Origin of the sequence: Pseudoalteromonas luteoviolacea H33-S, assembly GCF_001625695.1 — a bacterium.
GTDB classification, from domain to species: Bacteria; Pseudomonadota; Gammaproteobacteria; order Enterobacterales; family Alteromonadaceae; genus Pseudoalteromonas; species Pseudoalteromonas luteoviolacea_B.
Map to the genome: position 1 here is coordinate 1 of NZ_AUXY01000072.1, position 57,671 is coordinate 57,671.

Here is a 57,671-nt window from a genome sequence, read left to right on the forward strand (position 1 = left end):
TAATCTGCTAACCTACTAATCAGTGCATCTCAAAAAATAAAATAAAATATTAACAATATAAAAATGCATTAATCCAAGTCTAAAAATCTCATTTTAAAATTTCCCAGAACAACCCTAAGAGTTTTTATCTCGATAATATCAGTGTTTTTTGAGTTTTATTTTGTTTTTTATATTTGAGTTAATGGCTGTTATTTTTTAATTTTCACTAGTGTGTTTTTAAGTGGGTTAATGTTCGGTGGGTTAATTAATTTATAGCTATGTTGCCCTTTAAACTTTTTGTTTTATTTTAAAAATAACATTTGGTTGCATGTGGTTTTTATATTGTTTTTTTCGTATTCACTTATGTGTTGGGGTTTTTTATGTATTTATCTGTAATAACTTTGAGGTTTTTTTGTTGTTTAGACTTTAGAATACTTTCTTATCAATTTGTGTGTTTTTATTTTGTTTAAAATCAGGTGTTTATGAAATGTTATGGGAGGTTTTATAAGAATAGATATGTACCAATTATGCTTCCTTCACGCTAATGTATAAACCACTTAAGCACACGAAGATGTGCAAACAATAGCATAAAAAATATAAAGGAATTAAAGCATGGTACTTTCTCTAAAAACAAAAACTCTTAAAGTTCTTTCTAAAGATTCACAGCTTGTTGCAAAGCAAACAAAATTAATTGGTGGTGGTCTTAATACTGATACTGTGACGCAAAATAATAGACATAATACTGATACGGTAACACAAGTTAAAGGTTTTAATACTGATACAGTAACGCAAGTGGCAGGATTTAATACTGATACTGTAACGCAATTTTAAAGCTTATTTTATTTTACATTTTGTTAAAAATATACTTGTAAATAAGGGAGTTCTACAGCTTTAAAAATTAGAGTTGTAGAACTTGGCATAAAAAACGTGTCTAAACAGCATATGAATAGGTTGTCTTTTATGGCTTACTTATTCATTTGTTTTATGAATGCCAATTTAATATTTCATAAAAATCAGGGCCTTTATTAAGGATTGATATGAAAAATTTAATAGCTTTATCTCTTATCTTGCCAACATATGATGTGCCTATGGTTGGACAGTTATATTTACAGGCACCAGCAGTAGAGTATTATTTTACGCGTGAGGCTGGGGTTGCCACACGAGCGGACACGTTAGAGGTGGGGAAACTTGTTGAAAAAGGAGAGGAGCTAGTTAGATTCAAGCCGACTACCGATAATGGATCAAGCAAAGTGTATACTTCCAATATGAAGGGGTATATTGAGTTTATTAAAGACACGCAGTCTATGCTGAAGCCAGGTGAGTGGGTGGCTAAAATTTCTTCTGTTCATGCATTTGGTAATTATTATTTAGACAAGCCTTATGATTTAACAAATATTGCTCAGAGCGTATGGCTATGTATGGACAATAAACCAGTTAGATTTAATGTTGATGGTATACGAAAAAGCAGCTTATTGGTATCTGTTGATTTAGTACAAATTAGGTACAGTGAATTAGTTAAACTGTCTATTGGGCAAGTTCCATTGTATGTTAATTTAAGTGATTGCAGGTAATTGGTAGCTCAGGTGCGTTTTTGTTTTAAATTAACCTATTTATCAGCGCTCCAACTCACCACCAATACCTCGTGCTAGATATACTTATCGATGATAGTCGAGGAGAGTATGTCAGAAAAAGACGCTTCTATATTTTTTCATATTGGCAGCAGCGCCATTATCTATTTGTACTCGTGTATTGGCTTTTTGAACATTTACGAGCAATAAAACATAGTGTTGAACTTCATTAAGTTGCTGTTTTACATACTGGGTGGGTACTTATATACCGCTAACGTTATTTGGCGAAATCAATTTAGCAACATCATTCCGTTTAGATTTTAATGCAATTGTCTATTGTCTGCATGACATTACATGAAATACCTATTGAAAATCCCTTTGCTGTGCGTTTTTGTTGTCCATTATTAAACAATACAAAGTTAATTTTAAAGCGAATGTTTTGGTTTAATGTGTTGATTTATATGTTTTTATTTTTTGTTTTTGTGTTTTGACGGTCGCGGTTTTAAAAGATAAATTAAGGTCTATAAAAATAAAGAATATCCAACACCTTAGAATGTGAGGGAAAAATGAAGCCAACCGAACAAGATAGCTATAACCCCTTTAGTGATGTTCAGTCGATCAGAACTGCAATTGATTTATTTGAGTCAATCAGTCAATCAGAACAATTACAAGATGCTTTAAAAACCATTGCGAATGATGTCGGTTATGATTATCTGGCATTCATTGACTATTGCTCATTACCAAAAAAAACGAATCAACTAAAGGTATATGGACAATATACAGATGACATTATTATGCACCTTGAAAGTGAAAAAGTGACTTTACATGCACAATCAGGTATTCGAATTTGTTCTTTAGCTAAGCTTGCAGATACGGATAAATTAGGGGCTCATCTGTTTGTACTGCCACTCAGAGGAATAAAAGGCATTGTTGGTGCTCTAGTATTTAGTATGCCAAAGAATCAACCTGTGCAGCTAAGTGCCGAAGTGGTAGATTGGTACTGGACAATTTTATCGCCATATTTATTGAATGCAGCGCTAAGGTGCCGAAGAGTAAAGTTGGGTATTACGAAACGGGAACGGGATTGTATGTTTTGGGTTTGCCAGGGGAAAACCTCTTGGGAGATAAGTCAAATATTAGGGATTAGCGAACGTACTGTTAACTTTCATCTTACTAATTGTATTGAGAAAACACAGAGTGCTAATCGTCAACAAGCGATTGCGAGATGCATAATTAATAATTTGATTTAGACTGTTGCATATAACTAGAGTTAGTTAATATCAATAAGGAAAGTTATATTACTAACCAAGTTATATTCATTAGCTGAACTCTCTGCTTATTTTCTTAAGGCGCTGGCCATATTATCCTGTATGAGCTTGAAAAGAGCAGTATATGTTCTGAATTTCTTTATCTATTTCTCCTTTATATCTCCTTAGTTAATTGTGAGGCATAATCAGTCGCACTGACTTGCTCTAGTGATGACTTTGTTCGTTATCTAAATGTGTATTGGTAATGATTCATTTATGAGGCTCAATAAAAAAGCTATTTTAGTAGTGCTGTACTTGTACGGTAAGACTCTTTGATGAGGTGAATGTAAAGCAATAATCACTGGCTAGTGAGCTCATAAATAGCCTGTGTTGATCAATGTGATGAACTGCATAGACTGTTAATATTTGACCTAGTGATTTCTCATATTCCCTGATGGGACTATCTGTTTTTTACTAAAAGACACTGTGGTATTCAACAAAAGTGAGCATATCAACATGATAGGTTTGTGAGGCATGTAAAGCATTTTGCAAATCGGGCCAAGAATGGACCATATACACAATAAACTATAAAATAGGCTTTGCTTCCTTGCAAAGCCTGTTAGGACACTCGGGTCTGAAGTTATCAATACGCATAACCAATACTGTAAAAAGGCTTCCTTGCAAGTTCTACCTTGAACTACGCACACTTAAGAGAAGATCATTCCTTGTATTTGCTTTTATTATTTCTTGTATGTCTTTTTTAGTTGGGTGGTGTATGAGGGTTTATGGGCAAATATATTACTTATATTTTTGGTCTTAAAAAACCGTTAGTTATTACAGGTAAGTATTTGCAATTGCTCTAGGAACTTGGTGAGGTGATAGAACATAGAGCAATTTTTGGGGTATGAAAAGTAGCAAGGCAGTATACGTATTGTCATCGCTTAGCGATAGCAAATGAAGTTAGCTCAATATTTTGTCTGAATTCTTCAATGTAGTTGCCTTATTACTATCAATTTCGGTAAATCTAGTTAAAATATCGGCAATAATTTCTACGCGATATTGCGCGCTGCGCCTTAGTTTGATTGGGTACATGGAGTGGCAATCTTAAAGCAATCAATAGCGCTAGAAATAGAAAGTTAAAAAAGGATCCCTCATTGATGGCATTAAATACAGTTATTCTTGCGGCGGGTAAAGGTACCCGTATGCGTTCTAAGTTACCCAAAGTTCTACATTCGGTTGCAGGTAAACCCATGGTCCAGCACGTAATCGACAATTCAAATGCACTGGGTGCAAGAGCTACAAACCTTGTGTATGGTCATGGCGCTGAACAATTAAAAACACACTTATCTCATAATGATGTAAATTGGGTCTTACAAGAAGAGCAGCTGGGCACTGGTCATGCAGTGGCTGTCGCCAAAGATTACATTGATGATAAAGACACTGTACTGGTTTTGTATGGGGATGTCCCGTTAACTAAGCAGTCTACGCTAGAGAAGCTACTGGCGGTGACACCTGAAAAAGGCTTGTCAGTATTGACTGTGACGCTTGATAATCCAATGGGTTATGGACGTATGGTGCGCGAAAATGGCAAGCTTGTTGGCATTGTTGAGCAAAAAGATGCGTCTGAAGAGCAACTTAAAATTCAAGAGATCAATACAGGCATTATGGCTGCAAACGGTGAGCTGCTAAAAAAATGGCTTGGTCAACTTTCGAATAACAATGCCCAGGGTGAATACTATCTCACGGATATTGTGGCGATGGCGCATGCTGAAGGGGTTGAGATCACCTCGGCACAACCTGATGACAAGATGGAAGTTGAAGGTGCAAATAACCGTGTTCAGCTGGCTGCGCTGGAACGTGCATATCAAGCTCGCCAAGCGACTGAGTTAATGCTCAACGGTGCAAGTTTGGCAGATCCTGCGCGCATAGATGTACGCGGCACAGTAACGACAGGTCAAGATGTTGAGATTGACGTTAATGTTATTTTTGAAGGTACAGTGACCATTGGCGATAATGTGCGTATTGGTCCGAATTGTGTTTTGAAAGACTGTACGATTGGTGACGGAGTTGTAATTAAAGCAAACTCGGTTGTTGAAGAAGCACAAGTGAAAGCAAACTGCACACTTGGACCGTTTGCGCGACTTCGTCCAGGTGCCGTGATGGAAGAAAATGCCCATGTTGGTAATTTTGTTGAGATGAAAAAGTCTCGACTGGGTTCTGGGTCAAAAGCTAATCACTTTACGTATCTGGGCGATACGCAAGTCGGAGAGAAAGTGAATATTGGCGCAGGTACCATCACATGTAATTATGATGGCGTGAATAAGTCACAAACTGTGATTGGAGATGGTGCATTTATAGGCTCTAACTCCTCGTTAGTTGCACCAGTAAAAATAGGTGCCCAAGCAACCATTGCTGCCGGCTCGGTGATCACCAGCACTGTCCAAGATGAGCAGCTGGCAGTGGCCAGAGGTAAGCAGCGAAATATTGCCGGATGGCAAAGACCGGTGAAAAAGTCTTAATAAGAAAATAAAAAGGGAAATACGTTTCCCTTTTTTTGTACCTGATTCCTTTCTGGATTCTAAAGTGATACATTAACTTCGAGGTTAATTAAAATTTAACAATAAAAACAATTAATTCGGGTGTACAAGTCATTATGGAAAATCTCTTTCGCAAAGAAGTACTTGAGAATAAGCGACACCGATTAGAAGGAGCTGTGAGTTTAGTTCAGCCACCTGTGTTTAAAACACTCACCTTTCTGATCCTATTTGTGGTGGTTATCAGTATTATTTACTTAACTTTGGGCAGTTATGCGCGCAAAGAGCGAGTAACGGGTGTGCTTGAGCCTAATACTGGTGTATTGAGCATGGTTGCATCACAAGAGGGGATCATTTCACAGGTATTAGTCGAAGAAGGTGAGTTGGTTGAAGCCAATCAACCCATCTTACGGATTGCATCTGCCAAGCACAGTACCCAAGCTCTTGAGCTTAACCAAGCTTTGCTTAATCAATATTCATTTCAATTACAAAATCTTGAACGATTAATTGCACAGCAAGAGAAACAGTATCGACTTGACTTGGCTGAGCTTCAACAACAAAAAGAAACGGCTCAAAAGCGCTTGGCGGAATTAGACAATCAATCGCAAACATTTGCCAAGCGTCTTGAATTAAATGAGCAAATGGTCGGCCAAATCAGCACCTTAAAAGGGACTGGTTATATCTCTGAATTAGAGCTACAAAGGCAAAAGGATACACTTTTATCATTGCAGCAGCAGTCTTCTAGTATCCGTTCAGAAAAGCTGGGGCTACAAGCGCAAATTGAACAATATGATATGCAATTGGAAAAATTGCCTTTACAGCATGATGAACGTATTAATCAGTTAAATTCTCAGCGTGCTGACATGGAGATTCAATTATCTTCTGTTGAGCAGCAGCGTTTAGGTGAACTAAGAGCGCCTAAAGCAGGTGTTGTGACCGGTCTACTCGCAAAAGTGGGCAAAAACGTGGTCACTGGTGAGCGATTACTCAGTGTGATCCCTGAAAATAGTCAAATGCAGGCGGTGATCTATGTGCCTACATCCGCATTTGGTTTTATCGAATCAGGGCAAGCGACGAAGTTGCGTTATCACGCTTTCCCCTATGAGAAGTTTGGTATTTATAGCGGTGAAATAAAGCAGATAAGTAGCTCTTTGATTTTACCTGAAGAGGCGATTATTCCTGGAATGATCTCTGAGCCAGCTTATCGCGTCGTTGTCTCTTTATCTGAGCAGCATATTCAGGCGTACGGTAAATCGACACCATTGCGTGCAGGTATGATGTTAGATGCAGATATCATTATCGAGGAGCGATCACTACTTCGTTGGTTGTTTGATCCAGTATTTAGTATTAAAGGACAGCTGTAGCTGCAATAACGATAATAAAAAAGGCTTTATATGCACCAGGAAGATAACTCACCGGTACAAAAATTACAGTTTTGGTCAAGGAATTCGCTGCCGGTTATTTTGCAATCTGAAGCAGCAGAATGTGGTTTAGCAAGCCTCGCAATGGTCGCGGCTTATCATGGCTATCACAGTGACCTCACGACACTGCGACAAAAGTTTAGTATTTCTATTGAAGGCGCGACGCTGCTCGACATCATGCATTTTGCAGAGCAGTTGGAGCTGAGCTCGAGGCCGCTTCGAATAGAGCTCGAGGATCTCGACGCACTGCAAACACCGTGTATTCTGCATTGGGATATGAACCACTTTGTGGTACTTAAAAAGGCCAATGAAAAACGCATTGTGATCCATGACCCAGCATACGGCGAAAAAACCTATACCATTGAAGAAGCGTCTAAACACTTTACTGGCGTTGCACTTGAATTAACACCAACAAAAAGTTTTGAAAAGAAAGAGAAAAAACCAACTTTACGCTTTGCGGACTTTTGGAGTCGTATCACAGGTCTAAAGCGTTCACTGCTCCTGATATTTCTCCTCTCAATCTTGTTGCAGGTTTTTACGCTTGCGGCCCCTTATTATATTCAGTTAGTGATAGATGATGTTGTACTCACCGGTGATACCAACCTTTTGACCGTGTTGGCGACCGGCTTTTTCCTAGTGCTTGTCTTTGAAATCGCCACCAACGCACTGCGAGGGTTTACGCTGCTGCACTTTGGTAACCAAATGAATATTCAGTTGGGTGCTAACTTATTTCATCATTTAGTGCGTTTACCTATTTCCTATTTTGAAAAGCGACACATGGGTGATGTGGTATCTCGATTTGGTTCACTGCAACAGGTGAAACAGATCTTAACGACAGGGGTAATCGAAGCAATCATTGATGGCTTGATGGCCATTATTACCCTGGCGATGATTTTCTTTTATAGCCCAACCTTGTCTGTGGTTGTACTCACTGCAGTGATCGCTTACGCATTAGTTCGTATTGCTATGTATAAGCCATTTAGGAACATCAGTGAGCAAGAGATCATGGCCCGTGCAGAAGAAAATTCTAACTTCATGGAGACCGTACGCGGTATACAAACGATTAAGTTATTTGGCTCTGAGGTTAAGCGTGAGGGGCAATGGCAAAATCGTTATGCCAATGCAATTAACCAAAGCATTCGTTTGGGTAATTTTCAAATTGGCTACGATGCGATTAACCGCGCTTTGTTTGGAATAGAGAACATTCTTGTCGTTTACCTTGCTGCGCACTTGGTGCTTGAGGGCGGATTTAGTACCGGAATGCTATTTGCTTTCATGTCGTACAAGCGCCAGTTTATGGATAAGACGGCCAACCTGATTGAAAAGCTCATTGAGTTTAAAATGGTCGGTCTGCATTTTGACCGTATTGCCGATATCGCGTTAACAGATAAGGAAACACTTCAACCTGAGCAACTTAAGAAACATGATGTTAAAGGTAAAATTGAGCTGAAAAATATTTGTTTCTCCTATTCAGATGCGACACCTAACGTACTGCATAATTTGAATTTAAACATTGAACCCGGTGAGTCAGTGGCAATTACTGGCCCATCAGGGTGCGGTAAGTCAACCTTACTTAAAATTATGCTTGGCCTCAATGACGCGAAAAGTGGTGATGTACTGATTGATGATGTGCCTATCGATCAAATTGGCGCGCGCCAGTATCGTCAGCAAATTGCAGCAGTGATGCAAGACGATGAGCTATTATCGGGATCTGTTGCAGATAATATTGCGTTTTTCGATACCCCAATTGATATGGAACGCGTCGTCTATTGTGCGCAGCTTGCCTCGATCCATGATGATATCAGTCAAATGCCAATGGGCTATGAAAGCCTGATAGGTGACATGGGGTCTTCACTTTCTGGCGGCCAAAAACAGCGTATTATTTTAGCGCGTGCGCTGTACAAACAGCCGAAGATTCTATTTATGGATGAAGCAACGAGTCATTTAGATACAACGTTGGAGTCTGATATCAACGAAGCTGTAAGCCGTTTGGATATGACCCGAGTGATCATTGCCCACAGAAAGGAAACCATCGCTTCAGCAGACAGAGAAATTAGGCTGCAAAAAGTACTTGCTGAGGAATTGGAACCTCAAAACGATTAATTCTCTAAAGGCAAATCATCTTCATATCAGATGTTTAGATATAGGTGATTTGCGCTTATTTGAAAAATGCAGTTACAAACAATATCAGCGTTCAATTGTAGGTAACAGGGACAACCCTCTTGAGCTACAAGATGAATTGCGTTAGCTTTTATTGATAAAAGAAAAAAAATAAAGCTTTATTTATTAAGGAAGACAATGTCAGAGCAACTATCAATCACAGATAATCAACGTCAAGAAATGGGTGAAATTATCACCATTCTTGCTCAAGAAGTCAGTCGTAATATTCAAACCGATGCGGAGTTAAAAAACGGTCTACTGAGTGGTCTTGCAGGACAGCTTTTGTTTTTATTCAAAGCGTATCAACTGGATCCAAGTTCGGTTGATGAGGCGCTTTTTTCAGAAAAGTTGGAGTTATTGCAAGAGCAATTGGGAGAGCAAAGCTTTGAGCTTAGCAATGGTTTGGCTGGTCAAGCTTGGGTTTTGGAGTACTTAAATCAAGCGGATCAAGAAGATTATGATCCTGAGTTACTCGAAGATGTTGATGACCTCTTCATACAGGCGCTTGATTACAACCCTTGGCCGGGAGAAATCGAAATGGTGCTGGGCTTGTCGGGCTATGCGCCTTATGCATCCAGACGCAATAAGTTTTCAGACCAATCAAAACTGTTCGAGATTATTGTTAGGGGACTAGAAAGTACCGCTACGCACTTTGATAATGGCCACATCGCTTGGTCACAGCCGAGTAATTCAGTGTATCGTTTTGATACTGACGACAGGGAAAAACCAGAGTTTAACCTTGGGCTTGCACATGGTGTGCCGGGTATGATCGCGGCGTTAATACCGGCGATGGAAGTACCCGCTTTAAAAGATCGTGCTGCAAAGTTGGTGTCTGGTGCTTGTGATTGGTTGCTAGAGAACCAAACAGGACATGAGCATACCCATCACTCTTGTTATGGCTCATGTGCAGGAGAAAGTGATCCAACTTCTCGTCTTGGGTGGTGTTATGGTGATATCACCATCGCGTTGATTTTAGCACGAGCAGGTCAGGCACTAGATCGACCAAGCTATGTCGATAAAGCCCGTCATATCGCACTGCATGCTGCGAAGCGAGATGATAAGAGCGGCTATATCAATGATGCCGGTTTATGCCATGGTTTTGTTGGTTTGGCTGTGATCTTCCAAATTGTTAATAAATTCATACCAGATCCCAAGTTCGTTGAAGCGGCTCAATTTTGGCTTGACTATAGTTTGAACGCTTATAAAGAGCATGGAATAAAGGGAATGTATTCATACAACGGCCTGACTAAAGAGCATGAAGCTGATTTTGGCTTTTTAATGGGGTATGCCGGTGTCGGCTGTGGTTTGATAGGCTTATTAGATGATGATGTGAGCTGGACTGACTGTTTGTTGATGGTATAGGAGTACAAGAATGTCTAGCAAGCAACTAAAAAATGATAACTTTTTTGTAATTAGAACGCCACGCCTAGCACTTGAAGAGCTGGTGGCATTTGGTGATGACAATCAAGATACCAATACTTTATTGAGCGCTTGGTTAGCTACGCCAGGTGTTGAAGAAGCGATTTATTTAGCGAGCCCGTCATTACTAGAGCGCATCGAGCAGTGGCGCACTAAACCGGACTCTAAACAAGGCAAAAAAGTCGCACATGCATTGATTAAATACATGGTGCGTATGTGTTCGCGACCAACGCCGTTTGGTCTATTTTCTGGCATTCATCAAGGTCAAATCGATAGCCAAACGACTCTAACGCCTGCGCAACATGTGAAAGATACCCGTAAAACGCGTCTTGATATGTTTTACTTATCCGCGCTAAAAGAGCACTTTATCAAACATGCTTCACGCTCAGAGCACCTCACTTATAAGCCAAACTCATCTCATTATTTTATCGCAGAGCAATGCCGTTACATTGAGACCTATCTGTCTGATGACACCATGCAATATCGCTTAAGTGCGGTTGAAAGTGATGAATACTTCAAGTTCGCCTTAGAGCTTGCAAAGCCAGGGCTGAGTTTTAACGAATTAGTTACGCGTTTTTTAGCGCATTACGACGAAGCTGAACAAGAAGAAGTTGAAAACTACATTCAAGATTTGATTGATGAGGGCGTGTTACTGGCAGATATCCCGCTGCCATTGACCGGAGACTCTCCTGATCTGGCTTTACTTAAATCGATCGAAGGCATTAAAGAGCTGGATGCCGCAGACAAATTGGCAACGGCGTTGAGCCAAATTGAGCAGTTAGATACTAACCGCAGTGGTGAGATCACCCCTTATAAACAGCTATTGTCTCACTTAGAAAGCTTGCCGGTTAAGGCCCAAGAAAACAAATTATTCCAAAGTGACATATACCGTGCATTTGAGCAGTGCCAAATTTCCGAAATGGAAATTAAGCGTGTGCAAAAGCAACTTGAAGTGATTGCAGGACTCACGATTACCAGTTCGGGTTCTGCTTTGAGCCAATTTATGACGCAGTTTAACAGCCGTTTTGAAGGGCAGTTTGTCCCTTTAGATGTCATTTTGGATGATGAGTCAGGCATTGGTATCTCGACAGAGACAGGTTACGAGGCGCCGCTGGTGGCGGGACTCAACCTTGCGCGCAGTGGGTCAAATCAAAATACTGCGCCTGAGATCAGCATGATTGATAGCATTGTTGAGCGTGCCTTAAGCTTGCCGGAAAATCGCGGTAAAGATTGTATTGTGCTAAAGAGCAAAGAGCTCAAAGGCAAGATCAACAACAAAGATGCTGTGAAGAGCTTCCCGTATTCATTTGCGACCATGATGAGCTTATATCAGGATGATAGAGGCAATCCTATATACAAATTCAATGGCTGTTATGGCCCTTCTGCAGCTAATTTACTTGGCCGTTTTTGTCACCTTGACGCACAGTTAAAAACATCGGTGACGGAGCATTTAGCACAAGAGCAAGCACACAACGAAGACGTTATTTTTGCTGAAGTGGTACACATGCCAGAAGGTCGCCCTGGTAACGTGATTGCACGTCCACACTTGCGTCAGTATGAAATTGTGTTTATGGCTGACAGTGCATTGAGTGATGAATACCAGATCCCGCTCAGTGATTTACACGTTTGGGTTGAAGGCCAAAAGGTGAAGCTGTGGAGCAAGCGTTTAAACAAGCAAGTCGTGCCGCGCTTATCCAGTGCGCACAATTACTCCGCGCGCAGTTTAAGTGCATATAAATTCTTATGTATGCTGCAACACCAAGAAGGTCGAGCGCCTCACTTCAGTATGCCATCGAGCACTGAGCGCGCTGCATTTGTGCCACGTGTCATGTTAGATAACTTGATTTTGAGTGAAAAGGTGTGGCGTATAGAGCGCAGCGAGCTAGAAGCGGTGAGTAAAAAAGGTCAATTTAACCGTGAACTGCTAGATAGCTTGATGCAAAAGTATCAACTCGATGCACAGGTGAGTTTTGCGATGTCAGACAATGTATTACAGCTTGATATACGCAATCCTGATATGTTCTCGATTTTATTGGGTGAGACCAAAGGCCAAACTACGGTTGAGCTCAAAGAAGTATTAACGAGCAGCTATCGCTCCCGTGTTGTCGATAGTGAAGGTCGCCATTACAACAACGAAGTCATTGTGCCATTTTTCAATGAGCATGCAGCGGTACATGCCCATTACTCAGACGACCCCTATGCCAATATCACGGCCACGCCGATTAAGCGTCGCTTTAGCGCGGGTTCTGAGTGGTTAAGCTTGAAGATATACTCAGGTAACTCATTGGTTGAGCAATTACTGACAGAAGAACTTTTACCTCTGATTGAAGAAAACAGCGAATTGTACGACAAGTGGTTCTTTATTCGTTATGGCGATCCTGATTGGCATATTCGTTTACGTTTCCATGGTGATCCGAGCTTGTTATGCGGTCAATTACTACCGCGATTAAATGCGTTATTGGACCCTAAAATTGAATCTGGAGAGTTGCACAAGGTTGAGTTAATGACTTACGAGCGAGAAGTTGAGCGCTACGGCGGTCCTGAGTCAATGAGTTTGGTGGAATCTCTATTTATGCTCGATAGCCGTTTAATTGCACAAACTTGTGGCTTAATTGATGAGTATGGTGAAGATGTGCGCTGGCGTGTGGCGTTGGCGTGTACACATAGATTGTTTAACCTCTTTGAGTACTCAGATGAAGCCCGCTTTGCCTTAGTTAGCCAGTTGCGCGAAGGGTTTGGTCGAGAGTTTAATGAAACCAGTCTGTTACGTAAGCAGCTAGGTAATCGCTATCGTGATTATCAGCAGAAGCTCGATGATGACTTTGTTAAATTGGTGCCGGAAAACGCGACCGAGTGCGATGAAGTACAGTCAGCAATATTGGCGATTTTAGAGCAGTGGCAAGCCAGTGCAGCGCCTGTGATAGAGGTGTTAAATCGTTTGATAGCTGAAGAGCAATTAAATTGTACGAAAGACTCGTTGCTGAACTCTGTTTTGCATATGCATAACAACCGTATGTTTAAAGCTTATGGTCGTGAGCAAGAGTTAGTCATACACGATTTGATGCGTCGTAAATACTTCTCAGCAGATAAAAAATCGTAAAATCATTGATGATTAAAAAAGCGCTCAACTGAGCGCTTTTTTTGTGCTTTGCTGCAGGGCGCACTAGAGTTGAATGCAAGCAAACTCATTTCAGTTTAGTAAGGAGTGACATGATGCGAGCGCTAAAATGCCTTGTGTGTGCAATCTGTTTCTACAATCCGCTAGCTTGGACGGCCGAGCTCGCCAAAGAGTTGAGCGTGTTCTCCCCCTACTTGGGGACTTGGCAAGCCCGTTTTAGCATGGCGGCAGATGCGCCTGCAGTGGAAGATATCAGCCATTGGGAGAGGGCGCTGAACGGCACGGCTATTCGGACCTTACATTCTATCAATCAGGGGGATTATGGCGGCGAGTCGCTGATTTTTTGGGATAAGCAAAAGCAGTCCTTGGTATTTTATTATTTTACGACAGCAGGCTTTTATACCTCAGGGCGAATTGAGGTGATCAGTGATTATGAATTTGCAGCTTTTGAGCAAGTTGTGGGCGACCAAAACGGCATTACCCAAGTGAAGTCTACAAGCCGCTTTAAAGATGGTCAGTTCAGTGTCGCGACTCAGTACTTTAAGCTAGGTAAGTGGACAGCACCGCAAACACGTATTTATACGCCGAGCAAAAAGGCAGTGGTATTTAAATAATGATAGGGAAGCGACTGTTTTTTGGTATTGGCTTAACACCTGAACAAACGGCACATATTCAACACTGGCTAGATACCTCTGTTATTGCCACTAAAGCGTCGACCTTGCCGCGTAATTGGCATCTGACATTGGCATTTTTAGCTCAGGCAGACGCGAGCGCTGAAGAAAAGGTGATCGAATTTGCCCACAGTTTAGCGCAGCCATCTTTTCAACTGCGTTTTGATAGCACGGGATATTGGTCGCATAACGGACTATTTTATTTGCGGCCCGATCACATTAATGACGCGTTGTGCGGTATTGCAGAGCCTTTGCGCAACTGTGGGGAAGCACTGGGATTGTATCGTAATCCCTATCCATTTTCTCCTCATATCACCTTGTTTCGTGGGCTTAAAGCTGAGCCGTCAGTATGTGCACCCATAGTGCCATTTACCTTAGACGTCACTGAGTTTCATCTTTATCACTCACACAGGCTTGAAGATGGTTTGCACTATACGCCAATCTACTCTTTTGCACTTAGCGCTTAAATCGTGCAAGGGCTTTGGTCAAAAGAAAGTGGCCAAGTCGCTTGAGCAAACCCACAGAGCCGCTTTGTGCAAATAACCGTGCGGTGGCTTGATTGCGCGCAGCGCTGACATGCTTGCGTCGACACTCTGTGGCGGCAAGCTGCCAGTTTTCATGGCGAATGGCGTGCAATAGATTTGGCCAAGCTCGGCTTAAGTTGGGAGTACCTAAATTATAGGCCATATCGAGTAATGCTAGTTGCACATTTGATGGCATGCGACGAAATGGCACATAGCCGTTTTTCGCGCTAAATAGGGTGCTCAGTTCAGTTTCGAATTCGGCGATCTTTTTTTCCAGTAACTGTACGCATGCTTGCTGTGGTAAATACAGTTTGCAGTGGGATTCATACCAGCTTGCTAAGCGTCCTGATGGCAATTTGGCTATACGTTCAAATTCTTGAATTTTCGCTGCGCGACTTGCCGCTTTTTGTGTCGACTTTTCACGCAGAGGGAGTTTGCTGAGCGCTTTGGCACTAGTAATGTGAAAACCCGCTCCCAAGGTGACATTGCCGCGAGTATCGACATATAAATGGGCAATGACCCCTTCGTATAAACAAATGTGTTTAGCCGCTTTTCGGCGATTTACTGAGTTAAGTTGGAACAATTCGCAACCTTTTTTACTTCCGACGCTTTATTAACTGTGTAGCATTGCTTGAGCAAAGAGCAATAGCAAGTATTTACTTCAATATCATGGGCGATCTCACCAATTTTTTCCCATAAATTATTATTAAACTTGCTGCGCACCATAGAAAATAAGACTAAATCATTGCCATCCGCTAATAGAGAGTTGTTTGGATTACTCGTGACATACCAGCCAAACTGCTTGAGGTAGTTAATATCCCCATTATCAGATTGAACTTCTTTTAGTGCATCTCGATAGGCATTGAGGCTACAGCAATCGTTTAGGAGTTCAACGAGGGTGTTGTACTGTTCGCCTTGATATGCAAAGTGCATGGATTTGATAAGTGCAGGGCCAGTACCAGAGTTTTTCACTTTCACAGTCATATGGGCGCGCTCAGCTTCGATATTATAGTCGCTATAACTGACTTGCAACCAAGGCCAAGTCTCTGCGTAAAGTTGTCGCTCTGCGGCGGTCACTTGCTCTTGGGCTGCTTTGGCTTGCATGTACGTGGCATAAAAGGAGGCTGCGGAAATTAAAATCGCACACAGGGCTAAAATGCTGTTCATTTTAGAGCGTGATAATTTTAGCTTGAGTCTCGGTGCTCTAGGTCGCAGCGCTTCTGTTGGCTGATGTTGTTCTTCTATCTTCTGGTCGTGTTCAGATGACATGGTAAATTCCTTTTTATGTACTTATGGCGCCGTTAAAAATAAAGTGAGCTCTTTGCCAATTTGCAGTGTTGAGCTGGATAGCGCGTTCCATTGCTTTAACTTATTCACGGAAACATTAAATTGCTTGGCAATGCGCCATAAGCTATCGCCAGACTTGACGGTATAGGTGTAGTGTTTATCGGCCAGTACGGGTAACACCAATTGCTGACCAATGCGTATGGTATCGGAGCGCAGTTGGTTAAATGACTTGAGTTGTCTAACACTGAGCTCATAATTAGCGGCAATCACACTCAGGCTATCGCCACGTCGCACTGTGTAGGTTTGCCATTGGTCACTTGGCATGGTTGGGAGGTTTTTGGCATAGTCCGACCATTGCTGGGCTTTGTCGATTGGCATAATGAGGCGATTGGGGCCGCCAAGCAAAGCGGGAAAGCGTGCATATCCAGTATTGAGCTCGGCCAGCATCGACCACTGAGGATTTCGGTCTAAAATAGTGGCAGCGGGTAAAGAAACTGTGGTGATGGCTGGGATGTTGGCAATGGCCGGAAAAGGCATTAACTGCTGTTTGAGTAATTGCGTGGCAGCGATAAGTTTAGGGACATAGTGACGTGTTTGACGCGGTAGTTGTAGCGCAAAAAAATCTGTTGATTTACCTGCTTTACGGTTGTTTTCTATGGCCCTTAAGACTCTGCCTTCCCCCGTATTATACGCCGCAACCGCGTGGTACCAGTTGCCGTCAAAGCGCTTGTGTAAGTAGGTTAAAAAATCAAGCGCGACACGGGTTGAGTCAATCAGATCTTGGCGGCCATCGTACCAAGGGTTGATCTCAATGCCATAATGCTTGGCAATTAAAGGCGTCAGTTGCCACAGTCCCGAGGCATGCTTGTGTGAATAGGCTTGCATATCAAAGTCAGTTTCAATCAAAGGCATGAGTGCCAGTTCAATGGGTAAACCGCGCTTTTCAATTTCCGTCACAATGTAATACAGCAAAGGACCTGCACGTTGGCTGATGGTATCCATATAATTTGGGTGCTGAAGATACCAATTTACGCGTCGTAGTACCCTAGGGTGGCTTGAGGGTGCAAAGCTAATTTGCTGGCGGATCCGCTGCCAGACATCCTCTTCATGAATGGGCGCTGTTGGAAAAGGCTTTACCTTGGTCACGCCTGTCGAGGTTTGAATTTGGGTTGGTTTAATATGGGCTTCTTGCATTTGCTGATCAGAAGCGTCAGCTTGTGCAGCATCTTGTGTCGTCTGACAGGCCGTAAGAAATAAAAAGCAGGCAATGAGAAGCGGTCGTTTTAGCATAGCGGCACCGAGTTATTATTATTCTTATTACGCTATTTTATAAGTTAGTGAAATAAATACACAAGTTAAAATAATTGGGACATAGTGAGCCAGCGAGATAGTTTCTGTTTGTTTTTTGAACTAAACTGGGGTTGAGTGCGTTTAAGTAAGTAGTTCCACTGTTGAGAGGTGTTTTATGGACCGCACAGAATTGAAAGAACAATTTGAACACAGCTATATGGATCCGGTCATACTCAGTTATGCAGACTCAAACCATTATCTTGCCGGTGGTTTAGATGTGTTGGGTAACTATCATTTGATTACCGATAAAAAAGGTAAAATCGTTACTTACAACTCGTTGCGCGAGGCTGAAGTCGAGTTGGCAGATCTTGGCGCGACAGAAGCCACGCTTGATATGGAAACTGCCTATGACGAGATGGTGGGCAGCGTCAGTGACGGACATTGTCGCTTTAAACTGCCGCTCGTTCACTAAGAGAAAGGTGGGGCGTTATGCCCCATTTACAGCTGCCCTAACAGAGATAGGGTAACAACGGGGTCGACTCGTTCATCAATACGACGAGTCCCTGTGTATCTGCCAAGTCTATTGACATCAAAATAATGCTGTACATAACTATACTTCGCCGTATTTAGGGTTGCGACAGCACCACGTACTCGCAGCCGTTTAGACAGTTGATACTCCGCGAAAGCACTGAGTTCAATTTGGTCTTTCTCAGTGTATATTTCGTCAATGTAATAATTGGTTTCAGTCAGAGGAAGATAGAGTTCGAGCCCCCAGTTATAGGTGCTGCCATCTTGGCGAAATTCAACGGAGGCATCATGTGGGGTGATCCCGTCAGTGGGCCGTGACCCGGTCAATGGGTCGTCAAATCGGGCATGTGCAAAATCATAGCTTAAGTTAAATTGACTTCCTGTTAGCCACTTTGAGGTATCCCATGTCGCGCTAAGTGCGCCGCCCAGCTTTTGCGCTGCACCGGCATTACCTATCATGGTATCGCCATTGGGCAGTTGTATAAATTCATGAATGTCTTTTTGCCACTGATGATAGAGGTTTAAATTGAAAAATAAGCTATCAAACAATTGTACGTTGAGCTGGGTTGCCAGCTCTGTGAATTGACTTGGCCTGAGGGTGAGGTTGCCTGATTGAGCACGATTAAACTCTGCATCTTGGCTTTGCACAAAATCATCGAAATCGAGCTGATCAACCTGATATTGTGCCGTTATTGTCATATCCCAATTGGACTGAGGGTCATAGCTGAGCCTAATAAGTGGCTTAATAAATCCCAATTGGGCTTTATGGTTTTGCTTGGCGCGGCTCTTAAGGACGGTTCGCTCTGTATTTAGGCGGGTATACAGCTGCCACTGTTGATTTATTTCACTGGAGATAGCGGCATATGGCTGATATCTGACTTCACTCACTTGCGCCTGTTCAAAGTCCCCGTCATTGTTCGTCGCGGCATCCAGTTGGTTGCGACTGATCTCAATACCAAATTCAGGTGAATAAGCGGTGTTTGGCAAAGTGATATTGAGTTGAACCACCTGTTCTTGTTGTGTCTTGTGCTGTTGATAGGGCGTTGCGATGGCAGCGTGGTCAAAAGTGGCACTGTGAATATGTTCTAATTTTCGGTTGTGTAGTGCGATGATCTGCCACTGGTTTTTATGATGACTTTCTTTTTGCCAGTCCACAGCCATTTCATATTCAGAACGAGACTCTGATTCATCTAATCGCCATAAAAAAGGGCTGCTGTTATCTCTGTTTTGCTCGGTTTGAAAGTCATCGAGGACGGCTTTGGTTGAAAAAACTAGGCGGCTGTCAACGAGATCTGGTTGGCTGGTGAGCGACAATAGCCGACCATTGCGTTTTTCAAAAAACGCTTCATGACCCTGCTCTATCATGCTGCCAAATGCGTCTATCTCTTGGAATTGTGAGGTAGATTGGCTGCGATCATCTTGATAATGCACATTCAGCTGATGTTGCCAGCCTTCGCTGGGGAGGGCGATTTGCGCTGCCAACTCGCTTGGGCGATAGGCGTGATAAGCGGAGGTCAACTTACTTCTGACTTGCCAGTGTGCGCCAAGTTTGGGTGAATGCGTGATGATATTAACTAATTGATTAAATTGGCTTGCTGTACTGAAGGGGTGACCTGCGCTGTAAAGATGAATGGCAGCGATTTGGTCACTGGGTAATTGCCTTAAAATATCAGACAGAGACTCAGATTTAGAAACCGTATTTGCGCCATTGATAAGCACGTTTCCGCCTGCGGCACTCAGTCCGCGCTGCTGGTTACTTTGCACTAGCGTAAAGCCGGGTAATTGGTTCACTTTTTCTAATGCGTTTTGTCCGTGTAATGCTTGCAGGTTGTCATTGTCATAGTGTGTTGCAGCAAACTGTTGTTGGTGTGTTGTTTTTGTATCGCTTGCTGCGGCAGTGATACTGAATGTATTGGCACAAAAACCAAGTAATACCATGGTTGAACAATAGGCTTTCATCGAGAGTTGACGTCCATTTTTAACTGACTTGCTGAGTCTATTTAAATAAATCAATCTATTACTATCAATAACCTAGGGATAGCTGGTGGGTTTTTGGGACGAATGGACTGGGATTGTTCACTCGTCCCTATGGGCTTGGGACGAGTGTAATGTTGAGGGCTAAGCGACGTGTTTTAACTTGGCTTTTAATACCGGTTTGAATGCTTTGCTCAGCGCCACCGATTGACCACTTTTTAGTAGCACTAAACCGCTACCGGACGGCTTTATATGTATGCGTTCAACGTAATCTAAATTGACTAAGTGTGAGCGGTGCGTACGTATAAATTGTGTATCTGGGAGCTGTTGCTCGATTTGCTTTAACGTGATCCGCTTTAAATAATGGTGTTGCTCAGTATGTAACTCAACATAATTACTGGCTGAGTTGATATGGGTGATATCACTAAAGCGTAACCGCGCCGTGGTACTGCCAGTTTCCACTTCTAATGTATTGTGATGAAGGGGTTGCTCGGTGCGCAAAAACGTATGCCAAAGATAGCTTAAAACAAACAACACCAGCGGGTGAGAAGGCGCAAAGTAAAGCATGGTGTAAGGGATGGCATCACACAACACCCAGAAGTCAAATATGGCTTGATAGGTCATGGAAATACATAACATCAAGGCAAGGATGCAGATAAATTTTTGCTTAGTCAGGCGGTTTGCTTGATGGTGCTGTGTGAGGAGACGAAAAACCACGGGCGTTAACAAATACCAGAGCCCCCACTCTTGTAAAGCCCACCAAGGGCGATTATTAATCTCTTCAGCCGGTGGCATGGCCCAATCATAAAGCACATAAGTGGCAGACATGAAGAAGATAAAGGCACTCCACCCAGCAAAGGAGATGAGCCATTCCTTTTTAAGTTGTGCTGTCATCATATAACCCTGAATCAGAAACGCAGTGATAGTGTACGCGAATAATTTAATTTGCCTATATAAAGTGGTGGTATTTTAACCTGTTCACTATCCAAATACGCAGCGAAAGCAAGCCCCTTCAGAACGGTGAAGGTAGAGCAGTTCGCCTCCATGTTGCACCATGATCTGTTTTGATAAGCTCAAACCGATACCTGAACCTTGTTGCTTGGTAGTAAAAAAAGGCACAAACATCATTTTACAGGCTTGCTCCGTTATTCCAGGGCCGTTGTCACACACATCCACACAGAGTTGGCCATGTTCATTGTGCAGTGCAATAAGGCGAACTTTTGGTGCGGTATTGGGCATGGTGGCAACCGCTTCAATGGCATTTTTGCATAGATTGATAAGTACCTGCTCGATTTGCTTTACGTCAAGCGTGCACATGGTATGTGTTATACCACTGACCTCAATATCAACATCTGGGTGTTGGCTGGCGAACAGGTGTTTGGTTGTATCGAGTAAGTCGCAAAGTTGTGTCGTATGCAGCTGCGGTACAGGTAGGTTACTTAACTGTCTAAATTCACGGATAAAGTCGCTTAGATGGCTACTTCTAGATGCCAATGTGGATAGAGCGAGTGTTAAGTCGTCTTTGTCTTCCTGATCATCAAATTGCAGCGTATCCGGTATCAGTGCTAAACAGGTTTGCGCCATCGATGCCAATGGCGTGATGGAGTTTGCGACTTCATGGGTAAGGACTTTTGTAAGCTTTTTATAGGCTTGTTGCTCTTTGGTATTGAGTTGCTCGGTGATGGATTGCAGTGTGATGACTTTATACTGACGGTATTGCACATGTAGGGTGCTTACTTGTACATACAAGGTTTCTGGCTGCTCATTTTTATGCCAATGAAAGGTGCCATGTTGGTTGGTGGTGGCCGTACTGACAAACTCAAAAATGTCAGGGTTGCCCTGTTTAAGTGCCTCTAAGTTATTCATCTTAGTACCCAGCTGCTTATTTACGGCGGTGCTTTGCTCAATCACTTGACCGTGTTCATCGCAGATCAACATGGGTAGATTGATATGGTTGAATAACGCATTGATGATTTGCACTTGCCTTTGCGCATCCAGTTGGGTGGCTTGCATTTTGCTGCGAGCTTGCTCGTAGTCTTTACGCAGTGGGTGGGCTGTAGGCAGGCCTAGAGTATGGTCGCCATTGGCCAGTGCACGAAATAGTTGCTCTGGAAATTGTTGAGCCTGTTGAAATAAGCGAGAGAGCCACATTATTTGAGCGATGATTAACAGGATTATTAACGCAGTGATGGCACTTAATTGATAGTGCATGGCCGCGACAAAGAGTAGCATGCCACTGAGGAGTAAGCTTACTCCACATAGTGTGGCTTTGAAGCGCATGTTCATCACTTACAGTCCATACTTTTCTAGGCGACGATACATCGCACCACGGGTTAGCCCTAATGCTTTGGCAGCGTGACTGACATTGCCTTGATGGTGTTTCAGTGCTGCGCGAATGGTACGTTGCTCAATGATGTCTAAGTCGAAGGTATCTGGCGTGTGCATGGGCGATGCGTTTTCAGGCGTTTGCATTTGGCTTGGGGCGACTAAGACTGAATGAATCGCGAGCTCACTGCCCTCGGATAAAATAACTGCACGCTCAATGGTGTGGGCTAATTCTCGGACATTACCCGGCCAGTGATATTCGCATAAAGTACGCAGTGCACTAGCGGGAAGTGATAGCTCGCGACGGTATTTTTGCTGATAAATATCTAAATAGTGCTGGACTAACAGTGGAATATCCGCTGCCCGCTCTCTCAGTGGCGGGAGACGAATTTCAATGGTATTGATACGATACAAGAGATCTTGTCTAAATTGCCCTTGGGCAACAGCTTCAGGTAGAGCTTCATTGGTTGCACAGATGAGCCGTATATCTGTGTCAATCACTTGATTGCTACCTATCGGGGTGATCTGACGATTTTGAATGGCGGCCAAGAGTTTCACTTGCTGTGCTAAAGGCATATTACCCACTTCATCTAAAAATAAGCTGCCGCCATGGGCCAACTCAAAGCGTCCGACACGATCTGATTTGGCATCGGTAAACGCCCCTTTTTTGTGACCGAATAACTCACTTTCAAATAAATTACCCGACACGGCCCCCATATCTAAGCTGATAAAAGGCATCTGAGCGCGTGGGCTTTGTGCATGGATGGCATGCGCTGTGAGCTCTTTACCTGTGCCACTTTCACCGGTTATTAAAATATTGGCGTCTGTTTTCGCTGCTTTTTCAAGAGTGTCAAAGACCTGCAACATAGCATCACTTTGCCCTAAAAATTCACTTTGCGGCGTACTGAGCGCTTGGCTTAAGCCTTGAGTTTGCCTTGATAGCTTGTTGAGGGCTTTTTTGTCTTCAGCATGGGCTAAGGCTGTGGCAATCACGGTGAGTAGCTGATCGTTTTGCCAAGGTTTGGCAACAAAATCAGTTGCGCCGTTTTTGATTGCTTCGACGGCCAGTTGCACATCACTGTAGGCGGTCATGAGGATCACCGCGATACTGGGCGCTTGGTGATGGATTTTCTTCAGCCAATAGAGCCCTTCTTGGCCACTGATGGCATCGCGATCAAAATTCATATCAAGCAAAATAACATCTATAGGATGGTCATTGATCAGAGATTCAACGTTAAACGGATTGTCTGTAGTGAGGATTTTTTTATGGTGCTTCTTTAAAAGCAGCTTGGCTGCCAGTAAAACGTCGGTATTGTCATCGACGATGAGGATCGTGCCTTGCTTTTCCATACGCTGAGCTCGTTATTATTATTTGACCGACACAGCTTAACGTAAAACGTCTGAAACTGTCCACATATGGACACGGGGTTGTACCATTATCGGACACCTTATATTGACTCTATTTTTATGTTATATTTAAGTTGTTGATTTTATTGTTTTTTAGTTTTGGCATCAATCTTGATTTAGTAACTGTATCTAAGCCAAAGGAGCTGATGCCATGGACAAAAAAATTACTAACACAACACACCGTCGCTTTTTAAAACCTGCACTTGTAGCTGCGGTTGCAGTGTCAATTGGATTCGGTGCGTATAGCATGAACTACTCCGCTGAACAGGGACAATCTCAAACGGTCAACCTTGCTGGGCTTACTGTCAGTTCAGTGGTGAGTGGTGAGTTCAAAAATGCGTTAAGCGTGCGTGGTCAAGTGGTGCCTAAAACCACCATATTTTTAGATACCGTATCCGGCGGCCGTGTTGAAGCCAGACTGATTGAGCAGGGCACTTATGTTGAAAAAGGCCAGCCACTGGTGCAACTGTCCAATACCAATTTACAGCTAGATGTGATGAGTCGCGAGGCACAGGTGACTGAGCAACTTAACTTCTTGCGTAACACGCAAATGACGATGACAACCAATGCACTGAATTTAAAACGTGATTTATTAGATATTGAGCTAAATATAAGCCATTTAGAGCGTAAATTGACGCAGACTGAGTCATTGCTGACAAAAGGGTTGGTGAGCCAAGAGGAAGTGGACGAAATTCGTGAAAACTTACAGTACAACCGCGATATTCATACCTTGACCATCGAACGCCAAGCACAAGAAAACAGTATTCGTAAAGTCCAGCTGGCGCAGTTAGAAGACAGTGCCAAAATGCTGCAAAGTAATTTAGAGTTTGCCCGTAAAAACTTGGAGAGCTTGCAAGTGACGGCCCCAGTATCTGGGTATTTGAGTGAGCTAGATGTGCAAGTGGGTGAGTCAAAGCAAGCAGGTGCTCGCCTTGGCCAAATTGATATACCAGATGAATATAAATTATCAGTGAGCTTGGATGAGTTTTACTTAAGTCAAGTTACCTTGGGTATGACTATGGAGATCAATCATGGTGGTCAAACCTTGCAGGCAAAGGTGACCAAAATTGATAGCCGAGTGAGTAACGCACAATTTCAAATAGAAGCTGAGTTACCTGCTGGTACACAAGACATTAAACGTGGCCAAGGGTTGGATGCACAATTGATGTTCAGCGATGAGCAAACACAGGCAACGTTATTGCCGCGCGGGGCATTCTTTAGCGCCAGCGGCGGACACTGGGTATTTGTATTGAGCAATGATGGCACGCAGGCCGAGCGCAAGGCGATTCGGCTGGGCAAGAAAAACCAACATTTCTACGAAGTGTTATCGGGGCTGGCGCCGGGGGATAAAGTGATCACTTCCCATTACGGCAACTTTGATAAAGCCGATGTTTTAAATCTAAGTAACTAATAAAAATATAAAGGACAGAACAATGATTAAGCTCTCTCAATTACACCGAGTATTTAGAACTCACGATGTGGAAACAACGGCGCTGGACGATATCAATTTAACCGTCAATAGCGGTGAATTCGTGGCGATTATGGGCCCTTCTGGGTGCGGCAAGTCAACCCTACTGTCGATATTAGGCCTGTTAGATGGCCCCTCAAGCGGCAGTTATTTATTTGATGGTACAGAAGTCGCTGGATTCAGTGAACAGCAAATGGCGACGTTACGAAAAGCATCTATTGGCTTTGTATTTCAGAGTTTTAACCTTATTGATGAGCTAACTGTGTTTGAAAATGTCGCGCTACCTCTACAATATCAAAATGTCTCTAAAGCAGAGCGTAAGCAACGTGTGGACGCCATTCTTAAGCGTGTCGGCATCGATCATCGGGCGGATCATTTACCGCAACAGCTCTCGGGCGGTCAACAACAGCGTGTTGCTGTGGCGCGAGCATTGGTTATTAATCCAAAATTGATTTTAGCGGATGAACCAACGGGAAACCTTGATTCCAAGAACTCTCAAGAAGTGATGACCATGTTACGCGAGCTTAACCGTGAAGGCACCACGGTGATCATGGTGACGCACTCAGAAACCGAAGGCGAATATGCTGACAGAGTGATCCGCTTGCTGGATGGCCGAATCTTAGTGGATAAGGCAAGTCAAGTTACCCAATCAAGTCATGTAGCTTAAGGAGATATTATGTTTTCGAGTTATATCACCACAGCAATGCGCGCGTTTGCCAAACACAAGCAACATTTTGCATTGAATGTGATTGGCCTGAGTATCGGATTAGCGGCGGCGATTGTTGTTGCTTTGTTTGCGGCTTATGAATTTTCTTTTGATCATCAACATCCTAATGCTGAGCGCGTTTATCGTGTACATACAGATTACCGCAGTTGGGGGCTACAGCTCATTGGTAACGCAAGATCTCAACACCCGATGCAAATGAAGCAACAGAGTCAGGTTGAAGATGTACTGATGCTCGCAGATGCTGAAAGTATTGAATATAACGGCGGGTCTTTACCGCTGACAGTCAAAATATCCGATAGACAAGTGCAATTGCCGCACTTCTATGCGGCAAGTGGCAATTTACTGGATTTTGTGTCGCTTAATGTCCTTTCGGGCTCAGTACAGACAGCGGTCACGTCGCCGAATCAACTGGCGTTGAGTCAAAGCACTGCGATCCGTTTATTTGGGCGCGACAATGTCGTGGGCGAGCGATTAATTCATGACGCAGGCACCTATACGATTGCTGCTGTATTTGCAGATCTGCCAGACAATACCCATTTTTATTTTCATACACTGACCGCAATTCCTGCGAATGCGCAAAATAATGTCAGTGGTTATGTATACATGCGCTTGGTGCCCGGTGCCAATGTTAATAACATACAAGCCGATTTAAATGCGCTGTTTACTGAGCAAGCGACAGGTCGTGAAAAGACTTTATCTTTGCATTTAATCCCACTATTAGATGTCCACTTTAATAGCCGTGGTCCATTTGAAATGAAGCAAGGTGGTTCAAAGCAGGTGATGCTGGTGAGTGTTGCTTTGGCTTTAATATTATTACTGGTGGCGAGCACTAATTTCATTAATTTAAATATTGCAGCCGCGGCCAAGCGCGCAAAAGAGGTTGGCGTACGAAAAGCGCTCGGCGCAACACGTCTTCAGCTGATCCAACAGTTTTTAACTGAAGCATTATTGGTGGTGGGCTTTGCGGGGTTAATTGCATTAGCCATTGTTGAGCTGTCTTTGCCTATGGTAAACCAAGTGCTAGATAGATCATTAAGCTTAGACTTCTCTATGTGGTTTTTGGGAGCTGTTGCTGGGGTAATCATGTTAGTTGGCATCTTATCGGGGTTATATCCTGCACTGTTTATTTCTTCTTTCAGTGCTAAGCGTGTACTCAGTGGTGATTTACAACGCGGACAAACTGCAATTTGGGTTCGTAAGTTGACTCTGTACTTTCAAAGTGTGTTGTCTATTGCCTTGATCATTGCGGCTGTGGTGATTTACAAGCAAATGGCGTTGGTGAATACACTGGATGTTGGTTATGCAAAAACGGATAGGCTATTGGTGAAAGACTTGCCAGCTGAGCTTATCTATAAGGCTGAAAATAACCGTTTATTTGACAGTATTGGTGGTGTTTCGGGTGTGTCATCTGTCACGGTCAGCAATACCAATCTAACCGTAGACATGAATGCGGGATTACATTTAACTTGGCCGAATGGGGAGCGCTTGCAAGGCACTCAACCTACGGTTTCAACGGGCTACTATGCTGTTGAAACACTGGGCTTAACTTTGCTCGCAGGGCGTGATTTTTCTCCTCAATTTGGCAGTGATTGGTTTCGTCGTGATGGGCAAGATATTCACCGTTATGCCGTATTAGTCTCTGAAAGCTATATGAAAATGGCGGGTTACAGCAATCCAGAAGAAGTGATAGGTAAGCAAGCTACATCGCACAATGGTCGCACGCAAGTCACGATTGTGGGTGTGGTGGCAGATGTAAAGATTGGTTCAGCGAAACAGCAAGCGTTACCTATTTCATTTCGCGCTGGTGTGATTAGTCGCCCATTTGCAGATATCGTCGTCAAACTCGATGGTACCGTGTCTGCACAAAGTGTATCTGCCCAGATCCGCGATTTGGTGTCGAGTCAATTGAAGTTACAAGAAGTCTCGATTTCTCGTATTGAAGATGAATATGAACGTGCGCACATGAGCGAGCGACGCATACAGCAGTTGGTTTTATTTTTCAGCGCATTAGCGGTTGCACTGACGTGCTTGGGTGTATTGGGACTCGCTTCTTTCTCAGTGCTGCGCAGGCAAAAAGAAGTGGCTGTACGTAAGGTCTTGGGTGCGTCACGAGTCAGTATTGTGAACTTATTAGCAAAGGAGTATGTGGTGTTGATTGGTGCGGCGGTATTGCTGTCTTTCCCACTCAGTTATTGGGTACTTGATGGATGGCTAAATCATTTTAACGAGCGTATCTCACAGGCGCTGTGGGTATATGTGTTGAGCGCAGGGTTTGTGGCGTTAAGCACTTGGCTTACGGTTGCTATTTTAGCTTTTAGAGCGGCAACAATCCGGCCCTCGAAAATTTTACGCTACGAGTAACAAATACAGCCAGCGCGATAAGCGCTGGCTGTTTGGCTTAAAGTTGCTCTTTTGGTACACCAACGTGTAAATTTCCATTTTTGAGGTCCATGGTCATCACAAAGTGTTTGAACACGTCGTAGCCGATAGTGCCTTTGACTTTAGCCCCTTTAACATGGCTGCTTGAGTGACTATATTGGCTGGAAACCTTCACTTTACTGCCTTTTTCTGGAAAAGCGACTTTAACATTCGACAGCATATAAGGACCAAATTTCACTTCTTTTGCTCTGACAGTTTCCATTGACTCTACGCTGTTAACGCCCGCAAAATCTACCCGCTCATTTTCAGTGTCAAGCCAGCCAAACTTTTTTGCAAAGCGGCGCTCAATGATAATACCCCCTGAAAAACCGGTATCGAGTAACATCCAAGCTGATTCACCCTCTAATTCTACTTTCACAATGGGCTGATCGTATCCTTTTTGCATTTTGAAGCCGATATTTTCAAACTTTTTCAAGTCAAGGTGGTCGTGTGTTAGCAGTCTTATACGTCGATTTGGGTAATCAATTTGGGTATTGAATAACTTAAAAAAGCCGCGACCAAAAAGCAGTGAATTTTCTGGTCCGCCAATATCTACTTCTGCAATATTTTCAAGCTGGGTCTCAATACCAAAAAACGACACAGGTACTTTTTGATATACCTTGTTGCGTTTGACATCGAATGCCCCTTGGATATTTACATTGCCGCTGTGGGTATAGGTAAGTTTATTCGCTTCAATAAAGTTTTGATTAATTGAATTGTCTGAAGCACCGGTATCTAACACCGCGTAACTTTCAATGCCTGATACTGTTACAGGCACAGTGACCAGTCCATTTTGATAGGTAAAGTCTAACCAAGGTGTAACCGCTGCGTGAGCATATGCGTTAAACAATAGTCCAAGCGAGAGTAGTGTGTATTTCATGTGATGATACTTATATACATGTTTTATTGTTTTTATTATTGCTATTTTAGGTATTGCTTGGAGGCGTATCAACGCATTTTCGTGGTTGCGGAGTATCTTTAGCATTGGCATTTAATTCCTTTTTAAATGTTGTGGGTAACCGCCGTGATTGACGGCTTCATAAAATTGTAAATTATTTAAGCAAATTTAAACTTGAATAATCTTCAATGTTTCGACTAGAATACCCATAAATTTCGAATCGAAACTTATGTGAAAGATAAATGACCAAACGCAACACTCAACAGCGCCGCCATACCATAGTTAGCCGCGTAAACAGCGAAGGTGAAGTCAGTGTAGAGGCTTTGGCTGCTGAGTTCGAAACATCAGAAGTTACGATTCGAAAGGACTTAACCGCGCTGGAAAAAAGCGGCCTATTACTGCGTCGTTACGGTGGCGCTGTGGCGCTGCCCAAAGAGATTGTGGCAACGGGGGTCGATAAGCAAGATCCGCTGCGTAAAGTTGCGATTGCCAGCGCTGCAGCGGCTTTGATCCGCGACCATAACCGCATCATTATCGACAGTGGCAGAACAACCGCTGCGATGATCCCAGAGCTTGCGACCAAGCGTGGTCTTGTCGTTATGACCAATGCCATCAACATCGCTAACCGCTTATTATCACTCGAAAATGAACCCACCTTATTGATGACCGGTGGTACTTGGGACCCGCATTCTGAGTCCTTCCAAGGCCAAGTTGCCGAACAAGTGCTACGCTCATATGACTTTGATCAACTGTTTATTGGTGCTGATGGCATTGATGTGGCGAGGGGAACCACCACATTCAATGAGTTGATCGGGTTGAGTAAGGTGATGGCGGAGGCTGCAAGAGAAGTAATTGTGCTGGTTGAGTCTGAAAAAATTGGTCGAAAAATCCCAAATTTAGAGCTGCCATGGCAGCAAGTCACCACCTTGATCACCGACAACACCTTGGCACCAGAGATGCGCCAAGCGATCGAGGCACATGGCGTAAACGTGATCTGTGCAGAGATCACACAAGAGTAAACACACAAACGTGCAACGAATGGAGAGATTATGTGTGGCATCGTAGGAGCTGTGGCAGAGCGCCCGGTTAACCGAATTCTAATTGAAGGTTTAAAACGTCTAGAATACCGTGGCTATGATTCAGCAGGTGTAGCACTGAGCAGTGCAGGCACATTAAATACGGTTAAAGCAGTAGGTAAAGTGGCTAATTTGGCCAGTGCGCTAGAGCGTGCAGAAGTCAAAGGCACAACGGGTATTGCGCACACGCGCTGGGCAACACATGGTGGTGTAACCGAAGCGAATGCTCACCCACATTTATCTAATGAGCAAATTGCACTGGTACATAATGGCATCATTGAAAATCATGAAGCGCTGCGACATGCATTAAAAGAAGATGGTTACACGTTCTTATCGGATACAGATACAGAAGTGATGGTGCACCTTATTCACCAATTGCGCCAGCAGCATGGTAGCTTGCTTGAGTCAGTACAAGCAGCGACTAAGCAGCTTGAAGGTGCGTACGGTACGGTTGTTTTTGACAAAGAAAACGACAATGAAATCATTGTGGCACGCTCAGGCAGCCCGTTGGTGATTGGTCTCGGCTTGGGTGAAAACTTCATTGCCTCTGATCAGTTGGCGTTATTGCCTGTGACACGTAGTTTTATCTTCTTAGAAGAAGGTGATGTTGCACGTATTACTCGCGATACGGTTGAGATTTTTGATGTGGACGGCAATCCGGTAGAGCGTGAAGTCGTTGAGTCGAATATCACGCAAGATGCATCAGGCAAGGGCGAATATCGTCACTACATGCTAAAAGAGATTTATGAGCAGCCGTTAGCTGTGCGTAATACCCTTGAAGGCCGCCTTGAAAACGACCGTGTGACAGTGGATGCGTTTGGTGACAGTGCAAACCAAATCTTTAAAGATGTGAAGCACGTGCAGATCATTGCCTGTGGTACGTCTTATCACTCAGGTATGGTGGCGCGTTACTGGCTTGAACAGTTTGCAGGGGTTAGCTGTAATGTCGAAATTGCCTCAGAATTCCGCTATCGTGAGTCGTTTGTACACGAAAATAGCCTATTAGTAACGATCTCTCAATCTGGTGAAACAGCAGATACGTTAGCGGCATTGCGCTTAGCAAAAGAGCAAGGTTACATGGCATCAATGACCATTTGTAACGTACCTGGCTCATCACTGGTACGTGAATCTGATTTGGCTTTTATGACCAAAGCGGGCGCTGAGATAGGCGTTGCTTCAACCAAAGCGTTTACCACGCAACTTGTTGGCTTATTAATGTTAACTGCCTCTATCGCGCAAGAAAAAGGTCGCGATCAGAGCGTGATTGTTAATGCCATTAAGACTTTACCTAACAAGCTAGAAGAAGCGCTAAGCATGGCTGAAGGCATCGAAGCATTAGCAGAAGAGTTTGCAGACAAGCATCACTCTCTGTTCCTTGGCCGTGGCTCTCAATACCCAATCGCAATGGAAGGCGCATTGAAGCTTAAAGAGATCTCTTATATTCACGCAGAAGCATACGCAGCAGGTGAATTAAAGCACGGTCCGCTAGCGTTGATTGACGCGGATATGCCAATCATTGTTGTGGCACCAAACAATGAATTACTCGAAAAGCTGAAGTCTAATGTCGAAGAGGTACGTGCCCGCGGCGGCATCATCTATGTATTCGCTGATAAAGACTCTGCATTTGCGTCAGATGACACGATGCGTGTTATGAACGTAAACCACGTTGAAGACATCATCGCGCCAGTTGTCTATACAATCCCGCTACAGCTGTTGTCATACTATGTGGCTGTCATTAAAGGCACTGACGTTGACCAACCGCGTAACCTAGCAAAATCAGTGACAGTTGAATAATTAGGTTTAAGGGTTTTATATAAGTGTGGCTTAGGAATAAAGATTCATACTAAGTATTAAAGTATCATCCTAAGTAATATAGTTTCATACTATATATGGAATGCAAGAAAGCCGACGTCGAGTCGGCTTTCTTCATGGCAGCTAATTATAGTAGTAACTGTCGCCATCCTCATCTTCATTTTCGTCGTGGCCAGTATTGTGCAAAAACATTCCATAGTTGTCGCTCAAGTCGTCTATTTGTCCACTTTCTATTAGTTCTTCTTCTAGGTTACCGCTAATGTCATTCTGAGTATCGAGAATGATGCGAATACGCAAAAACTCATCTACAAATCCGTAATTATTATCGTCAATTAATCGAATAATATTGTTCGAACAAAACCAGTTCAAATCATCGGAGTCAATAAGCTCAGATGCTTTAGTTCTAGCTATCACGCTAGGAAATTCGCCTCCAGCTAATTCAAGTAAGTTGAGAAAATAACTATACTTAGTCTCGTTTTTCATATGTGCTATTTGTAAGTCATAGTCTTGCCGTCTTGAGCCATAGCATATAGTTTTTAGGCAATCTACCAAATCCCTTTTGTCCATTATGCCATCAGGGTTCTTTACTTCGTGCTCGATCACATGAGAACCCAATAGTTGTAGTAGGTGGGGGTGTCCCCCTGATATTTTGTAAATGAGTTCTATTATATCTAGATCAATATCTATGTTTTCACTCTCATCGATAGAAGCCATGGCTTCTTCGAACTTCGTTTCTAAAAGCTCGATGCTTGCCGATTCTCCTAGTGGAGTAAGTGGAAACGTTTCGTAAACGAATCTAGTAACACCAAGGTCTTCTTGTTTCATTTCTTGATAAAACGGGCTTACGCCGGAAAGGATAAACTTTAAACTCTTGATACCATTTAACTGTAGTTCGGTGTTAACGGTTCTCATAAGCTTTGCTATAGGAGCCGGACATTTTTCACACTCATCTATGGCAATGATAAAATGTGCGGCACTCCTTAGTTGTTGACAAAAGGCTTTGTCAGCTAATATTTTTGTAAGAGCTGTTAAGTGCCTTCCATCTTTGAAGTACGAGTAGCCAGAAGAAGTTTCATATTTAATTAATTTGCCAAAGCCAATAGATAGCTTTTGCTGTTTCTCATCGATATCAGAGAGCTTTTCTAGGATTAGTCTTGCTGCATCATCAACATTTTTAATGTCTCCGTGAGCAATTGCAGAAACAATAATCGAGTTTTCTTCTGAACAAAAACCTTCTAAATGAAGCATTGTTCTGGCGAGAAATGAAGATTTCCCTATTCCAGAAGGCCCTTCGATACAAACAGAACCTTGCTCTAATGCTCTAGACAGCCCATCCAATTCAAAAGAACGACCAAAAAAGTCTTCGGGTAAGGCTGCAATTGTCGATGGTATAAACGGATTTCTCATACTTATCCTTAGCTGGTTTAAATCTCATCTTGGAATGTGATATTGCATATAGTTTATGATCATATAATAAGCTATGCTGAAATTTCAATCAGTTATAGCGGTATATTATGTCTAGGAAGATTGGCCATACTGAGGCCCAATATCGTAAGTGGATTAAAGAAAAGCGTGGCTTAGGTGAGTATCAGGACTATAAGCCTTGGCTCACAGTTTATGACGACCCTTCAAAAGGTCGTGTACATCGGGTTTTTGGTTATAAATCCAAACGCACCCATCATTTATTATCCGATCTGGAACTCTCTATGTTCTACTTGCTTGAGTGGCGGCAGGATGTGCTGCAGGTCAAAGAGCAGTTCCCACTTGAACGAGAGATTACATTAGAACTTGCTGAATCGGCTGGTATCAAGCACCCAAATGTTCGTGGTGTTGACCAATACCTTTCAAGTGACTTTCTTGTTGAAACAACCTCAAGGGACCTTCCCTACTTTGCGCTACAGGCTAAATATGTCAGGTCATTTGAAGAACAGCGAAAAATAGAAATACTCGAGCTCGAGAAACGCTTTTGGCTTGAAAAGCAAATCCCCTGGCAAATAGTCACTGAGCAAGAGATCCCCAAAGTGGTTAAAGCGAATGTTGAATGGATTTATCCATTACAAGGGGAGCATGAAACAGCTGAATGCTCTGCAGTTGCACAAGCCAGATTCTATGCTGATTACTTTACAAAGCACCCTACCAAAACACTTATCAATGCCTGCAAGGAGATAGATACTGCTTATGGGCTAGACTTAGGGGAGTCGTTATTTGAAATAAGAGCTTTGCTGGCTGATCGGTACTTTACCTTCGATATTTTTACGCCAGTGCAAAAGCTACAAGTTGGCCATTTTAAACTAGGTGATGTTGAACAAATTCAGGAGGTGTTTCGTGTTTCAAATCAATGAAGTATTGCAATACGATCAGACCTTGTACCGAGTCCTCATGGTGTTTGATTATTATGTGCTGTGGATAAAAGTTCATAATGACAAAGCCTTTCCTGAGTTTGTTGAAATAGCGGAACTAGAGCAAGGCTTTCAAGATGAAGTACTCACACGTACAGATGACCCTTATAGTGATATTGTAAAAGTTACGCCAGAGTTTGGCTCTACTGCTCAAATAAAACGAGACGATAATTATGCTGCGATTAGACCATTGGTAGAATTAGAAGACTGCTATGAACCTAAAGCTCGTGGCAGGATGGTAAATCAAATCGTAGCTGAAACAGGCAAAACGAAGCAGTCTATTTATCGTTTTGCACGTAGGTATTGGCAAAGGGGACAGGTGCCAAATGCATTGCTGCCTGATTATAAGAACTCTGGCGCGAAGGGTCAGAAACGTAGAGCGACAACTAAAAAGTTGGGTCGTCCACGTAAATATATGCCTGGCATAGGTGCTTTGATTGATGATTTTACCGAAAAACTATTTCGAATAGCCATTGAACGCCATGTACTGACCGACAAAGGTAAATCATTTACCTATGCACATAACCGCCTTAAAGATATATATACCCAGTACTTCCCTGAACTACCTGAATCGGAATTGCCGACGTATTGGCAAATGGAGCATTTCTATAAACGGGAGTACCGCCAGGTAGAGAAGATTGAGAAGCAAGCTGGTGATATTAAACTGAACAAAGATATTCGACCGCTAACAGGCACCGCTGCCGCGGATGTTTTGGGCCCAGGTATGCGTTATGAGATTGATGCCACCATTGCAGATATTTATCTAGTCTCTGATACAGAAAGAGGAAATATCGTTGGTCGCCCAGTGATTTATATGGTTATTGATGTATTTAGCCGTATGGTAGCTGGGTTCTATATTGGTTTTGAAAACCCTTCATATGCGGCCGCTATTCAAGCGTTGCATATGGCTTCTACAGATAAATCTGAATATTGCCGTGAACAGGGCTTTAAAGTATCGCCTGAGCAATGGCCATGCATTGGATTACCTTCCGCTTTATTAGCTGACAGAGGTGAACTAATGGGCCACCAAATCGAATGTCTGGAAAAAGGTTTTGGGGTGCGCCTTGAAAATACGCCTCCTTTTAGGAGTGAGGCCAAAGGCGTTGTTGAAAGGTCATTTCGCACGTTTCAGCAAGTATTCAAACCATTTTCACCAGGTGTGGTTACCGGATCTAAAATTAAAAAACATGGCGAAAGAGATTATCGCCTAGATGCTAAATTGACGATTAAAGAGTTCACCAAAATAATATTAGCTTCAGTACTTTATCACAATCAATATCACGTAATGAAAGATTATGACAAAGCTGTTGATATGCCCACTGACTTGCCAAACAACCCGCTCGCCATATGGAATTGGGGTTTGCAGCATCGCACGGGTCGTTTGAGAAAACCTGAGGCAGAACATCTCCGTGTAGCACTGATGCCGAGAACACGTGCAACCATTTCCGATTCAGGAGTCTGCATATTTGGCGTGTATTACACCAGTGCAGAGCTATTAAAATTGGGCTGGATGCACCGCGGTAAGGAAGTAAAACGTCCTAAAACAATTGAAGTAGCATATGATTTGGCTATAGCTGATTACATCTACCTTTATCCCGACTCGAATAAAAATGAATACTTTGTATGCCAGCTTGCAACGCGTTCAAGACAGTTTTCTGGGGCTAGTTTCTGGGATGTATGGCAGCAAAGTGATGAGTTAAAACAAACGCATGCCGAAGCAAAATTGATAGCTGATGAGCGTAAGCGAGCGCTAGAGCGTCAAGTGATCGAGGTGGTTAAACTGGCAGAAAAGGCCGCGCCAAAACACAACGGTTTGTCAGATGCAGAGCGTATTCGCAATATTCGTGGCAACCGTGCAGAAGAAAAGGACAAAGAACGTAAAGCATGGGCTTACAAACCCGTAGAGATCGATACCAGTCAATCAGCCGAGGTGCACTATCTTGCAGAGCCGGATGACGATTTAGATTTTCCTGATTTTTCAGCTCAACTTTTTAAGGATGATGAAGACTCATGAACTTGCCAGCTAATATCTTTCACGCGATGTATCAGGAGTCTGATATTGGGCGTTATAAAGGCAATCCGTTTATCGAAGCTTTACCCAGAGTGAGCAAAATTGAAGAGTTGAAAATCAAGTTGGAGGGTAAAGTAAAATACAATCCCGCAGCCGGTTATTTAGATGCAAGGCAGCGCGCTCATGAATTATGTGGTTTGCTTGATGATTTCTTTCAACCGCTTTCGATGCATGTGGCGTTAGAAGAAAAAATAGCGCTGATGATCCGCGGTGGCTATGTTGCCAGAAACATCGCAACTGGCCAGCTACAACAACACTTACAAAATGGCTACGAGCGGCTGATGACGGGAGACATTAGTAGCTTTCGTTTTGCCGAAGCGCCCTCAACGGCACGTTGTTTATCGCTTATTGGTTGCTCTGGATGTGGCAAAAGCTCCAGTGTGCTAAGAATATTGGCCACTTACCCGCAAGCGATCTATCACGAGCAATATAATACTTACCAACTCACCTATCTGCGTATCGAATGCCCTGTGGATGGGTCATTGAAAAGCTTATGCTTAAATTTCTTTCAGGAGGTCGATAAACATCTGCACACCGATCTTACTGAAAGGTATGGACGCAAACGTCACAGTACTGAGGTTCTGTTGTCATTTATGGGGCAAGTTGCCAATCAATACGCCATTGGCGTGTTAGTGATTGATGAAATTCAGCGGTTAGGCCGTAAGCAAAAAGAAGGGCAAGAACGAATGCTCGAGTTTTTTGTCGCCTTGGTGAATATTATTGGTGTGCCGGTGGTTTTAGTTGGCACTCCCAAAGCAAGACCCATATTTGAACTTGAGTTGCAATCTGCAAGGCGTAGCACTGGGATTGGCTCTATGGTGTGGGAACCCCTGCCACAGCATAAAAATAGAATCGATAAAGCAACGGGTAAGCCAAAGCCCACCGAGTGGCGATTGTTGACCGATAAGCTCTGGCAGTATCAGTGGCTGATCCATCGTGATGAGCCGCTCACAGAAGAGATCCGCAACACCTGGTTTGAGCTGTCTCAAGGCGTGCTTGATATCGTGGTTAAGTTATTTGTGCTTGCACAACTTCGTGCAATTATCACTGGGGTTGAAAGGCTATCTTCAAAGCTACTTGTGAAGGTGTACGAGTCTGAACTACAGCCTATTCATCCAATGATTGAAGCACTTAAATCGGGAAAAGTAAGGAGTATCGCCAAATATTCAGATTTGAAATACAAAGAGATTGATAAGCGATTGCTAGAATTGAGCAAACAGATCTCTGAAGTCACTGCGACTAAGTCAGACTCATTGCCTTTTGCCAGCGACTCAGAGGCCATGAGGCTGTATAACCTTTTGCTAGGCATGGGATGTGAATCCGAGTTATTGGTACCATTGGTACAGAGGGCCATCAAAGATAACCCAAACCTGCAGGTAAGAGGGCTTATTCCACTCGTTCTAGAATGGTATGAGCAAACGCCAAACGAAGTGGAAAAACCCAGAGAGAAGCCTGCACTTATCAAGCTTAAGGAGTGGCACACACTGCCAAGCGACGATTTACGTTTTGGCTATTCTCAACACAAAAAGCAATCGGGCGAGCTTTACCAATATTATAAACAACAAGGAAAGATATTTGATATGACAGCTTGGCTGAAGCAAAACGTGTAGTATGGCGTGCTTACCTATACCTTATCGCGATGAACTGGTTTTCAGTGTCATTGCAAGGTATGGCGTATATAGCTTATCGCTTTCTTCTAAGCTGTTATTAGAGGATGTCTTTAGGAGTAAAACAGTAGTGGCTTCAGTGGCTCTACCAAACCACTTACAACAGATAGCCGCTCATTATCAACACAACCCTCAACTGACAGCTGAGAGGTTATTGAGAAAGCATACTCTCTACCCGTTGTACTCCCCATTTGTTCACCCCGATATTGCAAAGCGTGCCAAGAGCAATATGCTGTTTGGTTGTGAAAGCTCGGCAGAATTGCAGCTTGGCAAAGCTGCTTCCATTGTAAAAAGTCCGCTGTTTTTAAAGTATTGCCCCCAATGTTTAGCTGTGCAGTTAGATGTTCATAACGAATGGTACTGGCATCGCCTTTGGCAAACGCCTGGTGTGATGAGTTGCCCGCTCCATGGGGCACTTTTAAATAGTAAGGTGTATGTGCACTCAAATCAGAAGCATGTTTTTTCACCTTTAAATCCAGTTAATGTACAAACGGCCATAGCCCAAAGGATATCTAAAAATCATCAACGACTTTCCAAGCATGTACAAACTTTGTTAGATGCACCTGAGGTGCATATACATCCCAAACAATGGAGTTCTTTTTATCGCACCGTGGCACATACATTGGGCTTGCATCGCGGTAAACATATAGACCACCAAGGATTAAGTTGCTTGCTAAACACATATTGGGGCAAGTCTTTTTTAACTCAGTTGGGACTGAATATTGATAATAACGTCGAGTCAAATTGGCTGAGAACCCTGTTTAGAAAGCACCGAAAATCTTTTAGCTATTTGCAACACATATTGGTATGGCAAGCATGTTTTGAGGAACACCTAGACCCAATCGCATTACTGAATGATGTGGCAAAGGACGTGTATGCTGAAGACCTTAGTCGGCAAACTGCTTTACCTACCCAATCAATCGATCAAGATAAACGCGAACAATGGCAGCAAGCGGTGGTTGAGTTTGGCGTAAAAGGTGCCCGTAATAATGGATTTTCAGGGCTGTATATCTGGCTTTATCGTTATGATAGAGACTGGCTTTTGTCATTTAATCAATCATATACCCAGCAACGTACGAAGCAACTAGATAAAGTTGACTGGCACGAACGAGACCTGATTTACGTAAAGCAGTTTATTAAGTTGCGAAATGCCATAGAGCTGAACCTTCAAGCACCACGACTTACAAAAAACTGGTACTTTTTGCAGTCTAATATTTCTTTATCTCAGATCAAACACCTAAAAAAGTTACCCTTATGTAAATTGTTTTTAAATAAATTTTGTGAAACTATAGAGGAATACCAATGCCGTCGTATCGCTGTGGCATGTATTTTTTGTGATCAACATCATCAAAATTATAGACATTGGCATATTCAGCGTTTAGCACGGCTCAGTAAGGACAGGATCCGCCCTTTAACGGCGGAATTATTGGGATGTGTTGTATCGAATGTATCAAGCGGATAGGTTTAAGAAGCTGCCAGACAACGCCAGAATTCAAGGGCTAGGCAATCTATTTAAGTACCATGGACGAAAAACATGGGATATTGGCGTACGTATTCATAATACGACTCGTGGATCTTTGAAGTTTAGCCAGCTTCCATACTTAAGTCGACAGGTCGTACTTAACCAAACTGTTTCAGCTATCCCGCTAGGTTTCCCAGTTGAATTTAATTTCCCCGATCGCGCTACTTGGCAAACCGCTTTTGTGAGAGACTGTGGGTTAGTAAAGTTTAAGTTGGGAGATGAACAATCTCAAAAATGCTTTAAGTTTGATAGTGAAGAAAAGACCGTTTACTTGCCTCAGCTAGAGCTTGCTAGGGCTTTGTTCTTCACAAACAACTATTTAGCAAATGCAGCGTTAATTAATAGTGCGCTGGATTTTGAATTTGACGTTGATTATAGCCCTAGAAATGATGATGAAGAATTCCCTCTCGATATCGTGATCAATGCCCTACCGACAACACAATGCCCAAAAGTATTATTTGAAAACGAAGGCTTTAAGCATCAAATCGCTTGGATATTACTTAACAGCGACATTAAAAGTGCATTTAACAGTATATATCAGTATTTTTCGCAGGAGTTAGTGACAACACCTAAGCATCAACGTTGGACGTTCCGATTCGATCCTCCCCAACTTGAAGGGGTAAAAGTTGCTGCAAGGGGTTGGAAGTCTCCAGATGAAAATAAATGGTTTATCAATCGAATAGAGTTATTAGAGGGGTTGTACTTTCCTGACATTACAGACATTGGCTTTTCGCACCCCAATGTGACTGAAAGAAAGCCAGGCTCTGGCAAAGGAAAAGGGGGCACCTATCCTCAGCTGCCCACACAGAGGGAAATAGATGAAGAAAGCGATGGCAGTGAAGACAATGAGTCTGCATTGATTTTTTGTGAGGCTACGCAGCGCATATACAACAGAGTCCCACGCACCCGCAAAGTTAATGCAAAACCTAGAAAATCCTCTGGGGGTAAAGAAGATGAAGATAAACCCAGCGCCTTACCACCTGATGTCAGCACCGATGATCCGAATTCTAGAGGTGATACACCTAGGGCTGCTGTCGATGGTTTAGATGATCAAACAGATAATGCCCATTTATATCTCAACAAATTCGATAGCTTCTTCAAAATGCTGGAGATATTAGAAAAAGAGCACGGTGTTAAACAAAGTAAGCCCATCGTTCGCAAGCTACCAGAAGTTGGCCGCAGTGAGAGTCACCTTATGGTAGATGGTTCGCCTAGATGTATGGCTATTGTGCGGATTGAATATCAAAACGAAAGTTACTTTTTATTAGAGGTGGATACCTCGGATGGCAGAGCTTCCATTGCCACCAAAGTCATTTCAGCTCGATCATTGGCATTAAGGGGAAAGCTTTGCGACTTTATAGCTGAGATAGAAAGAGGGTTGCTTAGTAATCAGTTCTGTTGGCCAAAGAAATACCTTGATGAACTGGTTGGTGAAGGCAATCACAAAAGCGTACGCCATCAACCTTCAAAGAATAAGGGGTGGTTGAGTGAGGAAGATGTGAATAGATGGGCTAAGAACTTTGAAATTGCTATCGGTTAAAGATGTCATTTGCTAGTATTAAAAGATTTGTTTTAGGTTAATAATTAGGTATGTGTTTTAAAAAACTAGGGGTTGTAAACCTTGATATGATGATGAGTAAAGGCAGCGTATACCAATGAGATTTATAGATTTATTCGCCGGTTTGGGCGGGTTTCATCAAGCTTTAAGTAAGCGAGGTGCTGAGTGTGTTTTTGCATCAGAACTAAACCCTAACCTTTCGGAACTCTATATGAAAAATTTTGGGATTCAGCCACACGGTGATATAAGAAAAGTTGATCTTAATTCTATTCCTGAACACGACATTTTGTGTGCAGGTTTTCCATGTCAGCCGTTTTCAAAAGCTGGAGATCAAAAAGGACTAGAGTGTCCACAGTGGGGAAATCTATTTGATTATGTAGTGGCGATTTTAAAACTTAAGAAGCCTAGATACTTCATAATAGAAAATGTACCCAATTTGATAAAGCATGATAAGGGAAGAACATGGGAAACAATATGTGGCAAGTTAGAAGAGGACTATTCAATAGAGTTCACTAAGTTATCTCCCCATATGTTTGGCATACCTCAAAAGCGGGAGCGTGCATTTATTGTCGGAGATTTAAAAGGGCTAAATGGATTTGACTGGAAAAAACCGATCGATTTGCCCGCAGTATCTGTTCACTCAATATTGGATAATAACCCTACAGATGCCCGTACATTGAATGAAAACCATAAAAAGTATTTAGAAGTTTGGCAGGAGTTTATTACTGCTTTCCCTAAAAATGAAGATTTACCTACTTTCCCTATTTGGGCAATGGAGTTTGGAGCGGATTACCCATTAGATAATCTTACTCCTAATGCGATGAGCTATAAGGGGTTAGATGAATACAAAGGTGCTTTTGGTCGATCTCTTCGAGGGTTATCTCCAAGTGAAGTTGAGAGCGCACTACCTAATTATGCCAGAACAGATTTGGAAAAGTTTCCTGATTGGAAAATAGATTTTATTAAAAAAAATCGGGAGTTTTATAATCGACACAGCGAGTTAATAGACCGCTGGGTTGATAAGATAAAAGATTTTCCTCCTAGCTTTCAAAAGCTTGAATGGAATTGCAAAGGGAGTGAGCGTGATATTTGGAAACACCTCCTTCAATTTAGAGCGAGTGGTATACGTGTGAAAAAGCCAGATACGGCACCATCACTTATAGCTATGACTACAAGCCAAGTGCCAATTATTGCTTGGCAAAAGCGCTATATGACACCTCGGGAATGCAGTCGACTTCAAAGCATGGGTGAGCTTGAATTCCTTCCAGACTCTAAAAGTGGTGCGTATAAGGCATTTGGAAACGCTGTTAATGTAGATGTAGTTTTACATATATTCGATTCTCTAATTTGCCGCTCAAGCTCAGAAAAAGTTGATGAACTCTTAGAAATGGGAATGTAATGTCTGTTGTGAACTCTGTAAATATTAGACCGGGTGTAAATGTACTCGCAGTTCTCCCTCATTTGAACTACAAACCTTGGTTTGCACTTGCAGAGTTTGTTGACAATTCTATCCAGAGCTATATTGACCATAAAAAGAAACTTCAATGTATCGAAGGAAAGAAATTTAAGTTGGTTGTTGAAATAAGCTTTGATACTCCTAATAAAACTATTGTTATTTCAGACAATGCAGCTGGCATATTTTCTTCAGATTACCAGAGAGCATTTCGCCCAGCTGAAATCCCACCAAATGCTACAGGTCTATCAGAGTTTGGTATGGGAATGAAGAGTGCTGCTTGTTGGTTTGCACCAACCTGGAGTGTTCGCTCTAGTGCATTGGGCGAGAGAGTTGAACGAACAGTAATTTTTGATATAGAAGAAATCGTGCATGATCGTACTGAAGAATTGAATGTACTGTCTATGAATGTCGCTGAACAGAAGCATTATACAGAAATTCGACTAGAGAACATTCGTCGCTTTCCTCGTGGAAAAACGATTCAAAAAATAAAAGAACACTTGGCGAGCATATACAGAGTTTTTACCCAAGAGAGTTCACTCTCTTTAGTTGTAGATGGGGAGGAGTTAGTTTACGAGCCCCCAGCTATACTAATAGCCCAAAGTTTCAAGTCCCCTAATAGTGAACCAATCATTTGGAAAAAAAATGTAGATATCGACTTGGGAGAGGGTAAATCAGCAACAGGTTTTGTGGCCATCAGAGAGGTTGCAAATACACGATTAGCAGGTTTGGCTCTGTTTCGTCGGAAGCGTTTAATCATGGGAAGTGCTGATGAAACCTACAGGCCAGAAGAAATTTTCGGGCGTTCAAATACTTATCCATACCAGAGGATTTTTGGCGAAATTCACCTAAAAGGGTTTTTCGTATCTCATACCAAAGATGGAGTTAAATGGGAAGAAAGTGAAGATGAGTTTTTGAAAAAGCTCCGTAAAGAGCTATTAGATGAACAAATGCCTTTGCTGCAGCAAGCTCGTGAACATCGAGCTAAACAGGGAGTGCAACATATTAGAAAGGAAGCGGTTCAAGCGCTGAATAGTATTGCGGATAGCCTTAATAGTACTAACCTCTCGGTCCCAACAGAGCCAGTAAATGAAGAACCTAAAACAAAGGTTGATTTCAGTAGTAAACATGAAAATACGGCAAGTACTCTTCCTGAACTAAACAAAAGAGATTTGGAAAAGGTTGAGTTTAAGTTGTTTTTTCGTAGTGAAGCTTGGCTTGTTTCATTAGAACTATCTTACGCAGACGATAATGCTGAATGGCTTTCCATTAGCAGCTGGCCTTCTATTAAAGATCCCTCTCCTCGAGAGGTGGTGGTGCGTGTCTCTATGTTGCACGTATTCATGACTCAATTCCCAACTTTAGATGAAAGTAGCTTCAAATCCGTATTAAATATTGCAGCTGCAATGGCTTTAGCTGAAGTCGTTGCGACAGAACTGGCCGATGAGAAACCAAGTTCCATTCGGCGGTATACAAATGAAATACTAAAAAATCAAATGGCAAGGAGAGTTATAGGTGACCGACAGATTAGCAACGATAAGAATACTCGACAATGAGTTCAGTACTTCTGGAAAGTGGCTTCCAAAACATGGAGATGCGTTCCTAAGCATTCTGAGTGACAATAAAGCGTTAACTGGTGATGAGAAACATAGGTTATCAAACGAAACCACAGCTATTTTAAGTGAGTGTATAAACCCAAATGATGGTAAACCTCTTAAAAATACGGGGCTTGTTATAGGGTATGTGCAAAGTGGAAAAACTTTGTCTTTTACAAGTTTGTCTGCATTAGCAAGAGACAATGAGTATAGGCTTGTTATATTACTTGCTGGCACAACCAATAACTTAGTGGAGCAATCTCACAATCGTTTGAAAAAAGATCTAAATATCGATTCAACGCGAGACTGGAAGTTATTTTCAACTCAACAAAAAGGCTTTCAAAAAAGTGAATTGGAAAGAGTTAACACTGAATTAGCTAAATGGAAACGTGGAAATCCTCGAGCTAGAACAATTCTTATTGTCTCTATGAAGCAGCACCAGCATTTAGATAATCTTTCAACTTTACTTTCTGGGTGTGACTTATCAGATGTTCCAACACTTATAATTGATGATGAAGGAGATCAAGCTGGTATAAATACTAAAGCTAATCAGGATGAACAAAGCACCACGTATACAAGGATTATGGAGTTACGAGAGCTTTTTCCTAAACATAGCTATTTGTTATATACGGCAACTCCACAGGCCCCTCTATTAATTAGTCGTATTGATTCACTATCACCTGACTTTGGGGGGGTATTAACCCCTGGCAGAAATTATGTGGGAGGGCAAGACTTTTTTATCGATGGAGAGAGTAAATATATTGAGCCAATACCTGTCAGTGACGTTCCAGATAAAAATGAACCTCCGATTAAACCACCAAAGAGCTTGCTTGCAGCTTTACGTCACTATTTTATCGGGGTCGCTATTGGTCTGCTTGAAGGGGATGATCACAAAGGCCGAAACCGCTCAATGATGATACACCCAGCGGTACCTAAAGATGAACACATGATGTTCGCACGCTGGGCTCGGCAAACAAAGGATAATTGGTCTGTAATCCTACTGGATAATAATCACGAAAATTATATCGAATTGCTCAAAGAGTTTGAACTGGCTGCGCAGGAGTTACTCTTAACTTATGAAACTGAGTACACCTTTACGGATATTAGTGAGGTACTGTTCGATGCTGTGCAAGATACAGCTATTGTTGAAGTAAACACTAGAGAGAAAAACCGCATTCCTAGCGTTGACTGGAAAGGAGAGTATAGTTGGATATTAGTCGGAGGGATTGGTTTAGATCGCGGGTTTACAGTAGAAGGGTTGACTGTGAGCTATATGCCGAGATCAACCGGTGTGAGAAATGCAGATAACATCCAACAACGAGCAAGGTTTTTCGGTTATAAAAAAGCGTATTTAGGTCTTTGTAGAATTTATCTAACACCAGAAAATATTGAAGCGTTCTCTGAGTATGTAAAACATGAAGAGTCAATTAGAAGTTCAATTAGTAAGCACCTCAGAGAAGGGAAAACACTTAAAGATTGGAGGCGATGCTACTTTCTTGATCAAAGTTTAAAGCCCACTCGAAGTTCGGTTATTTTATTGGAAATGTATCCTTCGAAAGGAAAGGCGGGGTGGAGGATACCTGACCATCCTTTTGATGATGCGGAGATTGTATCAGACAATCGAAATGTGGCAGAAGATATTATCCAAAGCTTTAATTTTTCAATCTACTCAGAACCTGGATGGAATGACAAACAGTCTGTGCCAGCGTTCAGTGACGACATTAAGCTAAGTGATTTGCTGCCAAAAATATCTCAAATTCGTTATAAATGGTCCGAAGATAGCTTACAGCACTCCGCTATTTTATTGATTTTAGAGTATTTAGTAAGAGAAGAGCCACAAATGAAATGTTCGTTCTATGCTTTATCTGGCCCTTGGTCTGGGGTAAATGCGAAACGTACTCTTAACAAATCAACCCCCCCAAAAATCAAGAATCTATTTCAAGGTAAAAATGATAAAACGTCTTATCCTGGCACTAGGGCACTTGTTTCAGAAGAGACTGTTACTTTTCAACTACACCGTTATGATATTTATACCGAGGACGGGAGAGTTTTTAGCTACGATGTCCCAATATTGACTGTTTACATTCCTGAGCACCTAATGGAGCGTGTTTGGCTTGAGAGAGAGGACTCTTAAAACGTGCTTCTTTCTGCTTATAACAAGCTAGTGCGGGACTACCCTAATGAAGTTTCATCTAATAAGTTGTACGGGATGTCATTGGGGTCGACCGTGCCAAAGCTTTGGCTTTCAGTTGATAGTGACCTTCATCCATCACTCCTATTTGAAACTCAAGAGGCTCTAGTCAAAAGCAATATTGAATTGCGCTCTATATCTGTTTATTTTTCAAGATATTGCAGTTTTGAAACTATAAGCGCGGACGTGAAAAGTGGAATATATACAATAGTTAAGATAAATGAATGTGAAATAGAAACACTTCAAGTGGTCTTTAAGCTACTAGAGGAAGTTTTTATAAGAGAGGGGGTATCTCACTCAAATCGTGAAATAGCATCAATAATCACAGAAATAGCTGATCTTTTTGCTCATGTAACAAGCTCAAAGGGAGATATTATTGGGCTTTGGGGCGAGCTATATATATTATCTTTTGCTCCAAACTTAGACCGTGTGGTCAAGTATTGGTGTACAAGCAAGACTGCAAAGTATGATTTGGTTTTGCCTGACTTTGCTCTAGAAGTTAAGTCAACCACTAATGCTAAACGGAAACATAGGTTTTCTCTTGAACAAGTTCGTCCGCTAGGAGAATTTAAGGTTTATATTGCATCTCTGTTGTTGGTCGAGACTTACAGTGGACAAACTGCAATGGAGCTTATGGAACTTCTGAGTTCTAAAATACAGAACTCTGAGTTGCGTGCTTCATTCTTGAAATTGTGCATGTTAAAAGGTGGGGTTGACTTGGGGAGAAGTTCTTTGAAGCTTGGCACTTTGCCTGAAGGGGGAGCATTGGTAGTTTTCGAGTCAAAAGATATGGCCGCACCAGAAGTTAAGCTTGGAACTGGTATTGAAAACGTTAGGTTTGACATAGATCTTTCAAACTTAGAATCTTCAATTGCAATTGAAGTGGGTTCACTCTTGGAGTTCTGAACTTCTATGCGGCTTGGTTTAGGATGAAACTTTATTATTTAGTATTTGGGTAGATCTGAGGTGTTTACCAAATATTGTATGAAACTTTATTTCCTAGGCTCAAACTTTCAAACCAAAACACAGTCTCTACAGCCCCATTCAGTATGAAACTATATTACGGGCCCACATAAGTGTGGGTGAACAATATAGTTTCATCCACAACAATAAAGTATCATCCCAAACAATAAAGTTTCATACTATAGAAAGTCAAAAAAGCCGACATATCGTCGGCTTTTTTTATTTGAATAACTTCTATGTTTTAACACTAAAGCTATTCTTGAATGTTTAAAAAAAGACCATATATAAGTTTTTATTTAATAAGGAAATAGTATATGTACTCAGTAGGAGATGTTCTATCTATTCAATATACAGGCTTTAAGCATTATGGGTTGTATATTGGAAATGATATGGTCATTCATAACTCTAAAACGTTTAAGTCCGTTATGGAAATCTCACTAGAAGAATTTTCTGATGGAAAAAGTATAAATGTCAGTTCAATAAAAGCTGATAATAAGTCGATTGCTATTCAAACGGCTAAAAAGTATTTGGGGCTGCCTTATAATCTTTTTGCTGAAAACTGCGAGCATTTTGTTAGAACATGCTGTGGTTTGGTTAAAGAAAGTACACAAGTTCAAAAGTATCTAATATCAGCTCTCGGCACTGGAGCATTATTAAAATCAGAGAATGCTGTTGTTCAAGCTGCCGGTGGTGCTGCTGCTATTGCAGCCATGCTTACTCCTAGTGAGTCAAGCCCAGTAAAAAATGCTTTGATATTATCTTGTTTAGTTGCAGGGATTACTTTTTTAGCAACCCAATCAGAGTAATCACTTTTAAAATTTGCATCTGTAATTTGACACCGCTATGCTGAAATTTCAATCAGTTATAGCGGTATATTATGTCTAGGAAGATTGGCCACACAGAGGCGCAATATCGTAAGTGGATCAAAGAAGGACGCGGTGCAGGTGACAATCAAGATTATAAGCTTTGGTTGACTGTTTACGATGCGCTTTCAGACGGTCGTGTACATCGGTTATAAATCAAAACGCACTCATCATTTATTATCCGATCTTGAACTATCCGTGTTCTATTTGCTTGAGTGGCGGGAGGATGTTCTGCGCAACTAAATCAGGACACTTTTCTTAAGGAACTTTGCTCATACTCTACTGGCGTTTGATCACAGTTAGCTGTATGAAGTCGCTCTAAATTGTAATAGCGCATATACGCTGTCACATCATTTCTCATATATTCACGAGTTAGCTGAGGCACTTTCAACAACCAATCGTGTTTTAAACTGCCGAAGAACCGTTCAACCACAGAATTGACGCTCCTATGTCAAGGTCAAGTTAGCTTTGATAAATCAGAAACTATTATTGGATATAACTCTCTTGCAATATAGCGTTTTAAACAACGCTGGATCTCTTTATTTGATTTCCCTTCTGATGAACGCTTTTCTACATATTTCCTTGTTCTGAAATCATTACGCATTCGAATCAAAGCTACAGTCCAAAGTGCATTATTGGCATCTCTTGCTCCACCTCTGTTTAACCTATGACGTTGCTTTTTACCGGAAGATGCATCTAATGGACTAACTCCACATAAGGCTGCAAATGATGATTCCTTCTTGAGTCGCTCAGGGTTGTCACCAGCAGCCACAAGGAGTGTAGCTGCAACATAGCTTCCAACACCATATTGCTCTAGTAATGTTGAAGCTGCTGAGTTGGTTAAAGCTTTAAGTTTCTTATCAATTGTTTTTAGCTCTTGTGATAGCATCATCCATCGCTCTGCTAGCAGCTGTAACATTGATATTAATGTTTCTTCAAGTATGTTTACGGAGTTCATTTCTAATGCTTTACAAGCAGTAATGCACCGATAGCTCGAAGGAACATAACACTGTTGACGAATATGCTCTGGTGCTGTCACAAGTAAAGCTCGAATTTGATTAATAGCTTGTGTCTTAGACTTTACGGAGCTTTTCCTTGCGACAACTAAAAATCTCATTGCTTCAACTATGCCATCATGAGATTTTGGGATTGCAGTAGATTCTTTGGCTAATACAGAACGAGCCGCACTTTCAGCATCCGTTGGATCCGATTTCCCCCTTAACCTTCTTATAGCGCTATTAGGGCGGTTAACTTCAAAAACAGTAACCTTTTGCTCTTGTAAGAACTTACATAAGCCAGCACCATATGTGCCAGTTCCTTCTAATCCAGCTTGGTTCACCGTTCCAAATGACTTGCACCATTTGTACAGTTGGCTATAGCCGGTTGAATTTACAGTAAACTCTTGGGTGTCGACAACTTGACCAATATCATTAACGAGTACAGCAACATGATTATCTAAATGAGTATCGACACCTAATGTTAAATTGTTAGAAATGTCATTGCGATTCATATCCTCAGCCCTCACAGTCTCAGTAACAGGACTGGACACAGATGTTGCAATACAATGCTCCTATTAGGTCACTGATACTGAATATAATGAAATTACTGACTAATGAATATCGACAGGTCAACACAAAGATATTTGATCAATCCCAGCACGGGTCAGATATTCACTGTCAGTATGACTAAGTATATTATCTATATCCCAACAAGCTCCGACATCACCCATACTCGCTCTAATGCCGTAATTAGCTAACAGTTTTCGGTAATGCTTACTGGTATATTGCGAACCTCTATCAGAGTGAAACACCAAGCCTTTTGGTGGCTGGCGTAAGTTATACGCTTTCATCATCGCTTTGCTCACTAAGTCTGTGGTCATGCGTCTATCAATGTGCCAACCAACGATACGACGTGAATATAAGTCCATAACAATGGCTAGGTACATCCAGCCTTCGCCAGTTCTTAAATAGGTCACATCACCAGCCTATACCTGATTAGGCGCAACAGGATTAAAGTTCTGATTCAGTAAATTATCAGCAACAGTATCACTGTGCTTGCGTTTGGTTGTTACCTTATAGGCTATGCGCTGGGTAACAACTAAGCCAAGCTTAGCCATTAACTTTTTAACGCCATACTCGCTAACATTTAGTCCCTCCTTGCATAACCGTTTCCGCAGTTCTCGGTAGCCTAAGCTATTTCGACTTCGCTTGAATATCGCTTTAGCTCTTCGATATAAATGAAGTTGCTCAGCCGTAATGATCTTAGCTGGGCGTTTAAGCCAAGCGTAATAAGCACTTCGGCTTACTTTCATTATCTTGCAAAGCTTCACCACAGGAAACGCTGTAGCTAGCTGTTGAATTGTTTGAAACGCTACTTCGTTTCCCTTAGCAGGAGGGAGCTGGCCTTTTTTAATATTTCTTTTCCATCCTTAGCTCTTTAACTTCCTTTCGTAGCTTCAATAATTCGGCTCGCTCATCAGCACTTAAAATCGAACCTGATTGCTCTGCTTCAAATTTTGCTTTCCAGTTATAAAGTAATTTATCTGTGATACCTAAAGACGCAGCCGCTTTAGATACGCTATAACCTTGCTCGGTTACTAATGCGACGGCTTCTTGTTTAAATTCAGCCGTGTAACTTCTGTTTGTTCTTTTTGTCATTTAACACCTCAATAATTGGATTATATTCCATTATCAAAGTGTCCTGTTTAATTACAGCAGATCAATTACTTGCTATTGTCTTAAAGCTAATTGAAAGCTAGATATGAAATAATACATTTTTCTTACTTTATAAATGCATTTATAAATCACTAATATAAATAGAGTTTTTTGTTATGGCTTTGTTGATTTGTAAAAAAGGGGGCTGATAAGTTGACACCACCTGTTAAGGAGGAGAAATCAGTGTGATACCCAATTCACGGCAGATAAAAACTGAAAACTTTAGGGCTTATGTACAGCGCTCAATGCGGCGTTTAAGAAAGGAAAAAAAATGGACTCAAGAGCAGCTCGGCAAGAAGCTTGGCGTTGACCAGGCGACCATTTCTAATTATGAGTCGGGTAAAACCGACATGACCTACATCCATCTCTTTGAGCTATTTTTAATTTTTGGTAAGGATTTTTCAGCGGTTTTTGATCTGTTTAACGTGACGACTCATACATCTTCGGCTGATATAAAGCAAAAAAAGGAGTGACAAGATTATGAAAGAGTTTTATTCGCTTGTTGAGTTCTTGCCTTTGACTGTGATCACTATATCGCTACTCTTAACATGGAAAGTACCTACGGCTAGGTGGTTTTTAATATGTTATGCAGTATTGGATATCGTGATTATTTTATTAAACCCTACCATAATGCAGTGGAGGACACATTATTATCTGGCAGATCTTTTCATGTGCATTGCTTTAGTCTTACCGATAGTTTATCGAAGACCACTGGCTCTATTCTTGTATGAAAAGACCCATATAAATTACTTTCTACTTGTGTTTAATAGGCAGGTATTCACTTTACAAGAATGTGGCATTATTTTACTCATGTTATTTGGCGCATTTATTAACTTAGTGTCTTGGCTGGAAATTTTAGCCTATAAGTATTATTGGATTGATGTACCTTATTTCAAACTATACGTTCGCAACAATGCAATGATATTGGTCCATGTCGGTGTTTGTTGTGCGAATTTAGTTATGCATTAAAAGCAGAAGAGCGAGAGAGTGAGGTCGCAACACATAGGTCAACGGACTAAGCAGCACTATTGAAGCAATAAGAGTTAAACTTCATTATGCTATACTTGTCTATACAACCTATAGTGCAAACAGTCTACTTGTTCTAACTAGCTGTTTTATAGCTCTTAAGTCGACAGTGTTGTTTAAGGCATGTAGGGGAAACTAAGTGTGCTCCAAATAAAATAAGCGCCAGTGTAACAGGCGCTTATTTGTAAATTGAATCGCTGTACATCAATGTTTTTGCAGCGAATGGCACGATAGTGCATCGCTAAGTTATGGTTAAGCAGCTGACCTTAATACCAAAAGCGACTGCTGTACATACGCCGCTGTTGCTCTCTCATATTTACTTTACACCACATTTTAGTGACATAAACGGTATGTAAATTTTCATTTATATAGGCAAAAAATAGTGGCAACCTTAAGTAAGTTGCTTATTTTTTGCTTGTAAGATCAACATGGTGAGTAATAACCCACACGTCAGAGCCATAATAGCTGAACCAACAAATGTATAGATGTCATAAATCAATGTCAAAGATAGCCAACCAAGGCCATTTCTTAACGCATTTTCAATCAAGGCTAATACATTCATAATACCTGCTACTATAAATAGCCAATGAAAAAGACCATCAAAGTCAGTAAGTACAATCTTGCTTGAGCTTGAGAAAAACCGTGAAATTTGCACTCTAAAAATAAAAAGCGCAATAGCAAATAGGTTGATTAACAGTTGTATGCCAAATATTTTGGTACCCACAATGAGGTAGTCATCGTCTGGTGAACCTAAATCTATGAGACCGGTACTAAATAAACTATATTCAGTTAATGCAACAACGGCGAGCATAATAGAGATATGGCAAATATTAGGCTCTTTTTGCAGTAAGCCAAATATAAAGCAGAAAGCTAGTACTGGAAGGTAAACGTGAAAGACTACCTGAGGGTCATCTATTTGCAGATAAAAAGCGATAAGTGCAATGACTGAAACAAGTATCAAATGTACCATTTTCATAGAGTTAATTACTTATATTTGAGCTTTATTCAGTAATGTATTCTAAAGCTGAGATTATATAAATTCTGAGCTTGATAAAATACGCCAATAAATAGTTTTAACCTTGTGGAGTTATAACTTGAATCTCATGAGGTTGCTTTGGCATAAATAATGAGCCTCCAATGACTTTTTTTAGAGATTCTTGGTTGAGTGATTTCATAATTATTCCTTATCGTTAATGTCTTTTGGATCGTTTAATTTGTTCGATACATTGCTAATTTGTATCATCAGTGGGTTAATGTCAATTTTACAATAAGCTAGCCATTTGAAAAAATGACTCATCCGTGGCTCACCGACCCCAAGCTCATAATTACTCACCGTTTCTCTGGTGATATTGAGCTTATCGGCCATTTGCTTTTGAGTGAAGCCTGCTTTTTTGCGCATGGCTTTGAGGTCGTCACCGCTTATCACATTTGATTTCCTTTTGGATAAATATCAAAGGTTTTATCTCATGTAACTGTATAAGGCATTATGTCTTACATTATGTCTTAAACAGTGTGATGAGACTTGCTACATCAAGCTTTGAATTTTTACAAAAATGCTGAAGGTAAGAAAATTTCTCATAAATATTCCTTTTCATAAAATTCGAAGATTTTTCCACATTAACCATTTTATATTATTAACAATGCATTTTCATAAGTAAATATGGAAACTGATTTTAGAGTAGTATGTTGGTGAATTTTCGAGGGAAACGATGAAAAATAATGTCATAAGAAGAAAAGTAACAGTGAACGACTTAATGTCTGAGGTTCAGCACAATTTACGCAGGTTAAGAAAAAAGAATAATCTGACGCAAACCCAATTGGGAGCAAAGCTCTGTGTAGATCAAGCAACTATTAGTAATTTTGAAACCGGCAGGACGGTGATGACATTGGCCCAGCTTTACGAAATGTATTTGATTTTTGGTGATGAATTTGATTGCCCATTTATTCAATATACAGGTAAAGACAATAGTATGGCGGCTAGGCTGTAAAGTAGTCGCGTCGAGTGATTACTTTTTTAATTACATTTGTACCACATAATGAAAATCTCGCTTTCATAGTGTTTATGGGTTTAATTATATTGTAGATTTAATTTAATAAGTATAAATTTTAATAAATTAAACTTTTTTAAATTTGGTATCTATTAATCTTTCCTTTGGTGGATTATCCATGTTTGGCTGTCTTTATTAACTAATGTGACCTTCTGCTTATTTTGGAATAAACAGTACATTGATTAAAGTGGCAAGGCAGCTTGTTACCTACATTAAATAAAATCGCACGGGCACCATGACGGTGTGCTCGCGCATTGCCGGTGGTGGCAGCGGTAGGGGTTGTGCGCGTTTAACAACGCTTTTGGCTTCTTTATTGAGTAGCGGATAGCGGGATGATTGCACAATTTCGATATTGCGTGCCTGGCCTTTATCGTCGATATCAAAACTGACCATAATCGTTGCTTCTTGGCCTCTTTTACGGGCTATTGTGGGATAGCGTTTTTTCTTCGCAAGGTGGGCGATGAGCACCGCCTGCCAAGTTTGCTTAGCGACTAATGCAAGTTGGGTATCCTGACCTTGCTGCAGGGCTTGATTTTGCTGTGCAGTGGCATCTGTTTCAATTTCTTTAGCGCGACTGGCGACACTTTCTTGCTTTGCTGGTTTTTCAGCGTCTTGCTTGGGTAATTCCAGCAGCTGTTCTGGCTTGGGGGCTTGCGGTGGTTGCTCAGCGACTTGTTCAAGTTTGGGCTTACGGTCCTGTGTTGGCTTAGGTTCAGGTTTAGGCTTCGGTTCTTGGGGTTTCTGCGGTTTTTTGGCCATGGCTATCTTCCCATCATGGGCTAAAGCGATGTCGCTCGATGGGGTGGTTGGAAGCGCTTTTGGTGGCGGTGTGTTGGCCGATTGAGCCTGCGCATTTTGCAGCTCTTGAGACTGACTTTTGGCTTTAGCTAATGGAGCTAGTTTTACCACAAACGGCGCTTTTGATATGGCAGGTTTTGCAGGCGTATGGGGTTGCCAATGCCAAAGCGCTGCACCGAGTATGACAAGGTGCAAGCAAACAGCCCAAAAAAATCCTAACAACCAATCACGGCGAGTGAGCACTTAATTTAAATCCTCTTCACCAATGAGGGACACATTGAGGTAGCCGATACTGCGTAATGTATTAAGTACGCCTATTACATTGCCATAATCTACTTTTTCGTCGGCTCGGATAAACACGATTTGCTCAGGGTTATTGTGGCTCGCTATATTGAGCGCGGCTTCTAGCCCGTCTTTGGACACCGCTTGATCGCCTAAAAATAGCTGTAACTCTTTGTCTAATGACAAGATAAGCTGGTTTTGTTCTAAGGTTTGCGCCTGTGCATCGGCGCCGGGGAGCTCAAGCGGCACAGAAACGGTCGACAGAGGCGCGGCTACCATGAAGATGATCAATAATACTAACATGACATCGATAAACGGCGTCATGTTGATCTCATTATTGAGTGCAAACTCGTCTTGGTCGCCATCATTCATCATCGCCATATCAACGCAGCTCCAGTTGGCGGCCAGCCAAAACTAACAGTTGGCTTGAAAATGCATTGAGTTGCTTACGATATAGTGCGATATTGCGAGTAAAGTGATTGTACATTAAGACTGCGGGAATAGCCGCGACTAAGCCTAAAGCGGTGGCCAAAAGGGCCTCTGCGATGCCCGGTGCAACCACGGCTAAGTTGGTGCTATTAGTCGCCGCAATACCAATAAAGCTGTTCATAATTCCCCAAACGGTGCCAAACAGGCCAATAAAAGGGGCGGTGGAGCCAATAGAGGCTAAAGAACCCGTGCCTTGAGTGAGGCCATCCGTGAATTCGTCGGCACGGGTTTTCATGCGCTGCAGAGATCTTTCCTTGACCCCTTCAGCTGTGGCATTATTTTTGGCGCCCCAGTCCATTTCGATTAGAACCTCTTCGACGAGTTGCGCTTCTAATACATCTGCATTGTTTAGCTTTATCAGATCATCTTGGTTGCGGCTGTGTGCTAATAAGTGTGAGAGGCGCTTTTGCGCGAGTTTAATTTGCTTCTGCTTGGTAATAAATACGGCCCAGCAAGCAACAGAGGCGGCGACTAACATCAACATCACGCTTTTGACCACCCAGTCTGCCTGCATAAACATGGCATAGGCCGTGAGCGACCCCGTGCCGCTCGCAGATGCACTAAAAGTGGGTGCGAGCGCCAAAAAGGCGAAAGCTTTTTTCATTGTTATAAACCTCTGACTTCACTAAAAACAAACCCCTATAGTTAAAGAACGCATGAGATTAAAAAAACAGTAATACTTTTTTAACTTTTTATTCTGTGACCAGAAAATAGCTGCTATGGCTCGGTCACAGTTTGATTATATTGGATGGTAGTCTTGAGCTTGGCGATGGCTGAATAAGATGTGTTGTTAGCTGCCTTACTGAAAAAGGCGCTCGATCAAAATAGGCCCGCCGATGATGCAAAATGACATCGGGGAAATGGCGGGCACTATGACCAAGTTCGATAAGTGTATCAAAATAGGTACATTTTTTAAATATCTGCCATGGCATTGGGAATTCTGTCAGTCAGCGGTTTGAGTAGGTAGCTGAGCATGGGGCGCTCCCCATTTTTAACAAACGCTTGCACTGGCATACCTGGTTGCAACACCAAACTATCACTCAGTGCATCTTGATTAACGCGGATCGCCACTTGGTAATAAGGCTGCCCAGTGCGCTCATCATTGATGGTGTCTTGGGCTAGGCGCTCAACCTGTCCTTTTACTTTCGGGGTTGTGCTGGTATTGAATGCGCTGAATAGCAGATCGACATCTTGACCAAGGGCAACACTGTCTATCAAGTTACTTGGGATTTTGGCATTCACTATCAACCTTTGCCCTTTAGGGACAATTTCCATCAACAATTGAGATTGAGACACCACATCACCAAATGCGTCCAAGCCAACAACTTGACCTGCAACAGGCGCACGAATTTCACTGTTGTCCAAGCTAAATTGAGCTGCTGTCATTCTTTGTTTGAAGTCACTGATGCTAGATTGGTTCTTCGCTCTTTGCTGACTGACTTCTTGACGATAGCCTTTGAGGGTTTGCTGGTGTTGAGTATCTAGCTCTAATAGTCTGGCTTGTTGAGACAAGAGCTCGGATTGCGCATTGGCCAAATCAGCGCGAATTTCGGCGGCTTGTGCCTTTAGCTGATACAGTTGTTCTTGTGATTGAAAGCCTTTTTTCACCAAAGCTTGGGTATCATTCACCCAATTATCGTACACCTCTGCTCTTTGCTTATGGCTATCAACAACATGGGTAAGACCCGAAATGCGAGATTGCGTAGTGTGCTTATTGTCGAGCATTAACTTAAGTTGTGCTTTCAAGGCCGCGCGACGTTGCTCGAACATTTGCTGATTTAGCGCCATCGCTTGAACAGCTTGCGGTAAATCCACGCTTGTCAGAGTATCCGAGTAAATGAGCTGCTGCGCATCGCGTAACTCTGCATCTAGGCGCTCTTTTTCAGCCAGTGCTAAATAGTACTGTGTGGTTGCAGCGGCAAGCTGACTTTTTGCCACCTTGCTATCTAGGATCAGCAGCGCCTCACCTTGCTCTACCCACTGTCCATTTTGCACCAATAATTGGTCAAGTACGCCGTGTTGCGGAGCTTGGATCTGCTTTTTGTGGCCAGAAACGATGACTTGGCCCTCAACGACCACGCCTTTGTCGAGTGGGGCAAATGCACCCCAGAGTAAAAATATGCCCAAGCTTAGCGCGATGATCGTCCAGCCAAGTCGAATATGTTTGCTTCCCGCGATAGT

Annotated in this window: 45 protein-coding genes and 2 pseudogenes (1 of these 47 running past the window's edge); 29 read left to right on the top strand and 18 right to left on the bottom strand. The window is 42.2% G+C overall.

Going from position 1 to position 57,671, the window contains the following annotated elements; genetic code table 11:
* The first annotated feature begins 591 nt into the window (after positions 1 to 591).
* The 10 genes from N477_RS12525 (at position 592) to thpR (ending at position 14,584) form a co-directional block, all read left to right on the top strand.
* Positions 592 to 810: a hypothetical protein gene (locus N477_RS12525; protein ID WP_063363296.1), complete on the top strand. Its 219-nt coding sequence runs from the start codon at positions 592 to 594 to the stop codon at positions 808 to 810.
* 206 nt (positions 811 to 1,016) lie between these two features.
* Complete coding sequence (locus N477_RS12530) at positions 1,017 to 1,550, top strand: hypothetical protein (protein ID WP_063363297.1); 534 nt, start codon at positions 1,017 to 1,019, stop codon at positions 1,548 to 1,550.
* Positions 1,551 to 2,113: 563 nt separating this feature from the next.
* The gene (locus N477_RS12535) at positions 2,114 to 2,797 is read left to right on the top strand and encodes a helix-turn-helix transcriptional regulator (RefSeq protein ID WP_063363298.1); all 684 of its coding nucleotides are present in this window, start codon (positions 2,114 to 2,116) and stop codon (positions 2,795 to 2,797) included.
* A gap of 1,154 nt (positions 2,798 to 3,951) precedes the next feature.
* Positions 3,952 to 5,313 carry a bifunctional UDP-N-acetylglucosamine diphosphorylase/glucosamine-1-phosphate N-acetyltransferase GlmU gene (gene glmU / locus N477_RS12540; RefSeq protein ID WP_063363299.1) on the top strand — a complete coding sequence of 454 codons (1,362 nt, stop codon included), beginning with the start codon at positions 3,952 to 3,954 and terminating at the stop codon, positions 5,311 to 5,313.
* Positions 5,314 to 5,447: 134 nt separating this feature from the next.
* The gene (locus tag N477_RS12545; protein ID WP_063363300.1) at positions 5,448 to 6,692 is read left to right on the top strand and encodes an HlyD family efflux transporter periplasmic adaptor subunit; all 1,245 of its coding nucleotides are present in this window, start codon (positions 5,448 to 5,450) and stop codon (positions 6,690 to 6,692) included.
* Between the two features lie 30 nt (positions 6,693 to 6,722).
* The gene (locus N477_RS12550) at positions 6,723 to 8,852 is read left to right on the top strand and encodes a peptidase domain-containing ABC transporter (protein WP_063363301.1); all 2,130 of its coding nucleotides are present in this window, start codon (positions 6,723 to 6,725) and stop codon (positions 8,850 to 8,852) included.
* Positions 8,853 to 9,047: 195 nt separating this feature from the next.
* Entirely contained in the window at positions 9,048 to 10,271 is a 1,224-nt protein-coding gene (locus N477_RS12555; protein ID WP_063363302.1) for a lanthionine synthetase C family protein, read from the top strand.
* A gap of 10 nt (positions 10,272 to 10,281) precedes the next feature.
* Positions 10,282 to 13,428, top strand: a complete 3,147-nt coding sequence (locus tag N477_RS12560) for a lantibiotic dehydratase (RefSeq protein WP_063363303.1) — start codon at positions 10,282 to 10,284, stop codon at positions 13,426 to 13,428.
* A gap of 113 nt (positions 13,429 to 13,541) precedes the next feature.
* Positions 13,542 to 14,060 (top strand): hypothetical protein, encoded by a 519-nt coding sequence (locus N477_RS12565; protein WP_155731886.1) that lies wholly within the window; start codon positions 13,542 to 13,544, stop codon positions 14,058 to 14,060.
* Positions 14,060 to 14,584, top strand: coding sequence for an RNA 2',3'-cyclic phosphodiesterase (gene thpR, locus N477_RS12570; RefSeq protein WP_231098142.1), 525 nt, complete (start codon positions 14,060 to 14,062; stop codon positions 14,582 to 14,584). The genes N477_RS12565 and thpR overlap by 1 nt, the downstream gene beginning before the upstream one ends.
* Here thpR and N477_RS12575 read toward each other — a convergent pair.
* The 3 genes from N477_RS12575 to N477_RS12585 are packed head-to-tail and all read right to left on the bottom strand — an operon-like array spanning position 14,574 to position 17,218.
* Positions 14,574 to 15,224: a hypothetical protein gene (locus tag N477_RS12575; protein ID WP_063363305.1), complete on the bottom strand. Its 651-nt coding sequence runs from the start codon at positions 15,222 to 15,224 to the stop codon at positions 14,574 to 14,576. The genes thpR and N477_RS12575 overlap by 11 nt on opposite strands.
* The gene (locus N477_RS12580) at positions 15,203 to 15,910 is read right to left on the bottom strand and encodes a hypothetical protein (protein ID WP_063363306.1); all 708 of its coding nucleotides are present in this window, start codon (positions 15,908 to 15,910) and stop codon (positions 15,203 to 15,205) included. Before N477_RS12580 ends, N477_RS12575 begins: the two co-directional genes overlap by 22 nt.
* A 21-nt stretch (positions 15,911 to 15,931) precedes the next feature.
* Entirely contained in the window at positions 15,932 to 17,218 is a 1,287-nt protein-coding gene (locus N477_RS12585) for a LysM peptidoglycan-binding domain-containing protein (protein ID WP_063363307.1), read from the bottom strand.
* A 175-nt stretch (positions 17,219 to 17,393) separates the two neighbouring features.
* On the opposite strand from N477_RS12585, the gene N477_RS12590 reads away from it, so the two are divergent.
* Entirely contained in the window at positions 17,394 to 17,690 is a 297-nt protein-coding gene (locus tag N477_RS12590) for a DUF6482 family protein (RefSeq protein ID WP_063363308.1), read from the top strand.
* Positions 17,691 to 17,716: 26 nt separating this feature from the next.
* On the opposite strand, the gene N477_RS12595 is transcribed toward N477_RS12590, so the two are convergent.
* From N477_RS12595 to N477_RS12610, 4 genes are all read right to left on the bottom strand, one after another.
* On the bottom strand, positions 17,717 to 19,705 hold the full coding sequence (locus N477_RS12595; RefSeq protein WP_063363309.1) for a TonB-dependent receptor: 1,989 nt from the start codon (positions 19,703 to 19,705) through the stop codon (positions 17,717 to 17,719).
* A gap of 159 nt (positions 19,706 to 19,864) precedes the next feature.
* A complete protein-coding gene (locus N477_RS12600) occupies positions 19,865 to 20,617 on the bottom strand; it encodes a LytR/AlgR family response regulator transcription factor (protein ID WP_081216561.1) in 753 nt (250 codons plus the stop codon).
* A gap of 84 nt (positions 20,618 to 20,701) precedes the next feature.
* Positions 20,702 to 22,006, bottom strand: coding sequence for a sensor histidine kinase (locus N477_RS12605; RefSeq protein ID WP_063363311.1), 1,305 nt, complete (start codon positions 22,004 to 22,006; stop codon positions 20,702 to 20,704).
* Positions 22,007 to 22,009: 3 nt separating this feature from the next.
* On the bottom strand, positions 22,010 to 23,395 hold the full coding sequence (locus N477_RS12610; protein WP_063363312.1) for a sigma-54-dependent transcriptional regulator: 1,386 nt from the start codon (positions 23,393 to 23,395) through the stop codon (positions 22,010 to 22,012).
* A gap of 208 nt (positions 23,396 to 23,603) precedes the next feature.
* Here N477_RS12610 and N477_RS12615 point away from each other — a divergent pair, with 208 nt between their 5' ends.
* Genes N477_RS12615 through N477_RS12625 form a run of 3 tightly spaced genes read left to right on the top strand, consistent with a single transcriptional unit; the run spans position 23,604 to position 28,008 of the window.
* Positions 23,604 to 24,863 (top strand): efflux RND transporter periplasmic adaptor subunit, encoded by a 1,260-nt coding sequence (locus tag N477_RS12615; RefSeq protein ID WP_063363313.1) that lies wholly within the window; start codon positions 23,604 to 23,606, stop codon positions 24,861 to 24,863.
* 22 nt (positions 24,864 to 24,885) lie between these two features.
* Positions 24,886 to 25,587, top strand: coding sequence for an ABC transporter ATP-binding protein (locus tag N477_RS12620; protein ID WP_063363314.1), 702 nt, complete (start codon positions 24,886 to 24,888; stop codon positions 25,585 to 25,587).
* A 9-nt stretch (positions 25,588 to 25,596) separates the two neighbouring features.
* On the top strand, positions 25,597 to 28,008 hold the full coding sequence (locus N477_RS12625; RefSeq protein ID WP_063363315.1) for an ABC transporter permease: 2,412 nt from the start codon (positions 25,597 to 25,599) through the stop codon (positions 28,006 to 28,008).
* Positions 28,009 to 28,045: 37 nt separating this feature from the next.
* Here N477_RS12625 and N477_RS12630 read toward each other — a convergent pair whose 3' ends face one another.
* On the bottom strand, positions 28,046 to 28,945 hold the full coding sequence (locus N477_RS12630; protein WP_063363368.1) for a pepsin/retropepsin-like aspartic protease family protein: 900 nt from the start codon (positions 28,943 to 28,945) through the stop codon (positions 28,046 to 28,048).
* 260 nt (positions 28,946 to 29,205) lie between these two features.
* Between N477_RS12630 and N477_RS12635 the strand changes: the two genes are divergently transcribed.
* The gene (locus N477_RS12635; protein ID WP_063363316.1) at positions 29,206 to 29,982 is read left to right on the top strand and encodes a DeoR/GlpR family DNA-binding transcription regulator; all 777 of its coding nucleotides are present in this window, start codon (positions 29,206 to 29,208) and stop codon (positions 29,980 to 29,982) included.
* A gap of 30 nt (positions 29,983 to 30,012) precedes the next feature.
* On the top strand, positions 30,013 to 31,833 hold the full coding sequence (glmS, locus tag N477_RS12640; protein ID WP_063363317.1) for a glutamine--fructose-6-phosphate transaminase (isomerizing): 1,821 nt from the start codon (positions 30,013 to 30,015) through the stop codon (positions 31,831 to 31,833).
* 141 nt (positions 31,834 to 31,974) lie between these two features.
* Here the strand turns inward: glmS and N477_RS12645 are convergent, their stop codons facing one another.
* Entirely contained in the window at positions 31,975 to 33,258 is a 1,284-nt protein-coding gene (locus N477_RS12645; protein WP_063363318.1) for an ATP-binding protein, read from the bottom strand.
* 107 nt (positions 33,259 to 33,365) lie between these two features.
* Between N477_RS12645 and N477_RS12650 the strand changes: the two genes are divergently transcribed.
* From N477_RS12650 to N477_RS26680, 11 genes are all read left to right on the top strand, one after another.
* Complete coding sequence (locus tag N477_RS12650; RefSeq protein WP_063363319.1) at positions 33,366 to 34,193, top strand: heteromeric transposase endonuclease subunit TnsA; 828 nt, start codon at positions 33,366 to 33,368, stop codon at positions 34,191 to 34,193.
* The gene (locus N477_RS12655; protein ID WP_063363320.1) at positions 34,177 to 36,264 is read left to right on the top strand and encodes a Mu transposase C-terminal domain-containing protein; all 2,088 of its coding nucleotides are present in this window, start codon (positions 34,177 to 34,179) and stop codon (positions 36,262 to 36,264) included. The genes N477_RS12650 and N477_RS12655 overlap by 17 nt, the downstream gene beginning before the upstream one ends.
* The gene (locus N477_RS12660; protein WP_063363321.1) at positions 36,261 to 37,931 is read left to right on the top strand and encodes an AAA family ATPase; all 1,671 of its coding nucleotides are present in this window, start codon (positions 36,261 to 36,263) and stop codon (positions 37,929 to 37,931) included. Before N477_RS12655 ends, N477_RS12660 begins: the two co-directional genes overlap by 4 nt.
* Before the next feature lies 1 nt (position 37,932).
* A complete protein-coding gene (locus N477_RS12665) occupies positions 37,933 to 39,450 on the top strand; it encodes a TnsD family Tn7-like transposition protein (protein ID WP_063363322.1) in 1,518 nt (505 codons plus the stop codon).
* Positions 39,422 to 41,050 (top strand): Tn7-like element transposition protein TnsE, encoded by a 1,629-nt coding sequence (locus N477_RS12670; protein WP_231098143.1) that lies wholly within the window; start codon positions 39,422 to 39,424, stop codon positions 41,048 to 41,050. The genes N477_RS12665 and N477_RS12670 overlap by 29 nt, the downstream gene beginning before the upstream one ends.
* Before the next feature lie 115 nt (positions 41,051 to 41,165).
* Positions 41,166 to 42,467 carry a DNA (cytosine-5-)-methyltransferase gene (gene dcm, locus N477_RS12675; RefSeq protein ID WP_063363324.1) on the top strand — a complete coding sequence of 434 codons (1,302 nt, stop codon included), beginning with the start codon at positions 41,166 to 41,168 and terminating at the stop codon, positions 42,465 to 42,467.
* A complete protein-coding gene (locus tag N477_RS12680; RefSeq protein ID WP_063363325.1) occupies positions 42,467 to 44,077 on the top strand; it encodes an ATP-binding protein in 1,611 nt (536 codons plus the stop codon). Before dcm ends, N477_RS12680 begins: the two co-directional genes overlap by 1 nt.
* On the top strand, positions 44,037 to 46,250 hold the full coding sequence (locus tag N477_RS12685) for a Z1 domain-containing protein (RefSeq protein ID WP_063363326.1): 2,214 nt from the start codon (positions 44,037 to 44,039) through the stop codon (positions 46,248 to 46,250). The genes N477_RS12680 and N477_RS12685 overlap by 41 nt, the downstream gene beginning before the upstream one ends.
* A gap of 93 nt (positions 46,251 to 46,343) precedes the next feature.
* Positions 46,344 to 47,213 (top strand): PD-(D/E)XK motif protein, encoded by an 870-nt coding sequence (locus tag N477_RS12690; protein ID WP_196760614.1) that lies wholly within the window; start codon positions 46,344 to 46,346, stop codon positions 47,211 to 47,213.
* 371 nt (positions 47,214 to 47,584) lie between these two features.
* Positions 47,585 to 48,076 carry a lecithin retinol acyltransferase family protein gene (locus N477_RS12695; protein WP_063363328.1) on the top strand — a complete coding sequence of 164 codons (492 nt, stop codon included), beginning with the start codon at positions 47,585 to 47,587 and terminating at the stop codon, positions 48,074 to 48,076.
* Between the two features lie 71 nt (positions 48,077 to 48,147).
* Positions 48,148 to 48,288, top strand: coding sequence for a hypothetical protein (locus N477_RS26680; RefSeq protein ID WP_419555241.1), 141 nt, complete (start codon positions 48,148 to 48,150; stop codon positions 48,286 to 48,288).
* Positions 48,289 to 48,377: 89 nt separating this feature from the next.
* Here N477_RS26680 and N477_RS12700 read toward each other — a convergent pair.
* From N477_RS12700 to N477_RS26025, 3 genes and pseudogenes are all read right to left on the bottom strand, one after another.
* Positions 48,378 to 48,572, bottom strand: a pseudogene (locus N477_RS12700) (IS3 family transposase); the annotation flags it as partial.
* An 18-nt stretch (positions 48,573 to 48,590) separates the two neighbouring features.
* Positions 48,591 to 49,643: an IS110 family transposase gene (locus N477_RS12705; protein ID WP_063363330.1), complete on the bottom strand. Its 1,053-nt coding sequence runs from the start codon at positions 49,641 to 49,643 to the stop codon at positions 48,591 to 48,593.
* Between the two features lie 192 nt (positions 49,644 to 49,835).
* Positions 49,836 to 50,790 (bottom strand): annotated as a pseudogene (locus tag N477_RS26025) (IS3 family transposase); the annotation flags it as partial.
* A gap of 242 nt (positions 50,791 to 51,032) precedes the next feature.
* On the opposite strand from N477_RS26025, the gene N477_RS12720 reads away from it, so the two are divergent.
* Positions 51,033 to 51,320 carry a helix-turn-helix transcriptional regulator gene (locus tag N477_RS12720; protein WP_063363332.1) on the top strand — a complete coding sequence of 96 codons (288 nt, stop codon included), beginning with the start codon at positions 51,033 to 51,035 and terminating at the stop codon, positions 51,318 to 51,320.
* Between the two features lie 944 nt (positions 51,321 to 52,264).
* On the opposite strand, the gene N477_RS12730 is transcribed toward N477_RS12720, so the two are convergent.
* Positions 52,265 to 52,849 carry a hypothetical protein gene (locus tag N477_RS12730; RefSeq protein WP_063363334.1) on the bottom strand — a complete coding sequence of 195 codons (585 nt, stop codon included), beginning with the start codon at positions 52,847 to 52,849 and terminating at the stop codon, positions 52,265 to 52,267.
* Positions 52,850 to 53,050: 201 nt separating this feature from the next.
* Positions 53,051 to 53,299, bottom strand: a complete 249-nt coding sequence (locus tag N477_RS12735) for a helix-turn-helix domain-containing protein (protein ID WP_063363335.1) — start codon at positions 53,297 to 53,299, stop codon at positions 53,051 to 53,053.
* A gap of 283 nt (positions 53,300 to 53,582) precedes the next feature.
* On the opposite strand from N477_RS12735, the gene N477_RS12740 reads away from it, so the two are divergent.
* The gene (locus N477_RS12740; protein WP_063363336.1) at positions 53,583 to 53,861 is read left to right on the top strand and encodes a helix-turn-helix domain-containing protein; all 279 of its coding nucleotides are present in this window, start codon (positions 53,583 to 53,585) and stop codon (positions 53,859 to 53,861) included.
* A 267-nt stretch (positions 53,862 to 54,128) separates the two neighbouring features.
* On the opposite strand, the gene N477_RS12745 is transcribed toward N477_RS12740, so the two are convergent.
* The 4 genes from N477_RS12745 to N477_RS12760 form a co-directional block, all read right to left on the bottom strand.
* Positions 54,129 to 54,962: an energy transducer TonB gene (locus tag N477_RS12745; protein ID WP_063363337.1), complete on the bottom strand. Its 834-nt coding sequence runs from the start codon at positions 54,960 to 54,962 to the stop codon at positions 54,129 to 54,131.
* Positions 54,963 to 55,382, bottom strand: a complete 420-nt coding sequence (locus N477_RS12750) for a biopolymer transporter ExbD (protein ID WP_063363338.1) — start codon at positions 55,380 to 55,382, stop codon at positions 54,963 to 54,965.
* A gap of 1 nt (position 55,383) precedes the next feature.
* Positions 55,384 to 56,094: a tonB-system energizer ExbB gene (gene exbB / locus N477_RS12755; protein ID WP_081216565.1), complete on the bottom strand. Its 711-nt coding sequence runs from the start codon at positions 56,092 to 56,094 to the stop codon at positions 55,384 to 55,386.
* A gap of 308 nt (positions 56,095 to 56,402) precedes the next feature.
* On the bottom strand, positions 56,403 to 57,671 hold the 3' portion of the coding sequence (locus N477_RS12760) for an HlyD family type I secretion periplasmic adaptor subunit (RefSeq protein ID WP_063363339.1). It continues 15 nt past the right edge of the window; the window shows 1,269 of its 1,284 coding nt (coding positions 16–1,284); its start codon lies beyond the right edge, outside the window; its stop codon occupies positions 56,403 to 56,405.

Coding starts and splice junctions, on each gene's coding strand:
- N477_RS12525 (WP_063363296.1), top strand. CDS start 592: ATGGTACTTTCTCTAAAAACAAAAACTCTTAAAGTTCTTTCTAAAGAT.
- N477_RS12530 (WP_063363297.1), top strand. CDS start 1,017: ATGAAAAATTTAATAGCTTTATCTCTTATCTTGCCAACATATGATGTG.
- N477_RS12535 (WP_063363298.1), top strand. CDS start 2,114: ATGAAGCCAACCGAACAAGATAGCTATAACCCCTTTAGTGATGTTCAG.
- glmU (WP_063363299.1), top strand. CDS start 3,952: ATGGCATTAAATACAGTTATTCTTGCGGCGGGTAAAGGTACCCGTATG.
- N477_RS12545 (WP_063363300.1), top strand. CDS start 5,448: ATGGAAAATCTCTTTCGCAAAGAAGTACTTGAGAATAAGCGACACCGA.
- N477_RS12550 (WP_063363301.1), top strand. CDS start 6,723: ATGCACCAGGAAGATAACTCACCGGTACAAAAATTACAGTTTTGGTCA.
- N477_RS12555 (WP_063363302.1), top strand. CDS start 9,048: ATGTCAGAGCAACTATCAATCACAGATAATCAACGTCAAGAAATGGGT.
- N477_RS12560 (WP_063363303.1), top strand. CDS start 10,282: ATGTCTAGCAAGCAACTAAAAAATGATAACTTTTTTGTAATTAGAACG.
- N477_RS12565 (WP_155731886.1), top strand. CDS start 13,542: ATGCGAGCGCTAAAATGCCTTGTGTGTGCAATCTGTTTCTACAATCCG.
- thpR (WP_231098142.1), top strand. CDS start 14,060: ATGATAGGGAAGCGACTGTTTTTTGGTATTGGCTTAACACCTGAACAA.
- N477_RS12580 (WP_063363306.1), bottom strand. CDS start 15,910: ATGTCATCTGAACACGACCAGAAGATAGAAGAACAACATCAGCCAACA.
- N477_RS12585 (WP_063363307.1), bottom strand. CDS start 17,218: ATGCTAAAACGACCGCTTCTCATTGCCTGCTTTTTATTTCTTACGGCC.
- N477_RS12590 (WP_063363308.1), top strand. CDS start 17,394: ATGGACCGCACAGAATTGAAAGAACAATTTGAACACAGCTATATGGAT.
- N477_RS12595 (WP_063363309.1), bottom strand. CDS start 19,705: ATGAAAGCCTATTGTTCAACCATGGTATTACTTGGTTTTTGTGCCAAT.
- N477_RS12600 (WP_081216561.1), bottom strand. CDS start 20,617: ATGATGACAGCACAACTTAAAAAGGAATGGCTCATCTCCTTTGCTGGG.
- N477_RS12605 (WP_063363311.1), bottom strand. CDS start 22,006: ATGAACATGCGCTTCAAAGCCACACTATGTGGAGTAAGCTTACTCCTC.
- N477_RS12610 (WP_063363312.1), bottom strand. CDS start 23,395: ATGGAAAAGCAAGGCACGATCCTCATCGTCGATGACAATACCGACGTT.
- N477_RS12615 (WP_063363313.1), top strand. CDS start 23,604: ATGGACAAAAAAATTACTAACACAACACACCGTCGCTTTTTAAAACCT.
- N477_RS12620 (WP_063363314.1), top strand. CDS start 24,886: ATGATTAAGCTCTCTCAATTACACCGAGTATTTAGAACTCACGATGTG.
- N477_RS12625 (WP_063363315.1), top strand. CDS start 25,597: ATGTTTTCGAGTTATATCACCACAGCAATGCGCGCGTTTGCCAAACAC.
- N477_RS12630 (WP_063363368.1), bottom strand. CDS start 28,945: ATGAAATACACACTACTCTCGCTTGGACTATTGTTTAACGCATATGCT.
- N477_RS12635 (WP_063363316.1), top strand. CDS start 29,206: ATGACCAAACGCAACACTCAACAGCGCCGCCATACCATAGTTAGCCGC.
- glmS (WP_063363317.1), top strand. CDS start 30,013: ATGTGTGGCATCGTAGGAGCTGTGGCAGAGCGCCCGGTTAACCGAATT.
- N477_RS12645 (WP_063363318.1), bottom strand. CDS start 33,258: ATGAGAAATCCGTTTATACCATCGACAATTGCAGCCTTACCCGAAGAC.
- N477_RS12650 (WP_063363319.1), top strand. CDS start 33,366: ATGTCTAGGAAGATTGGCCATACTGAGGCCCAATATCGTAAGTGGATT.
- N477_RS12660 (WP_063363321.1), top strand. CDS start 36,261: ATGAACTTGCCAGCTAATATCTTTCACGCGATGTATCAGGAGTCTGAT.
- N477_RS12665 (WP_063363322.1), top strand. CDS start 37,933: ATGGCGTGCTTACCTATACCTTATCGCGATGAACTGGTTTTCAGTGTC.
- dcm (WP_063363324.1), top strand. CDS start 41,166: ATGAGATTTATAGATTTATTCGCCGGTTTGGGCGGGTTTCATCAAGCT.
- N477_RS12680 (WP_063363325.1), top strand. CDS start 42,467: ATGTCTGTTGTGAACTCTGTAAATATTAGACCGGGTGTAAATGTACTC.
- N477_RS12695 (WP_063363328.1), top strand. CDS start 47,585: ATGTACTCAGTAGGAGATGTTCTATCTATTCAATATACAGGCTTTAAG.
- N477_RS26680 (WP_419555241.1), top strand. CDS start 48,148: ATGTCTAGGAAGATTGGCCACACAGAGGCGCAATATCGTAAGTGGATC.
- N477_RS12705 (WP_063363330.1), bottom strand. CDS start 49,643: ATGAATCGCAATGACATTTCTAACAATTTAACATTAGGTGTCGATACT.
- N477_RS12730 (WP_063363334.1), bottom strand. CDS start 52,849: ATGAAAATGGTACATTTGATACTTGTTTCAGTCATTGCACTTATCGCT.
- N477_RS12740 (WP_063363336.1), top strand. CDS start 53,583: ATGAAAAATAATGTCATAAGAAGAAAAGTAACAGTGAACGACTTAATG.
- N477_RS12750 (WP_063363338.1), bottom strand. CDS start 55,382: ATGGCGATGATGAATGATGGCGACCAAGACGAGTTTGCACTCAATAAT.
- exbB (WP_081216565.1), bottom strand. CDS start 56,094: ATGAAAAAAGCTTTCGCCTTTTTGGCGCTCGCACCCACTTTTAGTGCA.